Here is a 57,671-nt window from a genome sequence, read left to right on the forward strand (position 1 = left end):
TACACAACTATGCTTGGCCATCCCACCGGCCGTTTATTACTTAGCCGCAACGGTTACAGTATTGATTATAGAAAGGTAATAGATGCTTGTGCTGCTAATAATGTAGTGATAGAGATTAATGCTAACCCGCTACGTTTAGACCTTGACTGGCGCTGGCATCAATATGCCCTGGAAAAAGGCTGCTGGCTATCTATCAATCCAGACGCTCACCGAACGGAGGGGTTTAGCGATATGCATTACGGTGTCATTGTTGCCCGCAAAGGCGGATTATATAAAGAAAGATGTTTAAATGCCTTATCATTGCAAGAGATAACAGCGCATTTTAATTCAAAAAAGAAATAGGCACATGATAATTGAAGAACTTCGGGATCATCAAAACACCATACAAAAGGTAATTGACTCGCTAGTGCCGGATATTGAAAAGGCTTGCGAAATGATGACTACAACGTTACAGGCCGGTAACAAAGTCTTAGTAGCAGGCAACGGTGGCAGCGCTGCGGATGCCCAGCACATAGCCGCCGAACTTAGCGGCAGGTACGTTAAAAACCGCAAGGCCTTACCGGGTATTGCCTTAACAACAGATACTTCTGCCCTCACCGCGATAGCTAATGACTATGGCTATGATTACGTATTTGCCCGCCAGCTAGAAGCGCTGGGCAGGCCCGGCGACCTTTTCATTGGCATATCAACCAGCGGTAACAGCGAGGTTGTTTTACGTGCGTTAAAAACCGCGAGAGAGCTGGGTTGCAAAACCCTGGGCCTGTCTGGCCGTGATGGTGGTAAGATGAATGGTCTTTGCGATTTGAACATTGTGGTACCGGCCGAAACTACCGCGCGCATACAAGAAATGCACATACTGATAGGGCATATTATTTGCCAGGCAGTTGATGATCTTTATTAACCTTCCCAATGATAGCAAACCTTGAACAAGTACTGTTAGAAAAAATTTCTGATCTGGAAACCTTAAAGTGTAAGGTTGAATATTGGAAGCTGGAAGGAGAAAAGGTGGTTTTTACTAACGGCGTGTTTGATTTGCTGCATATAGGGCATATTACTTACATGGCAAAAGCTGCCAGTTTGGGTACCAGGTTTATTATAGGTTTAAATGCCGATGCATCTGTAAAACGACTAAAAGGGGAGAGCCGGCCGGTCAACGATCAGGCTAACAGGGCCGCTTTACTGGCCGCGTTGTTTTTTGTTGACGGCATAGTTATTTTTGAAGAGGATACTCCGCTCAATTTGATCAGCACACTATTACCTGACATATTGGTAAAAGGGGCCGATTACACTATAGATAATATTGTTGGGGCCAAAGAGGTTTTGGCTAACGGAGGTGAGGTGAAGACAATTGACCTGGTTGAAGGATACTCGTCTACTTCTATCATCGAGAGGATCCGCAACCAAGCTAGCTAAAAGCGAATCGTTATGAAGATACTGGTTATCCGTTTTAGTTCTATGGGCGACATCATTTATACTACCCCGATTGTGCGCTGCCTTAAAAAACAGATCCCCGGTGCCGAGGTGCACTTTATTACCAAGCCTGCCTTTAAATACATTTACGACAACAACCCATACGTTGATAAGTTGTTGCTGCTTAAGCCTAACTTGTCAGATACCATTGCTGATATTAAAGCCGAAGGTTACGATCACATCGTCGATTTGCATAACAACCTGCGCACCGCTACCATAAAGTTGCGTACCGGTATAAAATCATCAACTTATAAAAAGCAAACTATACGTAAGTGGCTTAGCCTGACATTTAATTTAAAACTGGTGCCGCCCGTGCATTTGGTTGATCGATACATGCTCGCTGCATCTGTTTTAGGGGTGGTAAACGATAATCAGCCGATAGATTATTATACAAGGGGTGATCATCAGCTTGATAAATTATTGCCGGCGTCGCACCAAAATGGCTATGTCGCTTTTGTAATCGGTGCAACGCACTTTACCAAACGTATGCCCAATGAAAAAATTATTAATCTATGCCGGCAAATAAACCTGCCGATTGTTTTGTTAGGCGGTAACGATGTTAAAGGCAACGGCGAGATGATTAAACAGGCCCTTGGCAATAATATTTATAATGCCTGTGGTGTAACATCTTTAGACGAATCTGTATTTTTGGTATCAAGGGCGACTAAACTAATAGGTTTTGACACAGGATTAACGCACATCGCTGAAGCCTTTAAGGTACCGATTGTGTCCGTTTGGGGCGGTACCGTGCCCGAGTTGCTTGGTGTGCAGCCTTACAAGGTAAATGAGGTTTTAGTTGCCGGTGTGGAGCTGCCATGCAGGCCCTGCTCAAAATTTGGTTTACCAGCCTGCCCGCTGGGCCATTTTAAATGTATGTATGATATTGCTAATAATGAGATAGCTGATTTTATAAATGCATAATGATGATAAATAAAATAACGGTACTAACACTGTCACTGAGTATAAGCGCCTTTTGCGCTAAGGCTCAAAAGCTAGAGTACGGGCTTAAAATATCGGGCGGCTTTGCCTATCAGCAAATCAGTAATAAAGATATCTTGTCCACCGGCTCTGTTAAAACGTTTAATATCCGCGGTATTGCCCAAATGCCTATCGGCAAACAGTATTGGATTGAAGGGGGGGTAGGGTATGTAGGTAAAGGATCTGTTGTATCTATAGACGCTTTGACAACCACCACGCTTTTAAATTATGGCGAGTTAACCGTGAGCGCCTTGCGCAAATTGACTTTTACCAATATCGGCGTGTTTTATTTAGGTGTGGGCCCGTATTTAGCCATGGGTTTAAATGGCACGCTTGATTATGAAACACCCGGCAGCGATACAAAAGACAAACTGCTATTCGGCAAAGATAATGACGTGATGAAATTTGACGCAGGCTTATACTTTACCACAGGTTTTGAGTTTCGTAATAGGGTAACATTTAATATTGGCTACGCACTGGGGTTAAACAATATTGCATCAGATCCTCAACGCGGTTCCGGAACAACCGTCGTCAAAAACCGAGAATTTTTAATTGGCTTAGGCTACCGTTTTAGATAAATACATATCCTATGAAAAAGCTTTTACTGATAAGACACGCTCAAGCTACACACGAAACCGGTTTGGTTGATTTTGAACGCCCATTAAAACCATCAGGCCTGCAGGACGCTGCCGTGATGGCCGGCCGTATAAAAGAAAAAGGCCTGGTGCCGCAAACATTGATATCCAGCCCTGCCTTACGTACTATTAGTACGGCAAACGTCTTCTCGCAGCATCTAGATATTGCACCGGCCCAAGAAAAAGCAAGTATTTATGATGCTAGCCAGGATCAGCTGCTGGATATTATCAGCATGCTTAATGACGACCAGGATTTTATTGGCTTGGTTGGCCATAACCCCGGGATAGGGCAGGTACTATACTCACTCACCGGCGAGACGCGCGACGTGCCCCCCGGCGCTGTTGCGCTCATAGAATTTGCCGCAGATACCTGGGCAGCTATAGGGAGCAAAAGCGGTAAACTGGCCTTTTACGATGCGCCTTAATGTTATAAAGTTGTTAGTCTGAGCATAGCGAAGAATCAGCAACCTGGATAATCGTCGCTCGCTACATCCTTCGCTGTGATCAGAATGAAAAAATTCATTGTTCTTTTAAAAGTAGCTCCGCTATGGCGATATCCTCTGGAAAGGTGATCTTGATATTCCGGTAATCACCTTCTATCAAGTTTATCTTTACGCCCGTCGCTTCTACCACGCTGGCATCGTCAGTAAACCTGTTTTCGTAAGCCTGGTGATATGCGCTTTTAATCTGCGCGAATTGAAATGTCTGTGGCGTCTGCACCAGGTAAATCTCATCGCGGTTTAAGGCAGTTGATGTATCAGCTTTCTGTTGCCGTATAGAATCACGGCTTTTTACTGCAACAACGGCATTGCCGTGCTCAGCGGCGTGTGTATATGATTTGTCGATGACGCGGGTACTTGTGAACGGTCTTACCGCATCCTGTACTGCTATCACAGAATTTTCATCATCAATCAAGTCCAAACCGTTTTTCACGGAATGAAAACGAGTTTCGCCGCCACTTACCAGTTGATGTGGCACCACAAACTTGTGCGTTTCACAAAGTTGGTACCAGTAATCGTGGTAACTGGAGGGTAGCACCAATATAATATTGGGCCTGCTTTCGCTGGTGTGAAAGGCGAGCACGGTATGCATCAACACAGGCAATCCGTTAATCGTCAAAAATTGTTTGGGAACAACCGTCCCCATCCGGGTGCCTGAGCCACCAGCAACAATAATGACGTAGTTTGAGACCTGAGATTTAAGAGTTGAGATTTGAGACATTGGATTGTTGAGGCTAAATATCTTAATAAAACTATAAAATAAAAAATGTGAGACCACTACTGATCTCACATCTTAAATCGAATGTCTCAAACCTAGCAATTAGATAATCAGCATGGCGTCGCCATAGCTGTAGAAACGGTATTTTTCTTTGATAGCAACTTCGTAAGCATTCATCACCTTCTCATAACCACCAAACGCGGTGATCATCATCAACAAAGTCGACTCTGGAGTATGGAAATTGGTAATCATTGAATTAGCTATGCTGAATTCGTACGGTGGAAAAATGAATTTGCTGGTCCAGTCGTTAACAGACTTTAATGACTTGTTAGCAGACACTGCTGATTCGATAGCACGCATACTGGTGGTGCCCACCGCGCAGATACGCTGCTTATTTTCAAGAGCCTTGTTTACAATAGCAGCTTGCCTTGGCTCTATGATAATCTGCTCTGAGTCCATTTTGTGTTTGGTCAGATCTTCAACCTCAACCTGGCGGAAAGTGCCTAAACCAACGTGCAAAGTAACCTCGGCAAACTCAACACCTTTTAACTCAAGGCGTTTCATTAGCTCGCGACTAAAGTGTAAACCTGCAGTAGGTGCAGCAACCGCGCCTTCGTGCTTCGCAAAAATAGTTTGGTAGCGCTCCTTATCTTCGGCGGTTGCTTTACGTTTAATGTATTTAGGTAGCGGTGTTTCGCCTAAAATTTCAACATTACGACGGAACTCTTCATCGGTACCATCAAACAAAAAACGAATGGTACGACCGCGTGACGTGGTATTGTCGACAACTTCAGCAATTAACAAATCATCATCACCAAAATATAATTTATTACCAACGCGTATTTTACGTGCCGGGTCAACCAATACGTCCCATAAACGAAGCTCTTTGTTTAATTCTCTTAACAGAAAAACCTCTATAGTGGCACCGGTTTTTTCTTTATTACCATACAAACGGGCGGGGAACACTTTGGTGTTGTTAAGGATCATAACATCCTTATCGTCAAAGTAATCTAAAACGTCTTTAAAAACTTTATGCTCAATTTTGCCCGAATCTTTATGTAAGACCATTAAACGTGATTCGTCGCGGATATCGGAAGGGTTGTGCGCGATAAGCGACTCTGGCAAATTGAATTTAAATTGAGATAATTTCATGCTTATATATATGAATTTTCAGGGCGCAAATGTACAAATAATTAAATGGAATACACTGATTATGTTGTTGGTTGCGCTGATTGTGAATTTGATTTACTTCATTTTGGTTAAAGTTTTAATATTTTAAGCTTTTAACTAATTGGTGTAACTTAACGGCGCCGCGAACATCTAAAAGGTAACAGCAATCTTTGAAATGAGTTTGCCATATATGAAATCATTTAACAATCGGTAATCAATCAAATAATAGGGGTAATTATCAACAATGATATTTTTAAAACTTTTTAAGGAAAGCTTTTTGTTTGCGCTTGACGCCCTGAGGCAAAACAGACTGCGTACATTATTATCTCTACTGGGGGTAACCATAGGTATTTTTACCATTATAGCGGTGTACTCTGGCGTCGACACATTGCGGGATAACTTGCAGAAAAGTGTAAATAAGCTGGGCAGCAACAGTGTATATGTCGAAAAATGGCCGTGGGTATCAGACGGCGAGTACCCCTGGTGGAAATTTATGCAGCGCCCTGTGCCGAAGCTACGCGACTTTAACGAGCTGCGTCAGCGCAGCCAAACAACCGGTGGCATATCATACGAGATTGGTATTGACGCGCGAACCATTAAATATGGCAGTAATACGGTTGATGGGGCAGAGGTTAATGCTGTAACCCATGAGCACGATAAAACCTGGAATGTGGACCTTCAGGATGGCCGCTACTTTACGGAGTTAGAATCGCAGAATGGGGCACCTGTAGGTATCATCGGTAATGACATAGCAGAGAACCTGTTCCCCGGCGGCACAGGCTTGGGTAAAAAGATAAAAGTAATGGGCAGATATATATCCATTATTGGTGTATTTGCAAAAGAGGGCACGGATATGCTGGGGATATCTGCTGATAAACAGGTTTTAATACCACTTAATTTTGCCCGAAACATTATTGATGTGCAAGCCGAAAGATATCGCCCTTCTATTATAGTACGCGGCAAAGATGGCATACCGGTTGAAGAGGTTAAAGGCGAAATGCGTGGCTTGATGCGCTCTATCCACAGTTTACGCCCTAATCAGGATGACAACTTCGCGCTTAACGAAAGTACGATGCTTACGGCGCAGCTAGATCAGGTGTTTGTTATCATCAACTTAGCCGGCGGCATAATAGGTATCTTCTCTGTACTGGTAGGTGGTTTTGGCATAGCTAATATTATGTTTGTATCGGTTAAAGAGCGTACCAATATCATTGGCATACAAAAATCACTGGGCGCTAAAAATTACTTTATACTGCTCCAATTTTTGATAGAATCAATACTGCTTTGCCTTATGGGCGGGCTTATTGGGTTGGCCGTAGTATACGGCGGCACACTTTTATTAAACGCGCTGGCGGACGTCGAAGTGGTACTTTACATGAAAAACGTTGTAAAAGGAATCAGCATTTCTGTAGGTATTGGTATTGTATCGGGCATTATTCCGGCGTGGTCTGCCTCAAAGCTTGATCCGGTAGAGGCTATCAGGTCTAATTAATATTGAAGATTGGTTTGTAAAGGTTAAAGATTAGTTGCAAGCAAACGATCTTAGCAACAGATTTTAACCACTAACCACTAACCACTAACCACTAACCACTAACCACAAACCACTGACTATTGATTAATGACATAATACTGCGCTACCTTTTCAAAAAATATAGCTGGTACAAAGGGTTTCGTCATGTAGTCGCTCATGCCCGCTGCGCGGGCTTTGTTGTAGGTTTCGGGCATAGCATCGGCAGTAAGCGCTATAATAGGGATGTTGGGATGCAATGCTCTTATAGCAGCGCTAGCTTCAAATCCGTCCATAACCGGCATTTGCAGGTCCATAATAATCAAGTCATAATTACCGGTACGCGCCATTTCCACTGCTATCTCGCCGTTTAACGCCTCGTCCACCTCTGCATGCCACTTCCTTAAAAACCGGGATGCTATTAAAAGATTCATCTTGTTGTCGTCAACAATTAAAACTTTCATGCCTTTTATACTAAAGGCGATAGGCGGGGTAATAACTGGTGGGATAGGGTTAATTTCTGTTAAGGGCAAATCAAAACCAATAGCAAAGCTAAAGGTAGTGCCTACGCCCGGTTGGCTGTCAACCTTAATATTGCTGCGGTGAAGGTTTATGAGTTGTTTGGTTATAGCAAGGCCCAAGCCGGTACCGTTGTTATTATTGCTATTAACAAAAGGCTCCTGCATAAACGGATCGAAAATCATGTCCAGATTATTAGCAGCAATACCTCTCCCTGTATCAGTAATTTTAAATCGTATTACTACCTGGGTGTCACTTACAAACTCAGCTTTAAATTCTATATCGACTTTACCAATTAGCGTAAATTTTACCGCGTTGCTTATCAGGTTATTTAGTATCTGGCTAAGGCGAATTTGATCACCCCTTATAAATTGTGGTATAGCCTGATCTATAATAAGGTTTAGCGCAATATCTTTCTCAGCAGCTTTAGCGGCAAAGCTTCGTTGTATTTGATAAGCAAGTGTATGGATATTAAATTTAAGCTGGTTGAGTTCTAATTTGCCCGCTTCAATTTTATTATAATCTAAAATATCGTTAATAATGGCCAACAGGTTTTCGCCAGAGAACTTTAAAATATTCAAATAATCAAGCTGATCCGGCCGTGGATCTTCACTTAGCAGCAAGTTAGTGGTGCCAATCACCGCGTTCATCGGGGTTCTTATTTCGTGACTCATAATCGACAAAAACTCCGACTTAAAGCGTGATGCCTTTTCGGCCATATCTTTTGCCGATATCAGCTCAAGTGTTGCTTTTTGCTGATCGGTAATATCTTCGCCAATGCTGGTAGTTTCATCTAATAGGCCATTTTCATCATAAGTAAAGGTATTTTGCCAGCTAATGATGCGCTGCTCGCCATTACGGCAAATAACAGGATTAGTGTACTGTTGTGGCAGGGGGATACAATCAAGCATAGTTCTTACGGAATCTTTTAACTCATCAGGGATAAAACTAGTCATCCAATGCAACCCTAAAATTTCGTGTTGGGTGTAACCCAGCAAATTGGCCAGGTATTGATTGCAGAAGATGATATAACCATTAGCATCTATAGACAGCGCTGCGAGCTTTATTGTTTCCAGCACCAGTTTGTATTTATTTTCAGTACGCTTGTAGTCGTTTTCAACCAGCTTTCGGTCAGTAACATCCTGTAACGTTCCTATAATTTTACGTACCTGCCCATTGTCGGTTTTTAATAGCTTTCCGACAATTACACTTATGTACTTAATGGTTTCGTTAGGCGTTATGACTCTGAAAACACAGGTGTAATTTTCAACTTTAGTTGCGCTTTTAAATAGCTGTCGCAGTATAGGCTTATCGTTAGGATGAACATGTTCAAAGAGCAGGCCATGCATATCAATGTCTTCATCCGCCAGCGCGTCCAGTTCAAAAATGTGATAAATCTCTTCCGAGCAAACTAATTTTCGCGTTAAAGTGTTCCAGTTCCAGTTGCCTATTTTAGCTATAGTTTGTGCCTCTATCAGCTCGGCGCGGCCTTTTTTAAGCGCTTTGTCCGATAGCCGAATATCAGTGACGTCCTGTATAATACCAGAGATCCTTTTCAAGGTGTCGTCCTCATTAAAAACCTTGTCGCCAATAACTATTTTAATAAATTTTATCCGGCCGGCAAAAGTTTTAATTCGGTGTTCGTGTTCTTTAATATCAGTTTGGGTTGATGTACGCAGAAATTGGTAGCATGCTTCGCGGTCGTCGGGGTGGCAAAGGTTCATGTAGTATTCAAAAGCATCCGCGCCATCTGGCAGGCACTCTGTATCCATTATAGCCAAAAAGTTTGCCGATAGGGTAAACTTTCGATCTTCGCTTACAAATACCCAGTTTCCAATTTTAGCTACCGTTTGCGCCTCTAGTAGGAGGCGTTCTTGGTCTTGCAGGGCTTCAGCATACTCGTGCTGTTTGGTAATGTCTGATACTGAAACGGTTACGCGGCGAGCATAATTTCCATTAATGTCTAGTACCGGGGTAAGCTTAGCCAAAAACCATTTGCCGGTGCCATGTTCAGATACGTATTCTATTTGAGTAGATTGATGGTTGGCGATGACAAGATCAAGCGCATCGTTAAATTTTTGAGCGCGGGATGTGCCTAAAATATCTGCCAGCGTTTTGCCCACAAGTTGCTTTGGCTCAACAACGTTATAAGTTAGGCTATTGTACCACGCGTTTAGACAAAGTTTATTATCATCAAATTCAAAAATGATATCGTTTAACGAGTTAATGATGGCGTTTAGATGCTCTGGTGTGTAGGTCGACTTTGCAAGTTGTCTGTCGACAGCCCGCCTTATAAATCGCCCGTAAAAAAGGCCCATGGTAAGTGCTACCACCACGGTTATACTTAGTGAAAAGTACAAGCTATAATTATCAATTAATAAAAATAGCCCGCTTGCTAACGCCATTAATAGTTTTTTTAATCAGATTTTAGCACGAATATATTAAAAGGATGGATTGTATCGAAATAACTTTTATAAGACAGCTTTTTTACAATTACATAACCCTTAAAACAGTTTAATTATACGCAGATTTATATATATTTGTTGCTTACACAAAAATCTTTCTATGTCAGGTTCAGCACAATTAACAATAGGTGATAAAACATACGAACTTCCGATTATTGAGGGTTCGGAAGATGAAAAAGCGATTGATATTTCTAAGCTAAGAGATCAGAGCGGTTACGTTACGCTTGATGTTGGATATAAAAATACCGGTGCCACGCAAAGCAGCATTACTTTTTTAGACGGCGAGCTGGGGATACTTAAATACCGCGGTTACCCTATTGAGCAACTAGCCGAAAAATCAACTTTTATTGAAGTTGCTTATTTGTTGATATATGGCGAACTGCCAACCGCTGATCAACTCGCAAAATTCGAATACGAAATAAGCCGCCATACTTTGGTGCACGAGGATATGAAGAAGTTTTTTGATGGTTTCCCGTCAAAATCACATCCTATGGGACAGTTATCATCCTTAGTGTGCTCGTTGTCGGCCTTTTATCCTGAATCATTAAAATCAAACCAAACTAAAGAAGAGCTTAACCAAAGCATGATAAAAATGCTGGCTAAGATGGCTACTATAGTTTCATGGATCTACAAAAAATCATTGGGCCACCCGGTAATGTATCCGTTAAACAAGTTTGACTACGTTACCAATTTCATGAACATGACCTTTGGACAGTTGACCGAAGATGTAGAAATAGACCCGGTTGTAGTTAGTGCCATGAATACCTTATTAATATTACATGCCGATCATGAGCAAAATTGCTCAACTTCTACGGTGCGTATTGTAGGTTCGTCAGAGTCTAATATTTACGCTTCTGTTTCTGCGGGTATCTCTGCACTATGGGGCCCGTTGCATGGCGGCGCTAACCAGGCGGTTATAGAGATGCTGGAGAAGATTAAAGAGGACGGCGGCGATACAGATAAATGGATAGCTAAAGCTAAAGATAAGAACGACCCTTTCCGTTTGATGGGTTTTGGTCACCGCGTTTACAAAAACTTTGATCCACGTGCTAAGATCATTAAAAAAGCTTGCGATGATATATTAGAGAAACTAGGGATTGATGACGAAGTTTTAGAGATTGCTAAACGCCTGGAAGAAGTAGCGTTGAAAGACCCTTATTTTGTCGAGCGTAAGCTTTACCCAAATGTTGATTTTTACTCGGGCATTATTTACCGTGCATTAGGTTTCCCTACGGATATGTTTACTGTACTGTTTGCCCTTGGCCGTTTACCTGGATGGATTGCACAGTGGAAAGAAATGAAACAAAACAAAGAGCCGATAGGCCGCCCTCGCCAAATTTACAACGGGGCTGTTGATCGTGAATATGTAGATATCGCGAACAGGTAATAAACTTTAAATATTGAAAGCCCCTGATTTATCGGGGGTTTTTTGTGTTATAACGGCTTTTATTTCAACGTTGTAAATATCACCACACCTTTACTGGGCAATGAAATTTTGATGCCTTTACCAAGCAGGGTATTTTTAATGGTCCTTTTTTCTAAGGGATAACCACCCGCATCTTTAACCATATCATTTTCAAAATAGTTGAACTGGTGTAAGGTAAGTTTTGTGTCTCCGGGTAACTGTAGGTTAACTTGGTTGGCGGTTTCGGTGGCGTTTACTATAACAAAGGTGTAACCTGTTTTGCCGTTATCGTTAAAGGTTGCGGCGGCACAGCGAAGCCCGCTAACACCGGTGCTATCTGTTTTTAATATTTTGCTGCCGGCGGGTATATATTTTGATAAAAGCGACCACGTATAATACCATGGCCGCAATTTCTCCAATTCCGGTTTGCCCTTTTCTTCGCCAAAGCTGTCCCATAGGCCCCATTCTTTCCATTCATAATCGTTTAGATCGCCATTATTTGACTTTCGCGAAGCCACGTGCATAGCATCGTCTAATGACCAGGCTATCATTCCCGATTGTCCTGCCTGCATACTCTGTACCGCATAATCCACCATCCAAACCCCGTATTGAAATGTGCCTATCATTTTTTGCTGATCTATGGTTTTGCTTTTGCCTTCCAACATACCCGCCTCACCTAAAAAAAAGATTTTATCTTTTCCCTTTGGGTCGTTATCGCTTATATAGTTGCGGTAGTAAGCCATTTCTTTTTCAAAGCCAGCACCGTTTATCTCTTGCGCAGTAGCGTAGTAATGCACCTCGTAAGCATCAATAACGCCCGCCAGTTTTTTATCAGCTATAATTTGCTTTATCCATTCATTGTTCCAGGCAACATCAGGGCCAACTATTTTAATTTGGTCGCGCAGGTTACGGGCTTTTAGTTCTGTATCAAGGTTTAATATGGATGTTTTCCAGGTTGCAAAGCTTTCGGTATACATCCAATCGCCGTTAGGCTCATTGCCAAGGTTATAATATTTAATGCAGGTGTATTTTTTTTGGTTGACAAGGTGCGTCAAAAAATCGCCAATAATAAAAGTCCATCTTGCGTCATACTCTTGTATGCCATCAAATCGTAGTTGCTTTCGGGTTCTATCTACCGCACCCCCTTTGCCCGACGGATCACCCCACTCGCCTAAAACCACAGTGACATTGCGCGACTGACAATAGTCTAATATTTTATAGAGTACCCTGGCAGTCGGCGAGTTGAAATCGTAAACGGGCCTTTCACCAATAGGCGCGGTTTTACAGTATAAGCTGGCGTTGATAACAACGCGTGCAAAACCCAGCTTCATAAAATCAAGCCGCTTGTATGTTTTTTGCCAGTCGGCGTCAGATAAGTCTTTTGTTTCGTAAGGGTCCCATTGTACACCGTTACCTAAATAGGATGTTGCCAGGCTTTCTGCAGGCCTAACTTTAATAACCACCTGCCCGTGTGCATTGCCTGATAAAAGCCACGCGGCTAGGTACAAGATTGATAGAAGGTATTTACTCATGAATGGTTTAAATAGTGCTGTTTAAGCGAGTGGATAGATGCAAGATAATAACAATCCCAGTTTTTCCACTGTAAATGCTTTTATTTAAAAGGTGCAGTTTTTGTGCATTGTGAACTAGAGCGTTTAACATAATCTATCGGACTATGTCTTATGTCAGTACCGTTATTATACTACATATGCGTTATTTATCCTTAAGATAATATTAACCATGTTTGGGTCGAACTAAACAATCCACACAACATGACAACCTTTATCAAAAAATTAAAACTAATACCAGTACTAATGGCTGCGTTTTTAGTCGGGGTAACATCGTGCAAAAAAAACGAGAGCAACCCAAATCCCACAGCCGAAACGCCCGTAGCTAAAATGACAGGTAAGCTTGATGGCAAAGACCTTAATGTATCGGCAGCCAACCTTACCACAACCTATTACACCTCAAGCGGCGATGCGGTAAGCTCTTTGGAAACCTCTGCTGCGCTTGATGCTAGTGGCAGTAAGCTAAATTTTTTTATTGACGATTTGAAAAGTGGCACTATTGCTATTTCGCCCAAGTTAGGTTCATCGGCCAATCCTGGCAATCCCAACCTGAAGGTGCAGGCTACAGTTGGTACGCCGGTGCAAACCTATGTGCAGTATTACAACGGTGGCAACACGTACTACGCGCTGTCGGGCTTTGTTAAAATAGAGATCGATCAAACCAAAGGCTTAACAGTTACCTGGGAGATAAGCTTCAAAGATGCCACCGGCCGTACCTTCACTTCGACAGGTTCATTCTCCATCCCGATATATACCGTTAACCCTAAACCCAAAGCTGAGGTAAAAGACCCAACCCCCGTTGCCGCTAAGCCAACTATTGATAATATAGCACCAAGCAATGGCATAGCCGGCGATACCGTATCAATAGCCGGTACCAATTTCAGTACCGCCTTAGCAGATAATTTGGTGAAATTTAACACTGTCCAAGCTACTGTTATCAGTGCTACCGCTACAAAGTTAATGGTGATTGCGCCACAAGGTGGTACATCTGGCGATTTGACGCTGAAAGTTAAAAATAGCGAGCAAATCACCGGCCCTGCGTTTAATTATATCATCCCGGCTACGTTTACCGCTTTAACACCGGCATCAGGTGCTGTAGGCGATGTTATAACATTAACGGGTACTAATTTCAGTACAACGCTGGCCGACAATCTGGTCACCTTCAGCGGCGTTGCAGGACAAGTTAAAACAGCTACAGCGACAACAATTACTGTTGCTGTACCAGTAGGGGCAATTACAGGCGCGGTAACTGTTACTGTTAAAGGAAAACGGGCTGCTTTAGCTCAGGGCTTTACACCAACGTTTACCGTAACTACTACGCAGCCACCTGCCAACCCTACCGTAATAGTTGGCGATCCGGGTCAGGCTTATATCTTAAATGGTAGCTACTCGGCATTTGCCAAAGCCAGCGATAACGAGGGTAACTTATATGTTGTTGACGAGAATCAACAGCTTTATAAAATGTCGCCGAGCGGACAGATTTTAAAGTCGTTCACCAAAAACGATATCATCTTTAAAGCTATGAACAGCTACAAATGCATAGCTATCACAAGCAACAAAAAAGGCGCTATCCGTGCATTATTCTACTGCCCAACATTTCCGAATGGCCAGGTTGAAATGTATATGGTTGCCATCGGCATCAGTGGCACCATAAGCAAAGAGTTTATAACAACGTTTTCTGACACCAACGTAACCGGTATGGTTTGGGATAATAGCAACTATTATGTACTATCATCAAACTTTAATACTGACGATGTGGTAAAAATTGGCGGAACAGATGGTGCGGCTACTCAATATTTAAAAGGTGGTGCAAATGGTGATTTTAATGGTAACGGGGCCTATAGTATGGATTTAGATGGCAGCAATAATATGTTTGTATTAACCTATACCAAAGGGCCCAATAGCAGCAGTATACCTACAAAACATGCCATATTTAAATTTGACCCTAATAAAACTAAGTCAACTATTTTAGCGTCATATAATGACGGTTATACAAACGGGGGATTGGATACGGCGCGGTTCAGAGATATCCGCAGCCTTGTAGTGTCAAACCAGGATTTATTTGTGGGCGACAACGGAAATTTCCGCATCCGCAGAATAGCGCTGAGTACCAAATTGGTAACCACCCTAGCTGGTAACGGTAAACAATTTGAAGTTAGCAACGGCAACCAGCCTTTGTATGTTGGTGGTTTGCTTAATATAAACATGCGTGGTTCAAACGGATTGATGTTAAACACCTTTTCAAACGCGTTGTACAATTTCTCATCGGGGCAGGTCTCCTTTCAAAAGTTTGTATTGAACTAAGTGTCCTACATAACAAAGAAGGCCGCCCAGTTAACGGGCGACCTTCCTTGTTTATGATATTAGCTGCTAGCTCAAATCAGTGTGATTACTTAATCGCAATGCTCTACTGAGTACAGGTAGGTTTCCATGTTACCAACCGGAAGGGTTACGCTTTCGCCACGGTTTTGCTGCCACCAGAAACGGGCACGTGGTTTTTCGTTGTTACCAATTTCGTTCATGCTTTCAGAGTCAAACAAGCGTCCGTTAACCATTACATACTTAATGTCGTTAGTAGTACGAAAATTCATGCTCTCTAAAGGGTTTCTATTAAGTACAACCAAATCTGCCAGTTTGCCTTTTTCTAATGATCCTATCTCTTTATCCATACCAAGGTAAGTAGCGCCGTTAATTGTAGCTGCACGGATAGCCTGTAGGGGGCTCATTCCGCCTTGCTCCAGCATCCATAGCTCCCAATGTGCGCCCAGGCCCTGTAACTGTCCGTGCGCGCCTAGTTGTATTTTGGTGCCGCCGTCGGCAATAGCCTTGGCCGCTTTTGATACATCTACGTGGCCATACTCGCCATACTCGGATTTAGGTACTCTGCGCGCGCGCGCATCAACGATAGAACGTGGGGTAAAGTTTAATAAATGCTCATCTTTCCAAACGTCAGTACGCTCATACCAGTAATTTTCGCCAAACTGTGTGCCGTAGCTCACAATAAGGGTAGGGGTGTAGGCCGTTTTGCTATTGTTCCAAAGGCTAATTACATCTTTATACACCGGTGTAACCGGGATGCTGTGCTCAATACCCGTATGGCCATCTAATATCATGTTCATGTTGGTAAAGAAGGTAGAGCCGCCTTCGGGCACCACTTCCATACCCAACTGGCGGGCGGCCTCAATAATCTGTTGGCGTTGCTCACGGCGTGGCTGATTATAGCTTTTTACCGAGAATGCACCCACCGCTTTTAAGCGGCGTAAGTGTGATAGTGCGTCGTCCAGACTATTAATTACCACTTTAAAATCACCATCGGCTCCATATAAAATATTACCGGTCGAGTAAACCCTCGGTCCAACCATACGGCCGGCTTTTAGCATTTCAGACTGGCTAAACACCATCTCTGTATTGCTCGACGGATCATGAGCGGTAGTTACGCCATACGACAGGTTTGCAAAATAGCTCCAATCTTGTTGCGGCGATACACCGTCCGGGCTGGGGCGAAGGTGGGCATGCACGTCAATTATACCAGGCATTATGGTTTTGCCGTTAACGTCATAAACCTTGGCTTCGGCCGGTATCTGCACGTCAGCAACTTTGCCTATGGCAACTATCATGTTTTTTTCTACCAGGATAGTGCCTTTTTCTATCACGTCATCGCCATGCATAGTAATAATATTGGCATTGGTAAAGGCTATCATACCTTCGGGCACATCAGTCTTTAATTTTAAGCCGATCTCAATACCGGCAGTATCTGCGGTACTTGGTTTGTCAGCACCGCCTTCTATAAAGGGGATACCGTTCTTTATTTCGCGGCTGTAGTATTTGGGGCCAAGGCTCCAGTTTAACCTTTGGCTGTCTTTACTCCAGTGCAGGAAAGTGCCGGCATCTTTAGTAAGTTTAGTTAATGGAATGGATTTGTTGCCAGCCGATAGATCAAGCGCGCTACCTGTTGAAACTAGGGGAGTGATGTAGCAGTTGAAAAACTCTGTAAAAGCCATCCATTTACCATCAGGGCTTGGTTCAAATTGCGTAGCATATGTTGAGGTATACAAGGTGCGCTGATTGGCACCGCTCAAATCCATTACTTTAAAGGCTTTTTTGCCCCCGTCGCGGCTTTGATAATAAACTTTGCTGTCATCGGGCGAAAAGCGGGGATAAATACCATTGTCCAATATCAACTGCGGCGTGCCACCGGTTATCGGTATAGTGTAAATACCCGGGTTTACACCAAAAGCAAAACCCAATGCCTCATTACCTTCGCCCCGGCGATAAATGATTTTGTCGCCGCGGTTAGAGAATTTTGGGGTGTAATAATAGCCTTTATCAGCAGTTAAACGGGTTACGGCTTTGGTAGTCAGGTCAACCATGTTAATTCCGCCTTTTACGGCATCGCTCCAGGCTACGTAAACCAGGTAACGGCCATCAGGGCTAAATTGAGGGTCGTACTCAAAATCCGTTAGGGTGTCCACGCGCATAGGCACGCCAGAGGGCAGGTCTTTAATATAAACAAATCCGGCAGCGTTAAAGGCTATGCGCTTACCATTAGGTGATGTAGCAACTTGCCTTATCATTTTGGCAGTGAACTCTTCCTGGTAAACTTTTTGAGGGAAATGCACGGCTTCTGTAATACTTTGCTGAGTGCTCACTTCAAATGGGATCTGTACCGCGTTAAGGGTAGCTATGTCCAGGTTCCAGATCTTTCCTTTTGCGTAAAATACAACAGACTTGCTGTCCGGTGTCCAGTCAAAGTTTGGATAAACACCAAAAATGGCCCAGGTTTCCTGCTGATCGTGTGAAAGGTTGTCATAAGCCGGGTACTCTTCGCCGGTATCCATTTTGCGGATAAACAAAACCGATTTTAAACGTATCCTGCGCACAAAAGCCATCATCTTGCCATCTGGCGATAACTGCGGGCGACATGCGCCGCCTGTGCCACCGGTCACGGTTTCAATGTTGCCGGTTTCGCGGTTAAGGCGTTTAATGGCGTATATGCCAGCGTTGGGGTCTTTGCTATACTCAAAAGTTGGGCCTGGCGTAACATCTTCGCTCCAGTACACATATTTGCCATCCGGCGATACAGTTGGTTCGCCTGCATCTTGCTGGTCGTTTTTACGTTTGGTTAGTTGTATACCATCGCCACCGTTTTTATGGTACATCCACATCTCGCCGGCACCTAAGGAGCGCGACGCAGTAAAGTGCTTGCGGGCCACAAGGTAATTGCCATCGGGTGTCCAGGCAGCATTGTTTAACAACCTGAAGTTTTCTTTAGTAACGGAGTGGCGATTGCTGCCATCGGCGTTCATCACCCAAATGTTATCGCCACCTTCACGGTCGCTTGTAAATGATATCATTTTACCATCGGGGCTGAAGCGGGGCTGTACCTCGTACGAATGGCCTGCAGACAACACCGCGGCTTTGCCGCCGGCGATAGGCATGCCGTATATATCACCTAAAAAATCAAACACAATTGTCTTACCGTCCGGGCTAACATCAAGGTTCATCCAGGTGCCTTCGGTAGTAGCTATGGTAACGTTTTTCTTTGGTCCGGGAGGGGCCTCAACGTTCCATTTTTGTGCCTGTGCCTGGCAGGCTAATGCTACCAACGCTATACTAATCTTAAAAAACTTCATCAGTTAATCTTTTTTACAATGGCTAAGATAAAACTATTGCGGCATTTTAGTATAATTTAGCTTAAAAACGTGTTTATTTTGATAGTTTTGACATCGCCATAAAATAAATGACAATACAGGAAATTTTAAAAACCTATTGGAACCACGATGCCTTTCGCCCTATGCAGGAGGATATCATCCAATCTGTATTGTTAGGGCATGATACTTTGGCGTTGTTGCCTACGGGTGGGGGCAAGTCGGTATGTTTCCAGGTGCCGGCTTTGGCAAAAGATGGTATTTGTATTGTTATTTCCCCACTGATAGCCCTGATGAAAGATCAGGTAGAGAACCTCAAACAAAAGGGTATTGAAGCTATCGCGATAACGGCAGGAATGAGCAAGCGCGAAGTTGACATGGCGCTGGACGCCTGCATTTATAACGGGGTGAAGTTTTTGTATTTGTCGCCCGAGCGCCTATTGTCTGACCTGGTGCGCGAGCGGATCAAATACATGAAAGTTAACTTATTGGCGGTTGATGAGGCGCATTGTATATCGCAATGGGGATATGATTTCAGGCCGGCGTATCTGCACATTGCTGATCTGCGAGAACTTCATCCAAATGTGCCTGTGCTGGCGCTTACTGCAACGGCCACGGCCGAGGTTAGACAGGATATACAAGATAAGCTGCTGTTTAAAAATGCGATAGTATATCAAAAAAGCTTTGAACGTAAAAATATTAGCTATGTAACACAGCACGAAGAAAACAAGTTTCGCAAGATGTTGGACATTGCCCGTGGGGTAAAAGGCAGCGGTATAGTGTACGTACGCAGCCGGCGCGAGTGCGCCGAGGTAGCCAAATTGTTTAACGATAACGGTTTCAGTGCCGATTTTTATCATGCCGGATTATCACCCGATGAAAGGTCGAAAAAACAGGAGGCCTGGAAAAATAACAGCACCCGTATTATTGTAGCCACCAACGCCTTCGGGATGGGGATAGATAAGCCTGACGTTAGGTTTGTACTGCATAAAGATCCGCCTGATAGCCTTGAAGCGTATTACCAGGAGGCTGGACGTTGTGGGCGCGATGAGCAAAAAGCCTATGCTATTTTACTTTACAACGAAGCCGACAGGGCAAGGCAGCAAAAAATTTATGAATTGAGTTTCCCATCTGTCGATGAGATCAAATTGGTATACCACCAGTTATCAAACTATTTTTCTATCGCGTATGAGGCAGGCGAGGGGATAAGTTTTGATCTGGATTTGGGTAGCTTTTGCGCTCAATATAAGCTTGATGTTATTAAAACCCTTAACGCTCTTAAATTTTTAGAGCACGACGAATACCTGTCTTTTACAGAAAGCGTGTTTTTACCTTCGCGGTTTAGGTTTGAGGTTTTTAATGAGGAACTATATAATTTCCAGATCCAAAATGCAGGCTGGGACGCGTTTATCAAGGCTATACTCCGGTCATACGGCGGCTCTTTTGAAAACTATGTAAGTATAAAAGAGTTCGACGTAGCAAAACGTGCCAACCTGAGTGTACAACAAGTAATTGAGGGCTTAAAGCAATTAGATCAATACAATATCCTGAGCTACTTACCGCAAAACGATAAGCCCCAGGTTACGTATATAAGGCCACGTCAACATCCCGGTGATTTGCGAATTAACAAGCCGTACATCGCGCAGCGTAAAGAAAACTATTTAAGAAAGATGGAGGCCGTATTTGCTTACTGCGCCGCCAAAAAATGCCGTAGCCAGTTGTTGCTGGCCTATTTTGACGAGCCCAATGCCGACAAGTGCGGCGTGTGCGACGTTTGCCTTGACGAAAAGCGCCGGCAAAATGCCCGCGATATTAATGAGGATATTACCGGCGATATTGCCCAGCTACTCAGCATTGCGCCGCTGGAATTGGACGATCTGGTGCACGCCGTAAAGACGGGGAATGAAAAAGAACGACTGGAGGTTATCCGCCTGTTGCTCGACGCGGGAAAGATCAAATTTAACGGCGATAAATATTATTTGTAAGTTGCGGCGCTTGCAGATATAAATTCGACGTTTGCCGACCGAGCATTTTAAGGCAATGAATGTAACCTGCAATCGGTAATTTTGTCTAATAGATGATTAGAAAACTTAAGTAAGTATTTTTGATCGAATCAAACAGTAAACGCAATAAGGCGTTGGTTAACAAAACACATATTGTCATGAAAATTACACATTATAACCTGTTAGCGATTGTAGCTTCTGCCGCCACGTTAATGTTTACATCGTGCAAAATAAGCTGCGAAAAAGGCTCAGGAAATATCACGACAGATACCAGGACGGTAACTGATTTTAATAAGCTCGATGTTTCGGGCGCGTACAAGATTATCCTAAAGCAGGATAGCTCATTGACTGTGAGCGTTACCGCTGATGATAACCTGCAAAAGTTTATCAAAACCGAAGTTAGTGGCGATAAACTCCGTATAACAACCAATAAGAAAAGTATTTGTACTAGTGGCGACATAACCGTAACTATAGGTGTTAGGCACCTGGAAAAGGTGGACGCTTCGGGCGCGGTTAATGTCACTACAGACGGTAAACTGGTGGCTAAAAATTTTGATTTTGACTTATCAGGCGCTACCAATATCAATATGGATTTAGATGCTGCGGACGTGCACACCGATGGCAGTGGCGTTACCGATATAACGCTGAGGGGGCAGGCCAGCAGGCATGTTATTGCGCTAAGTGGTGGTGGTAAAATTCACGCTTTTGATTTTATAGTGGGTAGTTATGATATATCAACTTCAGGAGCGAGTGATTGTGATATTAATGTGCTGCGTGAACTTACTGTAAACAGTAGTGGCGCATCGTCTATCAATTATAAAGGCAATCCTACAACCGTTAACAACAAAAAAACAGGCGTATCATCAATTAAAAAAGTTGAATAACGGGAGTGGGGGTGTGCGACATTGCATTTTGTGGAATAAAGAGCAATGTCATTTATAATGTGCGGATTTACTTTATAGCAAGAAAAATAGACACACCGGCGCGAAAGGGTGGCCTCTAATAAGCATTACTTAACATCATGGTTTATTTTCTTGCGGCTGGTGTGTCAGTCTTGCAAACAAGCGGAGCTAATTAGAAATAAATTTGTACTTTTGCCCCCTCTAAAATAAGCCATATTTAAACGGCTTGTATTTAATAGCTTAACAAGTACATAAATATTTAATAAAGATGAATATTACCCAGGAAAAGACAGACAACCTGAATGCAACTATAAAAATTAACCTTGCCCCGGCTGATTACCAGGCACGTGTTGAAAAGGCAATTAAAGACCAGGCTAAAAAAGCAAATTTGCCGGGCTTCCGTAAAGGAATGGTACCTGCCGGACATATAAAAAAAATGTACGGTAAAAGCATTTTGGTTGACGAGGTTAACAACCTTTTGTCAGACACGCTAAACAACTACATCAACGAACAAAACTTAAGTGTTTTGGGCCAGCCATTACCGAAGGTTGATGAAAAAGTTGAGTATAACTGGGATTATAATGACGATTTTGTTTTTAACTATGAGCTTGGTTTAGCGCCCGAGTTTGCGATTGATTTTACATCAAAAGATACCATTACCCAATACATTATAAAAATTGACGAGGCAACTTTAGCCGAGCGTGTTAAAAACATCCGCAGAAGCTATGGCAAAATGACAAACCCTGACGTATCGGCAGAGGATGATGTATTATATGCGCAATTAACGCAGCTTTCGCCGGATGGTTCTGTTTTTGATGGTGGCATAAGCAATACTACATCTGTACGTTTAGAGCAAATAGCTGACGAATCAGTAAAAAAATCGTTAGTTGGTGTTAAAAAAGACGACGAGATTGTGGTTGATGTACAGAAAGCTTACAATAACGACGCGGCTAAAATTGCGGCAATATTAGGTATAGAAGAAAGCGAAGCAGCTGATTTAAAATCAAACTTCAAATTGGCTGTTAAAAACGTAAACCGTTTAGCCGAGAGCGATCTGAACCAGGAGTTCTTTGATAAATTATTTGGTGAAGGTGCTGTGACTGACGAAGCGGGTTTTAAAGCTAAAATTACCGAAGAGTTAGAGGGTATGATGCAACAAGACGCTGAGCGTAAATTGCAGAACGATATTTATAACTATGCTATCGACAAAGTTAGCTTTGAATTGCCTGACGATTTCTTGAAACGTTGGTTAAAAGCAACAAACGAAAAGCTAAGCGACGAAGAGTTAGAAGGTGGTTATGCTGATTTTGCAAAAAACCTTAAATGGACGCTGATTGAAAACAAGATCATTACCGAAAACAAGATCGAGATTAAATACGATGAGGTTTTTGCAGCGGCAAAACAAAGCTTAGATCAGCAATTTAGAATGTATAGCCCGCAGCCAATTGCCGAAGAGCAATTAGCACAATATGCGGTACAATATCTTCAAAATAAAGAGAATGCTAATAAAGTATTTGAGGAAGTAAAAGCCCTTAAAACGTTTGATTACATTAAGAGCGTAGCAACACTAGATAAAAAGGATATATTCTTTAACGATTTTAAGGAGTTGGCAAAATAGTACGCCGCTTAATATCGTTTACAGAAAGCATCCTCAAAAGGGATGCTTTTTTTGTAAGATTTAAGTGGCGCGCTAAGTACGTTAAACGTCATTAAACTTTGCAAGGAGGGTAGGCATTTATTTTACTTTAAGCAAACTTTATCATTTAAATAATATTCAACTAAAAACTATATTTATCGCGGGCTTACCCCCGCAAATCAATAATCGAAATATACTACACATTATGAACAGTAATCCAGATAGAAACGAATTCAGAAAATACGCTGTAAAGCATCACCGCATTAGCAGCACGTATGTAGATAAATTTATTGGCGGTGTAAACCGCAGCAACCTGCCAACCGGTATTGCTACCGTTCCGGGTGTTACCGGTATGACGCCTTATATCATTGAAGAGCGCCAGCTTAACATTTCGCAGTTAGACGTGTTTTCGCGCTTAATGATGGACCGTATCATTTTCCTGGGCGATGCCATTTACGATCAAAATGCCAATATTATACAGGCGCAATTGTTATTCCTGCAATCGGCGGATGCTAAACGCGATATTCAGATCTACATTAATTCTCCGGGCGGTTCTGTATATGCAGGTCTGGGTATATATGATACGATGCAGCTGATATCAAACGATGTGGCTACCATTTGTACAGGTATGGCAGCCTCGATGGGTGCAGTGTTACTATGTGCAGGTGCAGAGGGGAAACGTGCTGCTTTACCACACTCGCGTGTTATGATCCACCAGCCATCGGGTGGTGCACAAGGGCAGCAATCTGATATTGAGATTTCTTACCACGAGATCACTAAACTGAAAAAAGAGTTATACCAGATCATTGCAGATCACAGTGGTACATCTTACGAAAAAGTACACTCAGCATCAGATCGTGATTACTGGATGATTGCCGAAGAAGCAAAAGAGTTTGGTATGATTGACGAAATATTAAGAGGTAATAAAACAAAATCAAAGTAATTTGATTAGGATAGTTAGTGGTTAATTAAGTTGGTTAGCGGTTATGTACAATTGGTGACCGGTGACAGAATCAACTTAATTACCATTAGTTGAAGGAGTTGGTTTTGGACAGACCCACTGATGACTTAATCAACTATCAACACCAATTGGTTTCTAAAAACCAATTGTTTAATTTTGCGTAACAAGTTATATCACAATGAATAAAAATAGTAAAGAGATAAGGTGTTCATTTTGCGGCGCAGGCAAGCAAGATTCACTGATGCTTATAGCGGGATTGGATGCACATATTTGTGATAAATGCGTTAATCAGGCAAACGAAATATTAGCCGAGGAATTAAAGGTGCGTAAGGTGAAATCATCACCTTCGTCGCCATCTATCTTAAAACCTTACGAGATAAAGACACACTTAGATCAGTACGTTATTGGTCAGGATGATGCTAAAAAAATATTAGCGGTAGCTACATATAATCACTACAAAAGATTAAACCAGCATATTGATAAGGATGAGGTTGAGATTGAAAAATCAAACATCATTATGGTTGGCGAAACCGGTACAGGTAAGACCTTACTGGCTAAAACCCTGGCAAAAGTTTTAAACGTTCCTTTTTGTATTTGCGATGCTACTGTACTAACAGAGGCCGGATATGTAGGCGAGGATGTTGAAAGTATTTTGACCCGTTTGCTGCAATCTGCCGATTATGATGTAGCCCAGGCCGAAAAAGGCATTGTTTACATTGATGAGGTGGATAAGATAGCCCGTAAAAGCGATAATGCTTCTATCACCCGTGATGTGTCCGGCGAAGGTGTACAACAGGCTTTGTTAAAAATATTAGAAGGTACTATGGTTAACGTTCCACCACAAGGTGGCCGTAAACATCCCGATCAAAAAATGATCACTGTTAATACCAGTAACATATTATTCATCTGCGGCGGTGCTTTTGATGGTATTGAAAAGAAAATTGCTAACCGTTTACGTACTCAAACTGTTGGATATAAATTAAAAGGTAATGATGGCGAGGTTGATATGAAAAACCTCTACAAGTATATTACCCCACAGGATTTAAAATCTTTCGGTTTAATACCTGAGTTGATTGGCCGTTTGCCGGTACTTACCTACCTAAATCCACTGGATAGGGAAGCATTGCACAATATTTTGGTCGAGCCTAAAAACTCGTTATTAAAGCAATACAAAAAGTTATTTGAATACGAAGGCGTTAAGCTTGAGTTTGATAACGATGTGCTTTCATTTATTGTTGACAAAGCAATGGAGTTTAAGTTAGGTGCCCGTGGTTTACGCTCAATTTGCGAGGCGATAATGATTGATGCAATGTTTGAGTTTCCATCGAAAAAGGATGTGAAAAAACTGATCGTCAATTTAGAGTATGCCCTTGAAAAATTTGAAAAGTCTGATCTTAAAAAATTAAAAGTGGCTTAACAACAAAGTAAAGCCTTACGGCTAAATTTGTTATATTAAACTGCAGCCCTGGCCCCGCGCCGGGGTTTACTGTATAAAGGCCCCTCCCAACCCTCCCCGGTTGGGAGGGCTTAAAGTCTCCCCAACCGGGGGAGATTTAGAGGGGGCTAAATGAATAATTATGAACGAAGAATTGAACGTTAAAAAGGAAGCAGAAGGGCTTCTGAAAGTGAAAGAGGTAAATACCCCAATCAGAAAAGGTCTGAAAACAAAAGATGCTATTGTTGCAAACTGGCTGCCACGCTATACCGGCCGGCCGCTCGATCAGTTCGGCGACTACATTATACTAACCAATTTCTCCAGATACATACAGCTATTTTCTGAGTGGAACGATAACGCCCCGATAATGGGCCTTGATAAACCCATGCAAAGCGTTACTGCTAACGGTATCACGATTGTTAATTTTGGTATGGGTAGCTCGGTTGCTGCCACGGTAATGGACTTGCTTACAGCTATACACCCAAAAGCTGTTATATTTTTAGGTAAATGCGGCGGCCTTAAACGCAAAAACAATGTAGGCGATCTGATACTGCCAATTGCCGCCATAAGAGGCGAGGGTACGTCAAACGACTATTTACCACCGGAAGTACCTGCCTTGCCATCATTTGCTTTACAAAAAGCGATATCGACTACCATACGGGATTTTGCGTTGGATTACTGGACCGGTACCTGCTACACCACAAACCGCCGTGTTTGGGAGCACGACAAAAAGTTTAAAAGTTACTTGAAAGCATTACGTGCTATGGCTGTTGATATGGAGACCGCCACTATTTTTACCTGCGGCTTTGCAAACAAGATACCTACAGGTGCGTTGCTTTTAGTGTCAGACCAACCAATGATACCCGAAGGTGTAAAAACATCAGAGAGCGACTCGAAAGTAACGGGCCAATACGTTGAAACCCATCTTAAGGTGGGCATTGAATCATTAAAACAATTGATAAACGGTGGTTTGACTGTGAAGCACTTGCGTTTTTAATATTGAAGGCTGTTGTGCGTCGCGCACTGTGAATACTTATAATTAACCCTTTACTAATTACTACCACCATGTGGCATAACAACATACTCGAAACTATAGGCAACACGCCGCTGGTAAAATTAAATAAAGTGGTTAAAGACATACCAGCAACGGTATTGGCCAAAATTGAGACCACCAACCCCGGTAACTCTATTAAGGACCGTATGGCCCTTAAAATGATTGAAGATGCCGAGAAAAGCGGAAAACTTAAACCAGGTGGCACAATCATAGAAGGTACATCTGGCAATACGGGTATGGGCCTGGCGATTGCGGCGGTAATTAAGGGCTATAAATGTATTTTTACCAGTACGGATAAGCAATCCAAAGAAAAATTTGATGCTTTGCGTGCTTTTGGTGCCGAGGTTATTGTTTGCCCAACAAATGTTGATCCTGAGGATCCCCGCTCATACTATTCAGTATCGTCGCGACTCGAGCGTGAGGTGCCAAATTCATGGAAGCCTAACCAGTATGATAACTTGTCGAACATGCAGGCCCACTATGAGTCTACCGGCCCGGAGATATGGGAACAGACCGAAGGCGAGGTGACGCATGTAGTGGCCGGCGTTGGTACGGGTGGTACTATATCGGGCATAGCCAAATATTTAAAGGAGAAAAACCCTGCCATACAGATTTTGGGGATTGACACTTACGGCTCGGTATTTAAAAAGTACAAAGAGACCGGCGAGTTTGATAAAAATGAGATTTACCCATACATCACCGAAGGTATAGGCGAGGACTTTTTACCCGCCAATGTAGACTTTAACCTGATAGACTATTTCGAAAAAGTAAGCGACAAAGATGCCGCCCTGATGACCCGTGAAATTGCCCGTAAAGAAGGCATCTTCGTTGGTAATTCAACAGGTTCGGCCATTGCAGGTTTATTGCAGATGAAAGACAGGTTTAAAAAGGATGATGTGGTTGTAGTGATCTTCCCGGATCATGGTACGCGCTACCTGGGCAAGATGTATAATGACGATTGGCTGCGCGATCGTGGTTTCCTGAAAGACGGTAAACTAACTGCTAAGGACATTATCAGCAAAAAAGAAAGCCAGGAGATGGTGACCATCGATCATGAAAAAACTATATTAGAAGCTATCAATACCATTAAATCGCTAAATATATCGCAAATACCGGTTACACAAGCCGGCATGATCATAGGTAAAATTACGGAGAGCGATATTTTGAATGCGCTGTTGGAAACCCCATCGCTAAAATCTCAGCCGGTTAAAACCATCAGCACCGCACCGTTCCCATTTGTAGATATCAGCGCATCAATAGACAAAATCTCAGCCATGATCAACAATGACAACATAGCCGTATTGGTTGAGCACGATGGCGAGATAGCCATTATTACACAGTATGATATTATAAATGCAATATCGGCGTAAGGCCCGCCTTGGCATTCAGAATGCCAATCTATAACATTTACTGTACCCTCTTGCGGGCAAGCTCTGTTTTGTAGATATCCTTTAACCCAGGCTTAGGATTGGTCAATAGTAATATGGCCGTTCCTTTCTCTACCGCTAATGGATTTGTAATTTCGTCCATTTTAACACAACTATCGGCAAGGGCTTCAAAGCGTTTTATTTTATCGCCTTTATCATCGTCTATATAAATAATATAACGCGCATTAAGGCTAGGTGGAGCCCATAAAGCGAAGCTGCTATTTAACGATGCCGCCAGGGGTAAGTTATTCGGTTTCCCTAAATGATTTAGCGCACCAGCCTCTCCGTAGTTATCGGCATAAATTTGTGTGTTGCGCTGTTGTTCCGGGGTAAGGTTATTATATATACGTGTAACCTTTTCTGTCAGCTCGTCCCAACCTAACATATCGGCATAATCTTGCGTAAGGGGGTGTTGCTTTTGATCTTGCCAACGGGTAAGGAAGCTAAGGAAATGCACATTACTGTTTGCATACTTAAATACTGCCAGTGTTGGTTTTAACGGCAGTACCGGTAATACCAGTGGCAAAATAATAAGGTTAGGTATGGTAACCAATGCCAGCATAACAACACGCAAAGCGATGTTTGATTTTATCCATCGCTCAAAACCGTAGCCGCCAGCTGCAAACAGCATGGGGTAGGCGCCGAAAAGGTAATAGTTTTTGCCGTTCATCAATAACAAAAAGACAAACATCAGCACATAACCTACAGCCAGCGACTGGTACTTACGCATTTTAAAAGAAAACAACAGGAACAAAAAGCCTACCAGCCACACAATAACTGCCACACCGTGCACCATAAATTGCTGTGCTATAAACTCTACCGATGATACGTATTCAAGTTGCTGAGTACGTAATTCGGCCATGTGGGTTAGTACCGGCCAATGGTGAATAATTTGCCAGATAAAATTGGGTAACACTATTAAAAAGGCCATGCCGACAACACCCCATACGTGCCTGTTAAGTAGCAGTCGTCGTTGTTTGCTGATGGCTAATCCTAGTAGAAGCGCACCGGCAAAAAACAGCATAGTGTATTTAGTAAGTATGCCAACCCCAAGTACCAGGCCGATAAAATAAAGATATTTAATGGCTTGCGTGTTTACGTAGCGCAGTAACAACCAAACGGTTAACACCCACCAAAGTTGGTCGAACACAACGGGTTGAAAAAGATAGCCGGTGGCCATAAACGCCGGCGAAAATATCACGCCCAGGCAGGCCAGGGCTATCGCAAATTTTCGGCCGCCTAATTCGACCGTTATTTTACCCGTTAACCATATGATAAGGCCACTGCAAATGGTGGGGAATAGCCGCGCTGCAAAAACAGAACCGCCCAAAAAAGCTTTAATTAACCATGCTACTATAGCTATAAAAGGTGGTACCTCTTTGTAGCCCCAATCTAAATGGTCGGCTAAGGCCAGGTGTAAAAGCTCGTCGCGGTGAAAACCGTAGTTAGATATGGCCAACAGGTTTAATGCCACTTTAATACATACGAAGATCAGGATGAAGTTGGTATAACTTGATCTTTGGTTTTTATATGGCATGTAGTTTTTACAATCGGTTGTGATAAAGATAGTATTTTTGGGGATAAAGGTAAAAGTGGAAGGTTTTTATATGCTACCTTTTATATTTAACCTTTTACCTTTGATAGTAAATGAAGCTTTACATAAAAAATATGGTTTGCCGGCGTTGTGTTACGGCAGTGCAGCAGGTATTTGCGGATGCTGGTATAGTGCCGACGGAAATTACCCTTGGCGAAGTAGAATTGGCTACAGAATTAGCTGCCGATGAAGTTGAAGGGCTTAATACATCACTACATAAACTTGGCTTTGAGATTATTGACGACCGAAAGAGTCGAATAATTGAACACATCAAGAAGCTTATTATTAAGGTAGTACATCATAGCAAAGAACCGCTTGATATAAATCTGTCTGATTACCTGTCCAGCCAAATGAATTACGAGTATAATTACCTGAGCAACCTATTCTCTGAAGTTGAAGGGAATACGATTGAAAAATTTTTCATCAGCCAAAAAATAGAGAAGGTAAAGGAGTTGCTGATATATGACGAATTAACCCTTGGCCAAATTGCTTTTCAGTTGGGTTACAGCAGCGTAGCCTACCTATCAACCCAATTTAAAAAAGTAACCGGGCTAACACCAGGGTATTTCAAATCTATAAAACTTAATAAGCGCGCTTATATAGACGACCTGTAAATGTTATAACGAATGCTAATAATGGTGTAAAACAATAGGGCCATTGCCGGGCTACTTTTGTATGTAAATAATAAAACTATGAAACATACTTATAAAGTAACCGGGATGACGTGTACCGGTTGCCAGGCAAAAGTGCAGCAATTACTTTCGGCTGTGCCTGATGTTACCCGTGTTGATATTGACCTTGAAAACGGAGAGGCGCTTATAGAAATGAGCCGGCACATAAATACGGTCATCTTGCAGGACGCACTTAGGCAATATCCAAAATATCAACTCACCGAAAAAGTATATGAGCCAGCAATGGCACCCGCCGGTGAACCTGAGCAACGCAGCTGGCTGCAAGTATACAAGCCAATTTTATTGATATTTGGCTACGTGCTAGCTATATCAATCATTGCAGGTTTCCATGGCAGGGGCTTTCATACCATGTATGGCATGCGCGTTTTTATGGCCGGATTCTTTTTGGTATTCTCCTTTTTTAAAATGCTCGACCTGGCGGGTTTTGCCGAGAGCTACGCCATGTACCATGTTATTGCCCGCAATTTTAAGGCCTGGGGATACATATATGCAGGCATTGAACTACTGTTGGGGCTTGCTTTTGCGATAGACTTTTTGCCGTTGCTAACCAATATTGTTACCGTTATTGTAATGGCGGTAAGCATTATTGGCGTGCTGCAAAGTGTACTGAATAAGCGGGCTATCCGCTGCGCTTGTCTTGGGGCGGTATTTAACCTACCCATGAGCACCGTTACTATTATTGAAGATGGCTTGATGATAGCAATGAGTGCTGTATCAATTTTTATGTTGACGTAATTATCATTGTAAAAGCAAAAAAGGTTAAAGGCGCATTCACCTTTAACCTTTTTGCTTTTACTTTATTAATGCGCCTTATATCCGCTTAATATCAGCGCCTAAAGCCAGCAAGCGTTTGTCTATATGCTGATAGCCGCGCTCAATTTGCTCAATGTTATAGATGGTTGATTTGCCCTGAGCCGATAGCGCAGCGATCAATAATGACACACCAGCACGGATATCCGGCGAGGTCATTGAGATACCGCGTAGTTGTACTTGCTTATCCAAACCGATAACGGTAGCACGGTGCGGATCGCAAAGAATGATCTGTGCACCCATATCTAACAATTTATCTACAAAGAACAAGCGGCTTTCAAACATTTTTTGGTGAATCAGTACCGACCCTTTAGCTTGTATAGCCACTACCAATACAATGCTCAGCAAGTCGGGAGTGAAGCCCGGCCATGGCGCGTCAGCTATGGTCATGATAGAGCCGTCAATAAAAGTTTCAATCTCGTAATGATCTTGTGCCGGTATAAAGATATCGTCGCCTCTAAGCTCTAATTTGATGCCAAGGCGTTTAAATACGTCAGGTATCATACCCAACTCTTTATACATAACGTTTTTAATCGTAATCTCTGATCCCGTCATTGCCGCAAGGCCAATAAACGATCCTATCTCGATCATGTCCGGCAGCATCCGGTGCTCTGTGCCACCTAAGCGCTCAACACCCTCAATGGTTAGTAAATTTGAACCAATACCGCTAATTTTTGCGCCCATGCGGTTAAGCATTTTGCATAATTGCTGTAAGTAAGGTTCGCAAGCGGCGTTGTAAACAGTGGTAGTGCCTTTAGCCAATACAGCAGCCATCACAATGTTAGCTGTACCGGTTACCGATGCTTCATCCAGCAAAATATAAGTACCGTGCAGGTTTGAGGCATCAACATTAAAGAAACCGTCGGCCGGATTGTAGTTAAACTGCGCGCCTAATTTCTCGAATCCTAAAAAGTGGGTATCCAATCGCCTGCGGCCAATTTTGTCACCACCCGGTTTTGGGATAGATGCTTTACCAAAGCGCGCCAGTAAAGGGCCCACAATCATGATAGAACCACGCAAGCCGCCACCTTTTGCTTTAAAACCTTCCGACTGGAAAAAGTCCTGATTAATATTTTTAGCTTCAAAGGTATAGGTGTCATCGTTAATACGGTTAACAATCACCCCCATGTCGCCCAAAAGCTCAATTAGTTTATTTACGTCTTTAATATCAGGGATATTGCTGACGGTTACTTTCTCCTCGGTCAGTAATACTGCCGACAGGATCTGTAACGCTTCGTTTTTAGCGCCCTGTGGGGTTATTTCGCCTTTTAAGGGCTTACCGCCCTGTATTTCAAATGCGTTTACCATATTTTATAGTAGGTAGTTAATGGTTCAAAGTTCATGGATATAACCTATCGGAACTATACAAAGATTAATAATTAACTTAATATTTTTTGCCGCCGCCACCGTTATTACGGCTACGGTTGTTTTGATTGTTATTGTTGTTATTGTTGTTATTGTTGGTACGGGGGTTGTTGTTATTGGTACGACCGCCTCCACCAGCTGTACCGCCACGGTTGTTTTGATTATTAGTACGGCCGCCACGATTGTTGTTATTTGTTTGTACAGGTGGACGATACTCTACTTTATTAAGGCTGATAGGCTCATCAATACGCAATTCGCCTTTCGATAGCGTTACCAGGTCGGCCAAAATAGTCTCATCAGATACCGAATCTTTGTTCCACTGCACATAAGCCATTTTCATAAAGTTGGCAATTGAAGCCACCATATGTTTGCGGCGCTCAGGCTCTTCAATGCTTTTTGCCTTCTCAATCATCAGCTCAATGGTTTTGCCATAGTGCTTGTAGCGTATGCGTTGATTAGGGTAACGCAACGGATCGGGTTTAAAACGGATGGCATCCTCGGCCGGTTTTGGATACGGCGAATCTACATCTATCTTAAACTCAGATATAATGTGCAGGTGATCCCACAGTTTGTGCTTAAAGTCGGCCACGTCGCGCAGATGAGGGTTTAAAAAGCCCATCAGGTCTATCACAACCTGTGCGTATTTATTGCGTTCTTCTTTAGTAGGCAGCGCAACAATGTACTTCACCATGTTTTGTACGTTGCGGCCATATTCGGTAAGCAATAACTTACTCCGTGTAGAATTATAATCGAAATTGTTAGGCGTGTTATTTAATGCCATATTATTTAATGCTTTTAAGAAAGTTTTAAATTAGCCAGGCGACTTTTCCCCGAATAGGATGGGGCACAGGCGGCTAAAATTGAAGGCTACTGATTAGTAGTACAGCAAATATAGTGTAATAGTTTTAAGGAGCAAACTTTTGTGGTTGATGATTGGTCATTTGGTAATAATCATTGATGATTAGCGACTGTTCAATGTACACTGTTGGTATGCTGAAAAACAGTAACCGCTAACTTTAAGCCATAAACATAGTTTTACAATCGAATGGTAAACCTATTATGGACCGCGGTTGTTATCGTTTTTTAGAAAAACGAATATGAAGAGAACGACAAATTTTTTGCTGATACTGTTAACATCAATTATGGCATCTTGCGGGGCGCACCCTGAGAGCGCGCAAGAAAATGGCCAGGTAGATAAACCATTGGCAAAAAAAGAATTTTATGGCAAGATGACCATTAAAGACACAATAAAGATTGGCCAACCGGTGCAATTGGAATTTAAGCTTTACAACGGTACAGACACCACGGCAAAATTTCTTAAATGGCAAACCCCATTTGAACCATTGCTAAGCAAATACCTGGATATTAAAGATGAGCAAGGTAACGAGGTGCCCTACATAGGTGCTATGGCCAAACGGATAATGCCACCGCCGGCGGACGCATATTTGAAAGTTAGTCCTAAAGATAGCCTGTCTGCAAAAGTTGATATTCTTAAGGGTTACGCTTTGGAAAAAACCGGAAAATACACTGTCACGTTTTCAAGCTCAGAAATGAGTGGTATAACGGTCGGATCGCCGGTTACGTTTAATTACGTTTCACGTTAATTATTTTCATAACTAAAGAAGCCACTCAAAGAGCGGCTTTTTTAGTTTAGGGCTACCCAGATAGTCAATACATTTGTTATCATGGCTTGCGCGGTCAGTCGGCGTAAGTTGTCAACGGTCCATTGGCGGTACTTTCGCTTCAAGAGCACTCATCCGCATATTGCTTCGCTCGGATACCTCTCTTGCTGCGCAAAAGAGGCACCTCCCCATAGCATCGACAGGGTGAGTTGCTGGCAGGCTGCGCTAGTTTCAAAGGTGCTATTCCAATAACCCAGCAGGCACCTTCCCGTCAACTTTTCCAAAGGGAATACCAAGTAGTTTTACCATTATCGGGGTCATATCGCGCACATTCATTTCCTCAATTACAGCACCTTTGCGTATGCCCGGGCCGTGGGCAATAAGGCCAGTGCGGATGTTTTTGGTATCTGGAAAATGACCATGGCCACCGCCTTTGCCTTCCTTAATCACATTACCGGTAAGCGCGGCGCTAAAGTAGCCATCCTGCTCGCCGCTAAGCGCTAATGCAACATTTGGGTTAAAGCCGCCTTTGGTTATTTGTTCTTTTGTGATTACGCGGTAATATTGCTTTACACTGTCGGGCTTTGCTTCAAGTATCGTTTTTACTTTGGCTAAAGTTGCATTATCCGTGGGGTCTTTCAAATACAAATAGGCCGATCCGCCAACAGTGTTAAACTGTGCTTTCCAATCGCCTGTTTTAAAGTCAGTAATCAGGCCGGCTTCTTTAAGCCATACGTTAGGCGACACCGTTTTTTTGACATCGTAAAAACCATGATCGCCGCCAACAAGTAGGGTTGTGCTTTCCCATATACCGGCATCTTTTAATGCATCTACAATAATACCTACAGCCGCATCGGCGTCGGCAACCGCATCCTGAACGCGGGCACCGTTACGTCCAACAGCATGTGATGCACCATCAACCGCGAAAACGTGGATGGTCATCAAGTCGGGCTTGCTTTTTTTGATGATATATGCTGCTATCTTGGCAATGTTTACATTTTTGCCGTGATCTATCTTTTCAACACCGCCAAAAACTTCTTTCTTAACTTCGGCATAAAAACCTTTAGGTAAAGTGTAGTCTTCGCGCACACCGTCGCCCAGGTTACCAATATCCGGAATGTTATAATCAACCGGTGCATTGGCAGATACCGGCCAATAGAGCGAAGCAACGGTCATGCCTTTAGCTTTAGCCGCCTTCCAGATGGTTGGTACGTGGATAGAACTGTCATTCCAGTAAGGCTTTTGTGGTGCACCGTCGGGTGTGAATACATTATTATAAAATACGCCATGTTTAACAGGCTGCACGCCGGTAACAATAGTGGTGTGCGATGGATAGGTCATACTTGGGAACACACTATTTACACCTTTGGCATAAGCGCCATCTTTCATCAATGCGCGCAGGTTTGGTGTTTGCCATTCGCTGTCGAGGTAAAAATCCGGACGGAAACCATCGATAGTAATAAATATAACATGTTTGGCTTTTTGCGCCATTAATTGGCCCGTTGATATAAATAGGGCCAGGAGTACTATTGATAGATGTTTTTTCATTTTTGGGGATTCATGATTACGTAAAAAGACAGCGCAAAGGTGTAGGTAAATGTGTTAATTTTTTGTGATGTTATGGTTATGATATTTGTATACACTAACGCTCGTTCAATTCGGGAAATTACGCAATCCAAATTTTAAGGTAAGCCGCTGCTTTTTTTGCAATAAAATACCATTGAATCTATCGGAAATCACTGGTTGTTTTGTGCTAAAACAGACTAATACTTGTCGCTTAATACCTGGCTTTTACCAGCTATATCCAAAGTATTCCAGTTATAAAAATGCAACTCACAAGTGATCCAGACTGATTCAAATTTCGAAAAAGTGATACAAACGAAAGGGTTAGTTTTTATTGCAGTCTGATAATTAGTTGATTATCAAAAAGGGGTGATCCAGATGATCCAACTGATACACACACGCGGTGGATCAGTTGGATCATCTGACATGAGGTCGCAGGCTTAGCGGTTTAGTGTAAGGACAGCAGGGGTTGCGGGCCGGTTTTATTTAAGTAAATTCGCTTATGGTATCACCTGTTATCACGCACATAGATATTTACCGTTTCAGCATCCCGATGGAGCCTTTCACCATAGCTACCGGCACGATGGATTATGCGCAAAATGTGTTTGTCAGGGTGCATACCGATGCTGGTTTTTATGGGGTGGGCGAGTGCTCGGCCTTCCCAATGATCGTGGGTGAATCACAAGATACCTGCCTGGCTATGGCTAAAGATTTTGCTAAGCTGTGGAAAGGAAAGGATGCGCTGGATATCCCGGCACGGATGCAAGATTTGCATAGCGCCGCGGCTAGCAATACAACTATTAAAAGTGCCTTTGATATGGCCCTGTATGACATAGCTGCTAAGCATGCCGGGGTACCGCTTTATAAATTTCTAGGTGGACAGCGTAGGGCGGTTGAGTCTGACATCACTATTGGTATCAACACACCCGAAGTGATGGCACAAAGAGCCATTCAATTTCAGCAATCAGGGGCAGGCATATTAAAAGTTAAGCTAGGTAAAAACGCGGCAGAAGACGTAGAGCGTATCAGGCAGATCCGGATAGCTGTAGGCGGCGATATGAAGATACGCGTAGATGCTAACCAGGGTTGGAGCTTTGATGATGCCGTATTCGCGCTGCAAGCGTTGGGCCAATACGACATTGAGTTTTGCGAACAGCCCATGCGCACCTGGTACGACGACCGCCTACCCGAGCTGATGAAACTATCTCCGGTTAAGATCATGGCAGACGAAAGTGTATATAACCATCACGACGCGCGGCACCAGATAGAAAACGGGTCATGCCATTATATCAACATAAAAATTGCCAAATCCGGCGGGCTACTAGAAGCCAAAAAGATCCATGACACCGCTGCCGAACGCAGCGTTCCCTGCATGATGGGCGGAATGCTGGAGAGCCGTATAGCGTTGAGCGCTAAACTGCATTTTGTATACAGCAGCCCCAACATCCTATTCTATGACATGGACACCTGTATGCTGGGCCATCTTGCCGACCCATGCGTAGGCGGAGTAACTTACGACGGATACCACCTTAACATTGACGACACCCCCGGCAAAGGCGCCGATGCCGACGATACCTTTTTAAAAAACTGCGAACGCTTCACTATTTAATATGCTTAAAAGATTTACCTGCCTGCTCGCAGCCGTAATGCTTAATACTAATCTGTTTGCCCAAGCCCCAAGCTTGTTATGGCCTTCGGGCCTAATGATAGATTTGGTTGCTCATAGTAATTATCAATCGGTTAACGGCTACGCCGTACAGCCATTGGCAGTTAACTTATCCAATCCCAATGTGCAATCGGTGTTAATCGGCAGTAAAAATCCTGCATTCAGTTGGGCGGTGAATAGCACGGCAAACAATGCCAGGCAAGTAGCCTATCAACTAGTGGTGGCTGATTCTGAAAAGGCGATATATGAAAGTAAGCCTAATGTGTGGGATTCTGGTAAGATTATCAGCCCGCAATCAACCGCGGTTATATATAACGGTCCGGAATTAAAACCCAATACCGCCTATTATTGGACAGTTAAAGTATGGTCATCAAACCGTGCCGAGCCAAGTAGCTATGCAGCGATAATGCCTTTTTATACAGATACTGTGTTGGGCGATCATAAATTGCCGGCGTATCCCATACAACTAACAGATCAGCAACCGGTATCATTCCACCAAAAAGGCAATGTGTATTATGCTGATTTTGGCAAAGATGCTTTTGGACAAATGAAATTGAATCTTTATGCAGATAAGGACATATCGTCTGTAACGGTCAGGATAGGTGAGGTGGTGAATGCCGATGGCGCTATCAATCGCAAACCATCAGGCAACATACGCTACGCGCAATATCAACTAAACTTACGCCGTGGTCTGCACACCTATAAGTTACAGCTTAAACCAAACGCCATTAACACTCGCCCGGCGGCTGTTAAGATGCCCGCTTACATTGGCGAGGTTACGCCGTTTAGATATGTTGAAATAGAAGGATATGAGGAAACCCTAAAACTCGAAGACGTCACCCGCCTTTTCGCCCATTATCAATTTGACGATTCGGCGGCTAACTTCCACAGCTCGGATACCACCTTAAATGCCATTTGGGAACTGTGCAAATACTCGATGAAAGCTACGTCATACCTGGGCACTTATGTAGATGGTGACCGTGAGCGTATTGCTTACGAGGCTGACTCATACATTAATCAATTGAGCCATTATGCGGTAGATAAGGAGTATACCATCGCCCGCAAAACCAGCGAATACCTGATCTACCATCCAACCTGGCCCACCGAATGGATACTGCAATCGGTTTTAATAGGCTGGAACGATTATCTCTACACCGGCGATATCCGGTCTTTAAAAAACAACTACGAGAACCTGAAAGCTAAAAGCCTTACGGCGTTAGAGGATGATACTCATTTGATAAGCATATTAAATGGCAAGGCAACTAAAGCGGTATTAGCCTCAATTCATTTCGGTGGAGAGCCGGCATTACGTGACATTGTCGACTGGCCACATGGGGCAGAAACCGACGGCTTTGTGTTTTGCAAATACAATCCCGTGGTTAACGCGTATTATTATAAAGCGCTTACCGTAATGCAAAAACTGGCAGCCGATCTGGGGAATACCGCGGACGCGGACTATTATGGCAAAAAGGCCATCGCAGTTAAAAAGGCATTCCACCAAATGTTTTATGATGCTGAGCAGCAAATATACGTAGATGGCGACACCACTAAACATGCATCATTACATACCAATATGTTTGCCCTGGCTTTTGAGCTGGTTGATGCAAAGCATCGCCCTAGGGTGTTAGCTTTTGTGCGCTCGCGAGGGATGGCTTGCAGTGTTTATGGTTCACAGTTTTTGTTAGATGCTATATACAACGCCAATGGCGGCAGTTATGGACTAAGCCTGCTTACCTCAAAAACCGACCGTAGCTGGTACAACATGATCCGCGTTGGTAGCACAATTACTTTAGAAGCCTGGGACAACAAATACAAACCCAACCAGGATTGGAATCATGCTTGGGGCGCGGCGGCCGGAAACATTATATCGCGTAAGCTAATGGGTATAGAGCCGCTTACACCAGGCTGGTCAACCTTTAGCGTTAAACCACAAATAGGCGGCTTGGCAAATGCGGGCATTGACGTGCCCACCATAAAGGGAACTATTAAGGCGGCGTATGTACAAACAGATAAAATGTTCGAGATGAACATAGTTGTGCCCGGCAACACCACTGCGCAGATCTACCTGCCAATAAAAGGCCAAAAATACCAGGTTTGGGTAAACGACAAAAAAGTTAAATCCCACACCGTGGAGCAATTTGCAATGCTCAACAATGTGGGATCGGGGGAGTATTGTATTCGATTGGAGAAGATTGGTGATTAAAATTGGCTGCCTGGCACCAAGCCCAATCTTCGGTAACTAATTTTACTTGCTTAACTCAGCAAAATACTTGTGAAACAATGGTATCGTTTCAATGCCTTTATAGTAGTTAAAGACATCATATTTTTCGTTGGGCGAGTGTAGTGCATCACTATCCAGACCAAAGCCCATCAGGACAGTTTTAATACCAAGCTCGGCCTCAAATAACGATACAATAGGTATGCTGCCACCACCACGGGTTGGTATAGGCGCCTTCCCAAATGATTCGGTTATGGCCATTTGTGCTGCACGATAAGCAACGCTGTCAGTCGGTGTTACTGCAGGTTCGCCACCATGGTGTGGGGTAACTTTTACTTTGACGGAGGCCGGCGCTATCTTTTTAAAATGATCTGTAAACAACCGGGTTATTTTTTCGAAGCCCTGGTTAGGTACCAGTCGCATAGATATCTTAGCGTAGGCTTTTGATGGTAACACCGTTTTAGCCCCTTCGCCAATGTAGCCACCCCAAATGCCATTAACCTCAAGGGTAGGGCGGGTCCCGGTGCGCTCAAAGGTAGTGTAACCTTTTTCGCCCCAAAGCTCAGCTATGTCAAGGTCTTTTTTATATTCCTCCTCGTCGTAAGGCGCGGCATTAAGTTCCTTGCGTTCTTGTTCTGTAAGGTTAACCACTTCGTCATAAAAACCCGGGATAGCTATATGATTGTTCTCATCGTGCATGCTGGCAATCATTTTAGCCAAAATAGTCGCTGGGTTGGCAACCGCACCACCATAAACGCCCGAGTGCAAGTCGCGGTTAGGGCCGGTTACTTCAACCTCCACGTATGATAAACCACGCAATCCGGTTTCTAATGATGGATGCTCCATGCTGATCATTGAGGTGTCAGATATTAATACCACATCAGCCTTTAACTTTTCAGCATTGCCTTTTACAAAAACACCGAGGTTGCTCGATCCAACTTCCTCTTCGCCCTCAATCATAAATTTAATATTGCAGGGTAGCGTATTGCTCTGCATCATTAGCTCAAAAGCTTTAACGTGCATGTAAAACTGGCCTTTGTCGTCGCAGGCACCGCGGGCGTATATTTTGCCATCGCGAATGGTTGGTTCAAAAGGCGGGGTTTTCCACAACTCTAGCGGGTCTGCGGGCTGCACGTCGTAATGGCCGTAAGTAAGCACGGTTGGTAGCAATGGATCGATAATTTTTTCGCCATAAACAATAGGGTAACCTGCTGTTTGACAGACCTCTACGTTATCCGCGCCTGCGTCGCGTAGTTTTTGTGCCACATAATCGGCAGTTTTTAACACATCGGGAGCATACTTAGGGTCGGCGCTTACAGATGGAAATCTAAGTAATTCAAATAATTCATCAAGCAAACGTTGTTTATGCAGGTCTATGTATTGTTTTATCGCTTCCATGGTATAAATATTGTTCGGCAAATATAAAGTATGTTTAACGCAATAAGCCCGGTTTGGGGTTTTATTGCTGTTAATAATTACTTAACATTGGGGGCTGGTTATCATCAGCCCATTTAGGTATATTTGTAAGTATTGATTAAATTTATTGTACTATCGTAAATGCATTATCGCAAGATAATTTTCTTTGCTTTTATCTTCCCCCTCAGCATTTTGTCGGGCTATGCACAGCAAGCACCAAGCTGTAGTGCTGCCGCTAAATTTTATGGTAAGGATAGCATCAATGTAACAACCTTCGGCGCCAGTACGGTTGAGGGGGTTGGCGGTCAATCTTTTCAGCCAGATTTATTAAACAATATTGAAGCTTGTTATACGGGTGTTATAGTTTCTGTTACCCGTAATGGTGTTGGGGGCGAAACTACTACACAGGGGTTAAAGAGATACCCGGCTGCCATAGCGGGCCGCACCGGTTTTATTATAATATTAATGGGCGCTAATGACGCAGCACAACTGGCTGCAGGGAAGCAAAAATTGGCAGATACCGAAAAGAATATGAGGTATTATATTGAAACTGCCATTAAAAATAAGTTGATACCTATTATAGGCACTGTACAATTTTTTAATGATCGTAACGATCCAAATCTGCGGACAAACAATTTATATGTCAACCAGATAAACGCGCTGTACCGCAGGCTGGTGTTTGAATATAAAGTTTATCTGGCCGATGTCAACCGTTCGCTTGGCCGCGACTTTAGCCTATACCAGGATGCTGTGCATCCAAATGCTTTAGGCTATAAGTTAATAAGCTATGTTTTTTCAGACGCCATAAATCGCGCCATTGAGGATCGTTTATTGTTAGTGGGTTTAAACCAAAATTATCCCAATCCGTCTGTTGATCGCACCAATATTGGCTTCAGTTTATCGCAGGCGGGTAGGGTGGTTATTAAATTGTATGGTATAAATGGAAGATTTGTGAAAACGCTGTTTGACGCTTATCAGAACGCAGGCTATAGGGTGATTAACGTACCGTTAAATGAGCTTGATCCGGGAATATATTTATATAGTATGCAGGTGGGTGGTCAGATAATCACCAAAAAGATGATGGTAATGCGCCATTAATCGGCGGTAGCTAAAGTCATAGCCGCATCAGTAGTAGTTTTGGTTGATGCGTTTTCTATTTTACCTTCAGTGTTATTATTGGTTTTAGACAAAGAGAATGCTGTTAGCGCTGTCGCTAAAACTATTGCAGTTACTATAGCTAATTTTTTCATTTGTCTTATTTAAATTCGTAAAGCATTTGATCGTTAGAATCTGTCGGCAGTACCCAAATTGTTTTTCTCGCCAGCTCTATCAGCAGTACCCAAATTGTTTTTCTCACCAGCTTTGTCAGCAGTACCTAAATTGTTTTTTTCAATTCTGTCGGCAGTACCTAAGTTGTTTTTTTCGGCAGCGAAAGTTGAAGTGATACCTGCTGTTAATATAATGGCTGTAGCGATGATAAACTTTTTCATGATGTTATGTTATATTGAGGGTATTATATGGAGTTGTTAGCGGTATATATCTATTAGAATCTGTCAGCAGTGCCTAGGTTGTTTTTCTCACCCGCTCTGTCAGCAGTGCCTAAGTTGTTTTTCTCGCCAGTTCTGTCGGCCGTACCTAAGTTGTTTTTCTCACCAGCTCTGTCAGCGGTACCTAAGTTGTTTTTCTCGCCAGTTCTGTCGGCAGTACCCAAGTTGTTTTTCTCTTTTCTGTCAGCAGTACCCAGATTGTTTTTTTCGGCAGCGAATGTTGCGGTAGTGATGCCTGATGTTAAGATAATGGCGAGTGCTATGATGAATTTTTTCATGATCGTATGATATTGATGGGGATAAATAGTTGTTGGAGTGTATTAAGATTAGAATCTGTCAGCAGTACCTAAGTTGTTTTTCTCGCCAGTCCGGTCAGCAGTACCCAAGTTGTTTTTTTCACCAGCTCTGTCAGCCGTACCCAAGTTATTTTTCTCGCCAGCTCTGTCAGCGGTACCTAAGTTGTTTTTCTCGCCTGCTCTATCTGCAGTACCCAAGTTGTTTTTCTCTTTTCTGTCAGCAGTACCCAGATTGTTTTTTTCGGCAGCGAAAGTTGAAGTAGTGATACCCGATGTTAAAATGATTGCTAATGCTATGATGAATTTTTTCATGATCGTTATATGTTGTGGTAGTGTTATTATTTGTGTGAGTTGTATTGTGATGACGTTTTGATTAAAATCTGTCGGCAGTACCTAAGTTATTTTTTTCTCTGTCGGCAGTACCAAGGTTGTTTTTCTCCCTATCAGCAGTACCTAAGTTGTTTTTCTCCCGGTCGGCGGTACCAAGATTATTTTTCTCTCTGTCGGCCGTACCTAAGTTGTTTTTCTCTCTGTCGGCTGTGCCCAGATTATTTTTTTCTCTTCTGTCAGCGGTACCTAAATTGTTTTTTTCGCCGCCTGCATTGATAGCAAAAGTTGAATTTAAAGCAGTGGTTAAAATGATTGCAAAAGCTATGATGAATTTTTTCATGATGTTGTTTTTTAATATCGGTTTGATAATATTATATATATAATTTCTTGTGTTTATCTGATACGGGGGTGCAATTAGTCGGCAGTGGCTAATACGGCTATTCTGCTGCCAACTGCAACTTTCTCAAGTTGTACCGGTGCGGTTTTTTCAGGAGTTGTGGTTTTAATAAGTGATAAAATTCCAACTGATAATACGATTGCTGCGGTTAGGACTACTTTTAACATAATATTTTGATTTAAATGTTTTTTAGACTAATAGTTAATTTGATATTTCTTAGTGTATCAATAATTAATCGGCCGTTGCCAAAAAGTTTTTAGGGGCAAATTGACTCAATGAAAACAGCATGCTATGCGTGGTAATTTCTTCCTTTTTTGAGCATGAAACCAAGGTGCCAAGCGTTAAGACAAAAATCAGTACAAAGATGGTATTTTTCATAATCGTTAATTAAATAGCTTTTAATGTTATTAAATAAAACAAGAGTTATACGCGTTAATTATTAGTTAATCAATATCGGAAAGTGGTATGTTTCGCTTTCGCGACCAAGCCGTTTTTTGAGGCTCTAAATCTACCGTCTTTACCTACGTTTCCCTTTTTGTTTTTCTATGTTTTTTATTTTTAATGTTTATTTTTAATACTGATAGTATTTTGATATTCAATTACTTAACAAGTCAAATATAAATATGTTTTGTTAATTACAAAGCAATCGCAAGCAAATAATTTTCCACAATAAAACTAGTTTTATTATCGAGTAGAAAATATATAACTATTATTTATAACTTTCACCGTAATTAGACGTAAAACGAGTTAATGAAGAAATTATACGCAATTTTTATAGTTTTATTGGTTGCTACTACTGTATACGCTACTAACAGCCAAGATGTTACTGCTAAAGATACCAATGAAGTAAATGCGTTAAATAAAAGAGGGTACAACAATCGCCTCATAGATCCCAAGGAGACAGTTAGTTATGCGGAGAAGGCTCTAAAGCTAGCCGCTGAACTTAAATATGACCGGGGCTTGGCCGAAGCGTACCGTGTTAAAGGTATTGGTGAGTATTATCTAAATAATCCTGACAGCGCGTTAAACCGATACTTTGACGCCCTTGCTATTTTTGAAAAAATAAAGGATGAACGCGGTCAGGCAAGAGTTTACAATAACCTGGGCAACCTTTACCAATTGATCGAATATGAAAAAGCGCTTGAGTATTTTGACAAGGCCGAAAAGATCGCAGAAATGCATAATGATACAACGCTTATTGCTTCTTTATCCCTAAATATCGGTAATATTTATAACCGTAAAAATATGTTTGAAAATGCGCTGACTAATTATAATAAAGCGCTTAAATTATTCACCCTTTTAAAAAACGATGTAATACTTGTTCAATGCCTGGAAGACCTGGGATTTTTGTACTATCAACTGCGCGATTTCCCCAAGGCAAAGAAGTTATTACTTGAGGCGCATGAAAAGGCTAAGGCTAAAGACATGAAATCATCAGTGGCGGCAATAAACCTTACGCTTACGGATCTTTACGTGTCTGAAGGTAATTTTTCAGAAGCAGAAAAGTATTTAAAAGAGGGCCGTACCTACTCTTATCTGATTGATAATAAAAAAGATATTTACGATTATAAACATACTGCTTACGAGATGGAGGTGAAGCGAGACAATTTCAAGCTAGCTTTAAGGTATCTCCAGGAAATTTATCGCGAGGACAGCGTAAACTACCGTTCAAACGTATCAACCAGGCTCAACTTTATCAAGCTTGAGCAAGAGAAGGCAGTTAAGGCAATATCTGACAAGAAAGATGCCGAAGCATCGCTCATAAAATTTTGGGCGGTAACGGTAGTAGCCGGCCTGCTGGCGATAGTAATTGTATTGCTAATAGGCAGTGTAAAACGGAAGGCCACCACCAATGTACAGCTACAAGAACTTAATAGCGAAATTTCGAGACAAAAGGATAACCTTGACAGGATAAATCATCACCTGGAAGAGATCATAGATGAACGAACGAAAGACCTGCAAGTCAAGAACAAGAAATTATCAGAATACTCCTCATACCTATCGCACCAAATTCGCGGACCAATAGCCACCCTCAAAGGCCTGATGAACTTAGAAAAAGAAGGGCTGGTTGATAAACAGGAGTGCATTAAAATGATGGATAAATGTGTGTCAGAGATTGACAAGAAGATCATCCAAATGAGCGACATGCTGCACGATCCGGGCCGTACAAGTGTTTAGCTTTCAAAAGTAAAAAGTAGGTTTATCTTCGTCGGGTGAGCGCCAGTTCATCGTTCCGGCCTCATCCTGATCTGTGTCAGCAATTGTTATCAAGTTGGCCGACATATTGAGCAGGATGTTTGATACATAACTTACAACTATTCATCGGAATTAAATCCACTACAGCTCGGTAATTTATAGTACAAATAGCTGCGCCCAAGTGCTTTTAGGGGTTAAGTACTCAGGCGCGGGCTAAATAGAGCGATACCTTAAAGTATCGTATTTTAAAAAAATGTTTTATAAATGAATAGCGGTTTTAGAGCTGCGCAATTCTTCGTAAAGTAGTATAACCTTACGTTGCAGGTTAACAATTTCAGCTTCACGGTCAGACAACCGCTTTTGTACTATGCTAAGGTTTGAGGGTTGTTGTTCAACTTCTTCGGCGTCCAACGCTAATATCTGTACCACATCTACCTCATAGATATTAGCTATTTGCTCTAACCGCGAAAGGTTTATGTCGGTAACACCGGTTTCAATCTTAGAAAACGCAGGGATCGAAATGCCTAATCTGTTAGCAATATCCTCCTGGCTCCACCCGCGTCGGTGACGAAACGTACGAATGTTTTTACCGATGGTTTTGTTGGTCTTCTTTTTTTGAATATCGTTCATTTCAGTATAGTTTAATTGTAGGGAAAAGGGTCACTAACAACTATCCAAAATATATGCCACGTGCAAAAAACAGGTCAGTTAAGCTAAAAAAGCCCGATTCTAAAAATCGGGCATTTTATTATGGGGAATTGGTTCCCCATAAAGTGGGTAAAATATTAATTATTGGTTACAATACTCAGTTTGGCAAACTTTAATAACAACTGCTTTTGGCCAATCTCTTTGAAGAAAATAGTTGCCTTGACATCCGGTTTATTACCTTCAAGGCTTATTACTTTACCAAAGCCAAAACGCTCATGCTCTACCTGCATACCTACTTGCAGGTTAGAGGTGTCCGACACTTTAAAGCTTGCAGAAACCACATGGGCTTTAGCCAGTATTGAAGTTGTTTTAACTGGTGGCGCAGTTGTTGCCTTGGGTTTAGGGCGAGTGAACTTATCGTCTGTGCGACTCCAGGCGCTGCGCTCATCATAGTGCAGGCTACCTACGTTGTTTGCAGGTTGCTTAGCAGTTAAGTCTAAATCAAGATATTGTGCGTCTATCTCATCCAAGAACCGGCTCGGTTCGCAATTGATCAGGGTGCCAAACTTAAAGCGGGACGTAGCGTAACTTATAGTAAGCTTACTCTGCGCTCGTGTGACAGCAACGTAAAACAAACGACGCTCTTCCTCCAAATCCGTACGCGAGTTTAATGACATTTGCGATGGGAACAGATTCTCTTCTAACCCCACCACATAAACCTGTGGAAACTCTAAACCTTTTGATGAGTGTATGGTCATTAATGATACCGTGTCGGCGTCTTTATTTTTATCGTTATCATCATTAGTCAAGAGAGCGATATCCTGCATAAATACATCAAGGCCTTTTTCCTCAATGTCCTCACGCTCGCTAAACTCTTTAATACCGTTTAATAACTCCTGTATATTCTCGTAGCGGTTCAAACCCTCTACCGATTTATCTTCATAAAGGTCTTTTAAAAGACCCGAGTGCTGCGCAATGTGCAAAGCAGCCTCATAAGCGCTTTTGTTGCGCGCAATTACCTGAAAGCCTTGTATCATCATTGAAAACGCTGATACCGATGACGAGATCCTTTCGCCCGGCAAATAGCGAGTAGGATCAGCCACAACCTCCCATGGGGTAACCTGGTTTTGGTCGGCAGCAACTATGATCTTATCAATGGTGGTGTCTCCAATACCACGGCGGGGGTAATTGATAACCCGTTTAAGGGCCTCTTCATCGGCCGGGTTAAAGGTTATCCTGAAGTAAGCAATCAGATCCTTAATCTCTTTGCGCTGATAGAAAGACAGGCCCCCATAAATTTTGTACGGTGTACCCAGCTTACGCAAAGCTTCCTCCATAGATCGGGATTGCGCGTTGGTGCGGTATAAAATGGCAAAGGCATTCCACTTTAAGCCTTTGGTGGTACGCTCGTGCACAATGGCTTCGGCAACCAGTTTGCCTTCCTCATTATCACTGTAGGCACGCATTACCTTTATCTTATCACCGTTTTCTTTTTCTGAGAAAACATTCTTTTTAAGCTGCTCTTTGTTATTAGCTATAATGCTGTTGGCAACATTAACAATGTTTTGCGTAGAGCGGTAATTTTGCTCCAGCTTGAATATTTTAAGGTCAGGATAATCCTTCTCAAAGTTTAAAATGTTTTGGATGTTGGCGCCACGGAAAGCGTAGATACTTTGGGCGTCATCGCCTACCACACAAATGTTTTCATTAACGGCGGCCAGTTTCTTCACAATAAGGTATTGCGAGAAATTTGTATCCTGATACTCATCAACCATCAGGTATTTAAACTTGTGCTGGTATTTGTTCAGTACGTCTGGATATAGCTTTAACAGCTCATTTGTTTTAAACAACAGATCATCAAAATCCATAGCGCCGGCGCGGTAGCAGCGTTGCACATAGTTTTGGTAGATGGTACCTAGCATAGGGCGGTTTGATGATATATCGTCGGCTTGTATCTGATCGTTCTTTTGATACTCTATCCATGATACCAGGTTGTTTTTTGCTGCCGAGATTCTGTTAAGTACGACGTTTACACTATACAGCTTATCGTCAAGATTCATCTCTTTCAAAATGGCCCGTAAAACGCTTTTGCTGTCGTCGGTATCGTAAATAGTGAAGTTATTAGGGTAACCGATTTTATCTGCCTCAACCCTTAAAATTTTTGAGAAAACAGAGTGAAAAGTACCCATCCAAATATTCTTAGCTTCGGGGCCAACCAGTTTGGTAATACGCTCACGCATCTCGCGCGATGCTTTGTTAGTAAAAGTAAGCACCAGGATATTGAACGAGTCGACGCCGCTACGTACAAGGTGGGCTACCCTGAAGGTAATAACCCGTGTTTTGCCAGAACCCGCGCCGGCAATGATCATTACCGGTCCACTGATTTGTTTAACTGCTGCCTTTTGTTCAGGATTTAATCCTTCTAGATAGTCCAATGTTTTTCCTCTTTCTGTAAGCAGCGAAATTAAGGTTTTACCACGAAAGCAGAAAGAATTACTATTTTTTTTAGCACTATAGTATCGATAGCTTCATGTCCCGATCCATCGTGGTAAAGCTTTAGACACATCGCTTCGGAAGAAGGCCTGCTCGGTTGAATACCAACTCAAAATTAATTATATTTGGTATAAACCAAAGCTACATGCAAACGCTATATAAGGCCCTAGTTACAGTAATTCTCGCGGCGACTGCGCTAAGTCTTTCAGCACAAAGCAGCTATGAGCTAAACACCGGTTGGAAAACCGTAGGTATCAAATCTATCACAGACCAGGGCGAACTCATTTCAGATCCGGCGTACCCACTTATCGGTTGGCAGCCCGCAATTGTACCGGGCACCGTGCTTACCACCCAGATAGCCAATAAAACAGTTCCTGATCCGTTCTTCGGGATGAATAATAAACTGATCCCGGATATCTATAACACCGGCAAAGATTATTACACTTACTGGTTCGCCAAAGATTTTAAGGAGGCCATCCCTGCAAATGGCAACCAGGTTTATTTAAACTTAAGAGGGGTTAACTACAGCTGTAACGTGTTTTTAAATGGGCATCAGTTGAATGTTAAACTGCACCAGGGCATGTTTCTACGCCAAAGTTATAATGTTACCAAATGGCTGGCTAAAAGCGGTAACAACAGGCTGGCTATCATTGTATACCCGCCCAATCCGGTTGGCAACCCCAATGGCGGTCAGGGCGGCGATGGCACTATCGCTCGTAATGTAAGCATACAATACACACCAGGCTGGGACTGGATACAACCCATTCGCGACCGTAACACGGGTATTTGGGATAAGGTGACCATTGAGAAGACAGCCGGTATACGCATTATAGATCCGCATGTTATAACCTTGGTGCCCGGCGTAAGGCAGCCTGGCGGCCCGCAAAAGCCGGCCACTATACAGGTATCGGCTCAACTAAAAAACGATGGCGCCAAGACTATTTCAGGTTTTTTGAGGTATACCCTTGATGGTAAGCTGGTTTCAATGAAAGTCACCTTGAAAGCAGGGGAGGTGGCTGATGTCAGCTTGCCGGATTACTCGCTTAAGAAGCCACGGCTTTGGTGGCCGAATGGCTATGGGCCGCAAAACCTGTATCAGTTAAAACTGCAATTTGTAAGCGCTGCGAATAAAGTATCCGACCAAAAGAATATAGAAGTAGGCGTGCGCCAGTTAACTACCGAATGGAACGCCAAGGCCAGTGGCCACCAGGTAAATGTTAACGGTCAGCGCGTATTTATTAAGGGAGGCAACTGGATCATATCAGACGAGTTGCTGCGTTTTTCTAAAAAACGTTACGATGCCGAGGTGAGGTTTCACCGCGATATGAACCTGAACCTGATAAGGGTTTGGGGCGGCGCGTTAACCGAGCGCCCCGAGTTTTACGAGGCTTGTGATAAGTACGGTTTGCTCGTGTTTCAGGACATGTGGGGCAGCGGCGATGCCAATGGCCGCTGGGAAGACAAAACCAAGCTTGACGACCAAAAAGGCCGCCGTAAGTACCCGGACGACCATGATCTATACCTACGATCTGTAGAAGATCAGGTGAAGATGCTGCGTAACTATGCCTCGTTGGCGATATGGTGTGGCGGTAACGAGATAACCCAGCCCGACGATATTTTAGCTGCCGTGCGCGATACCATTTTACCTAAACTGGATAATACCCGCTGGTTTGTTGATTTTTCAAACTCGTTGGATATGGGCAAGAATGATAAGGGCATAAATGGCGATGGGCCTTACGGAATACAACCGCTGTCATATTTTTGGGCGACGAAAACCTATCCATTTAACTCGGAGGTTGGTTCAGTAGGGGTGGGCGATATAGAGTCGTTAAAACGGATTATTCCTGAAGCTAATTTGATAGCTCCTGAATACAATCCAGTCACCCGCCGCGAAAAGGTTGATTCGGTTTGGAAGTATCACACTTACATCGGTTACGAGAACTATGTGAATAAATACGGCAAGGTAAAAGATGTGCGCGACTGGGCCGAAAAGGCCCAGCTGGTAAACTACGATCAGTATCGCGCGCTGATGGAAGGCTTTAGCTCACACATGTGGGACTGGTACACAGGCACCATCATTTGGAAGACGCAAAACCCTTGGTCTGCCATGCGGGGGCAGATGTATGACTATTATCTTGATCCCAATGCCTGCCTGTACGGCCTGCACAGCGGCAGCGAGCCGGTGCATATTATGTACAACCCGGTTGATAGCGCGGTGAGCATTGTCAACAACACCTTCAGTAAGCTAAAGAATGTAACCGCGACGGTTAAGATCTACACCATTAGCGGCGATGCAAAGCTAGTTACTAGGTTGGCTAAAGAACTGCCAGCATCTGGCGTAACCAATCTGCTATCCATCAGAAGGGAAATAGCCGCTGCGGCGACAGAAAAAGGGGCTTTCCTGGCCCTGCGGTTAACGGACGCTGATAAGAGAACCATCAGCGATAATGTGTATTGGCTGGCCGATAAAAAGGGCGAGTACTCCGGCTTAAACGAGATGCCGGCATCAAAGCTAACCATTACTGCAAAGCGCCTGTCCAAAGGTAAAATAGCGGTAATATTGGTAAACCCTAACGCCGCGCCCGTGGCATTTTTTAACCGGGTGTCATTGATTGATCCTAAAGCAGGCGAGCGGGTGCTGCCCACTTTCTACTCGGATAACTACGTGTCAGTTTTGCCGGGCGAGCAAAAGACTGTTGTGGTAGATTACGATGTTCCGGTTACATCGCCAAAGATTGCGGTTAGAGGATGGAATATGAAGGAGCGGATGGTGTCTGTCAGATAGCGATCCACTGATCCACTGCGTGTGTGTATCAGTTGGATCAGTACTGAAAGTTAATTTCTTGATTATGAGGTTTTTATAAAAACTACAGGTTCCGTTTGGATCACTTTGGCTTGATTTGGATCAGTTTGGATTACCGAAAGGGCAAACTTGGATCAGGTATTAACAGGCCGGTAAGGGGGCAAATGATGTTAAAAAGTGCAGAATATCCCCAGTGAAAATTGGTAAAAATCCTGAAAAATCTTGGTAAAATCGGTGAGAACGTTAAGCTAATTATGACTAACTGCATGGTGAAAAGCGGAAGAAAAACATTTATTGATTTACAAAAGCAGTAACCACCATGCAATTTGATAAAGTATACGAGGTTGAATTAGAAAACGCCACTATATCCAAACTTTCTAATCATCAATCCGGTTGTTCTATTAGTGCTATTAATAACGCACATTTGCTGCCATGAATCGCTTAGCTACATCTACCTCGCCATATCTTTTACAACACGCCAACAACCCGGTAAACTGGCACCCCTGGGGTGCGGAAGCTTTACAAAAAGCCAGGGACGAAAACAAGCTTATCATTGTCAGCATTGGCTACTCGGCTTGCCATTGGTGCCATGTAATGGAGCATGAGAGTTTTGAGGACGAACAGGTGGCCGCGGTAATGAATGAGTATTTTGTGTGTATAAAGGTTGACCGTGAGGAACGCCCCGACGTTGACCAGATTTACATGAGCGCTGTGCAGCTCATTAGCGGACGTGGCGGCTGGCCCCTAAACTGTATTTGTTTGCCAGATCAACGGCCTATCTATGCCGGTACCTACTTCCGCAAAAACGACTGGACAAGCCTGCTCTTTAACCTTGCCGATTACTATAAGCAAAAGCCAGACGATGCCAACGATTATGCTACCCGCCTTACCGAGGGTATTCAAAAATACGAGTCGATAGGCTTTATAGAAACGCAGCCGGATTACAAGCCTGCCGACCTGGAGACTATCGTTAACAACTGGAAAAAGTATTTCGATAAACACGAAGGTGGGTTAGGTACCGCGCCTAAGTTTATGATGCCTAATAACTGGCAGTTTTTAGTTAGATACACCCATCTACTTCAGGATGAAGAAGTGGCCGCGCTGGCTAAGTTAACGCTTAAAAAGATGGCCTACGGCGGCATTTATGATCACCTGGGTGGAGGCTTTGCCCGCTACAGTGTTGATGAGGTTTGGCATGTGCCGCATTTTGAAAAAATGCTGTATGACAATGCCCAGCTCATTAATCTTTATGCCGAAGCCTATGTTTGGCAGCCCGAGGAACTGTACCGGCAGATAGTAGCCGAAACGATCGGGTTTGCCGTGCGCGAACTGTTGTCGCCTGAGGGTGGCTTTTATTCGGCCCTCGACGCGGACAGCGAAGGGGTAGAAGGTAAGTTTTATACGTTTGACAAGGCTGAGGTTGACGCGATTTTAGGTACTGAGTCGCAGCTTTTTTGCATCTACTATAATATTACCGACGAAGGTAACTGGGAAGAAGAGCATACCAATATTCTGATCAGGCGAGAGAATGATGCCGAACTGGCCCAGGCTATTGGCATCCCGGTTGATGAGTTGCTGGAAAGTGTCGCTGCATCACGCCAAAAACTGTTTGATGTACGTGCCGGGCGTGTGCGCCCCGGGTTAGATAATAAGATCCTGGCATCATGGAACGGATTGATGTTAAAGGGTTTGTGCGAAGCTTACCGCGCATTTAATAAGCCTGAATATTTAGAATTAGCGTTGAAGAATGCCAGTTTTATGGTGAGTAAACTAATCGATAATGACCGTATTAACCGCATCTATCAGTCAGAAACCAAAGTGGCTTTTTTGGACGATTATGCCAATGTGGTTGAAGGTTTTATTGCTTTGTATGAAGTTACTTTTGATGAGCAATGGCTGGAGCATGCCATAGGGCTAACCGATACCGCCATTAGGCATTACTACGATAAGGCCAGCGGCGTATTCTTTTTTACTGCCGATGACGACGAACAGCTTATTGCCCGCAAATCAGAGATCATGGATGGGGTTATCCCGTCGTCAAACTCCGTAATGGCGCGCAATTTAAAAAAGCTGGGCTTGCTGTTTGATAACGAGCAATATATTGAAATTGCGGCGCAGCAGTTACGCAATATTATGCCGCACATGGCTAAGTATGGTTCGGCTTATTCAAACTGGGCCATGTTGTTGTTAGACGAGGTTTTTGGCACCAATGAAGTTGCCATAGTAGGGGCAGATGCCGAGGTTTTTAGATTGGATATAGAAAAAAATTACATCCCTAATAAAATAATATTGGGCGGTACAAAAGGAAGTTTACCTTTGCTGCGCGATAAGTTTAGTAGCCGTACGCAAGTGTTTATTTGTAAAGACAAAACCTGCGGATTGCCTGCCGACAATATTGCTGATGCTTTAAAACAAATTAAAGCTTAAAACATTAATATTTAACATAAAGCAAAGCACTCATGGGTGCCATTATTAACAACAAAAATAAAAATTGATGAAAATTGCATCACAACACGTAGTGTCATTAACCTATGACTTGTACATTAAAAAGGAAGACGGAACCGAAGACTTTGTAGAAAGCGCCACCCAGGAGCAGCCATTAACTTTTTTATTTGGCGCTGGTCAAATGTTGCCAAAGTTTGAAGAAAACTTAAGCACCCTTTCAACTAACGATACTTATGATTTTGAACTACAACCCGAAGATGCATACGGTACTGTTGACGAAGAGGCAGTAACAAATTTGCCTCTCGAGATGTTCCAGGGTAATGAGTTGCCAGAAATTGGCGCTGTGTTGCCTTTGCAGGATAACCAGGGCAATCATTTTCAGGGTCAGGTGCTATCAATTGCCGAAGATTCGGTAATTATTGATTTAAACCACCCAATGGCCGGTCAGCATTTACATTTTAAAGGCACTATCTTAAATGTAAGACCAGCTACCGAAGAAGAATTATCTCATGGCCACGCACACGGTGCAGACGGTCATCAAGGACACTAAATAGTTGCAGTGCCGGTAGCAGTTTTAAAGAATTGCTACTGTGCTGTTTCCTCTGCAAATACGCTAAAACATATCTATCAATCCATACACATCAGCACTGCAAACCAGCTTAATTTGCGACGCTATAGGCTTGGCATTAAAAGTTGCCGGTATAAAAGTTCTATCGTGTTCTTTTAACAAATCCGGGTCAATAGTATAAGTCATTTCCTCTCTCAAGGCAGTACCATACTTAACGTGTATAATAATATCTGCAAGCCTGCCCATAGGGCTAATCAATAGTTCAAACGTTACTAAATATCGCACGGTTGGCTCCTGTCGCAATTCTTTTGGTAGTACAAAAAGCTTTAGAAGCGGCAGATACCCAAAGTAGCGGCCGCCAAGTTTAACGGGCTGGGTAACCTTATCGGTAGCTTTTATCGTATCGTCCACATTATAACTAAATGGTGATCCAGCATCTTCCGGCGCTTCAAACAGTAGTTCATTTTTGTCGTAATCGTAATTCTGCATCAGGATACCATCGCGGTCAAAATAATGCCAAATGCCGGCCTTTTTATCATTTACATACTTACCGCTAGCCAATACCTTTCTCTTATAAAGAGCGCGATAACTTCCGTCTTTGACCTGCTTGTCGGCCTCAATAATAGTTTGCACCCGCTCGGTTACATCGCCAACAATTTTGTTTCTGCGTTCAACAATTTGCTGTGCCATAGCATCGCGCAAGCAAAAAATGATAAGGGTACACAGCAGCAGTTTTTTCACATATTAAATTTGATGCAATTTAATATTTATCGGGCATTTTATATATTGCGGCCAAACTATTAACAATGTCAGCAGCAACCGATACATCTGGTTACAAAACCGTCCGATTTTCTGAAACCACCATTACCGAATTGATGATACCGTCTTACTCAAACTTCGGGGGTAAAATACATGGCGGCGTTTTATTGTCATTAATGGATAAGGTAGCTTATGTATGCGCGGCCAAGCACGCCGGCAACTACTGCGTAACAGCTTCTATTGATACGGTTGATTTTTTGCAGCCGGTTGAGGTAGGGGATTTGGTATCGTTAATGGCATCTGTAAATTATGTAGGCAATACGTCATTAGTAGTTGGTATAAAGGTGATATCAGAAAACATTAAAACCAATACTGTTAAGCATACCAACACCAGTTACTTTAGTATGGTAGCTAAAGACGATGACAATACTGCAGTGCAGGTGCCGGGCTTGATACTTGAAAATGGCCTGCAAGTAAGGCGCTTTGTGGAGGCAAAACGCCGTAAAGAGATCAAGCAGGCCTATAAGCAACAAGTGAACAAAATAGAGGTACCGGCAAGTTTTGAGGAGTGTGAAAATATATTAACAGGCGAAAAGGTACTATTAATTAATAATTAACGTTTGTCCATATTAAGAAGGTGTTATTATAATAAATAAATATTTATAGAATTTTTTTTATTTATATATTACACTCCAATTACAAAGCTTATTAATTGATTAAATCTAAAACATATAAATGGCATTTTTAAACAACGTGCTTGAGCCACCTGCTTACGGTTGGACGGATGAGAAAGGCGAACTGGTTAAGCCTACCCCTAAACAAATTATCAAAGAATTTTTTTCGCGTTTAAACGTATTTAGGGACAGAAAGAACTGGCTCTCTTTTATGAGCTGGATGATGGTTGTGGTGCTTACACCTATGTTGTTCCTGTTTATTTTCAAATACTTTTCTATCCCATTACTGATTGCCGCCTTTGTATATAGTATGATCGTAATGGGTACCCATGGCACTATCTGGCATCACCGTTATTGCACGCATGGTGCTTATCAATTTAAGAATAACTTTTGGCGGTTTATAACACAAAACCTGACGCTGAAAATCATTCCGGAAGAAATTTATGCGGTGTCGCACCACGTGCACCACGCTTTATCAGATACGCCCGGCGACCCTTACAATGCGCAAGGCGGGTTCCTTTATTGCTTTTTAGCCGATGTTAATCATCAGCCAATAGCACGTAACATGAGCGAGAAAGAGTATGAGTGCTGTGTAAAACTGATGAAACATACCGGCGTTACATGCAACACTTACGCTCAATACCAAAAATGGGGCACGTTGGCAAATCCTATACGATCAATCATAGGTGTGGCCCTAAACTGGGGTTTCTGGTTTACCGCTTTTTATCTTATTGGCGGCTTAGGCTTATCATTTACCCTGTTTGGCGCTGCCGGTTTTTGGGCCGTTGGTGTACGTACCTTTAACTACGAGGGCCACGGCAAGGGCGAAGATAAACGCCGCCATGGCGTTGATTTTAACCGCGAAGACATGTCAATTAACCAGGTGTGGCCTGGCTTAGTAGCTGGCGAGTGGCATAACAACCACCACTTATACCCAAACAGCGCCCGCTCTGGCTTTAAGCCATGGCAGGTTGATAGCGCCTGGTACTTTATTAAGTTTATGCATACCATAGGTGCAGTGAGCTCATACCGTGATAACAAGGCCCAGTTTTATGCCGAATATTATGATCCGCACATTAGCGGGCTTGAGGCTGCCAAACCAGAAGTGGTTAAAGCTTATGATCAGGAGCAGGGCGTATTAATCCCCGAAAGAGCATAACTAAAAGATATTACGTATAGTTTTACCAAACAGGCCCGGCATTTACCGGGCCTGTTTGGTTTAAATGGTTTTTGGGTATATCAGCTTGAAATTATTGGTAATATATTTATGGCATTAGGATTTTTAATGATAAAGTTATTATGTTTGGTAAACCTCTGTTAAGTGAGGATTATAACGGGTTTTCATAGCTGTTATAATAGGCAAACCAACCAAATAGTGTACATATAAACTAATCAAAATGGCGACGATCAAGCCAAATGTTACCGCGGTTTAATATGCGGAACAAATAAAACTTATGAAATTAAAATTGGGAATGATTGGTGGCGGCCAGGGCGCATTTATTGGTGCCGTACATCGTATTGCAGCCCGTATAGATGGTGATTACGAATTGGTTTGCGGCGCTTTTAGC

General features: G+C 42.8%; 49 protein-coding genes (2 of these 49 running past the window's edge). 29 read left to right on the forward strand and 20 right to left on the reverse strand.

The annotated features are described in order from the left end of the window. The 6 genes in view from ACFSYC_RS07225 to ACFSYC_RS07250 are tightly spaced (at most 12 nt apart) and all read left to right on the forward strand, a layout consistent with a single transcriptional unit that may run on beyond the window. Positions 1-342: the 3' portion of a helix-hairpin-helix domain-containing protein gene (locus ACFSYC_RS07225; RefSeq protein ID WP_377125041.1), read on the forward strand. The gene continues 1,332 nt to the left of window position 1, outside the view; the window shows 342 of its 1,674 coding nt (coding positions 1,333-1,674); its start codon lies off the left edge, out of view; its stop codon occupies positions 340-342. Positions 343-346: 4 nt separating this feature from the next. Further along, positions 347-901: a D-sedoheptulose 7-phosphate isomerase gene (gene gmhA, locus ACFSYC_RS07230; protein ID WP_377125043.1), complete on the forward strand. Its 555-nt coding sequence runs from the start codon at positions 347-349 to the stop codon at positions 899-901. Between the two features lie 8 nt (positions 902-909). Next, positions 910-1,413 carry a D-glycero-beta-D-manno-heptose 1-phosphate adenylyltransferase gene (rfaE2, locus tag ACFSYC_RS07235; protein WP_377125045.1) on the forward strand — a complete coding sequence of 168 codons (504 nt, stop codon included), beginning with the start codon at positions 910-912 and terminating at the stop codon, positions 1,411-1,413. A gap of 12 nt (positions 1,414-1,425) precedes the next feature. Further along, on the forward strand, positions 1,426-2,391 hold the full coding sequence (locus ACFSYC_RS07240; RefSeq protein WP_377125047.1) for a glycosyltransferase family 9 protein: 966 nt from the start codon (positions 1,426-1,428) through the stop codon (positions 2,389-2,391). Further along, positions 2,391-3,026: a porin family protein gene (locus ACFSYC_RS07245; RefSeq protein WP_377125049.1), complete on the forward strand. Its 636-nt coding sequence runs from the start codon at positions 2,391-2,393 to the stop codon at positions 3,024-3,026. The genes ACFSYC_RS07240 and ACFSYC_RS07245 overlap by 1 nt, the downstream gene beginning before the upstream one ends. A gap of 11 nt (positions 3,027-3,037) precedes the next feature. Beyond that, positions 3,038-3,508, forward strand: a complete 471-nt coding sequence (locus tag ACFSYC_RS07250; protein WP_377125051.1) for a SixA phosphatase family protein — start codon at positions 3,038-3,040, stop codon at positions 3,506-3,508. A gap of 94 nt (positions 3,509-3,602) precedes the next feature. On the opposite strand, the gene ACFSYC_RS07255 is transcribed toward ACFSYC_RS07250, so the two are convergent. Together ACFSYC_RS07255 and queA are read right to left on the reverse strand one after the other, a co-directional pair. After that, a complete protein-coding gene (locus tag ACFSYC_RS07255) occupies positions 3,603-4,304 on the reverse strand; it encodes a 2-C-methyl-D-erythritol 4-phosphate cytidylyltransferase (protein WP_377125053.1) in 702 nt (233 codons plus the stop codon). A gap of 99 nt (positions 4,305-4,403) precedes the next feature. Then, a complete protein-coding gene (gene queA, locus ACFSYC_RS07260) occupies positions 4,404-5,453 on the reverse strand; it encodes a tRNA preQ1(34) S-adenosylmethionine ribosyltransferase-isomerase QueA (protein ID WP_377125055.1) in 1,050 nt (349 codons plus the stop codon). Positions 5,454-5,715: 262 nt separating this feature from the next. On the opposite strand from queA, the gene ACFSYC_RS07265 reads away from it, so the two are divergent. Then, positions 5,716-6,963: an ABC transporter permease gene (locus ACFSYC_RS07265; RefSeq protein ID WP_377125057.1), complete on the forward strand. Its 1,248-nt coding sequence runs from the start codon at positions 5,716-5,718 to the stop codon at positions 6,961-6,963. A 116-nt stretch (positions 6,964-7,079) separates the two neighbouring features. Here the strand turns inward: ACFSYC_RS07265 and ACFSYC_RS07270 are convergent, their stop codons facing one another. Next, a complete protein-coding gene (locus ACFSYC_RS07270) occupies positions 7,080-9,902 on the reverse strand; it encodes a PAS domain-containing hybrid sensor histidine kinase/response regulator (protein ID WP_377125059.1) in 2,823 nt (940 codons plus the stop codon). Positions 9,903-10,062: 160 nt separating this feature from the next. Between ACFSYC_RS07270 and ACFSYC_RS07275 the strand changes: the two genes are divergently transcribed. Beyond that, positions 10,063-11,349, forward strand: a complete 1,287-nt coding sequence (locus ACFSYC_RS07275; protein WP_377125061.1) for a citrate synthase — start codon at positions 10,063-10,065, stop codon at positions 11,347-11,349. Between the two features lie 59 nt (positions 11,350-11,408). Here the strand turns inward: ACFSYC_RS07275 and ACFSYC_RS07280 are convergent, their stop codons facing one another. Next, positions 11,409-12,899 (reverse strand): hypothetical protein, encoded by a 1,491-nt coding sequence (locus ACFSYC_RS07280; protein ID WP_377125063.1) that lies wholly within the window; start codon positions 12,897-12,899, stop codon positions 11,409-11,411. Positions 12,900-13,139: 240 nt separating this feature from the next. Between ACFSYC_RS07280 and ACFSYC_RS07285 the strand changes: the two genes are divergently transcribed. Continuing rightward, a complete protein-coding gene (locus tag ACFSYC_RS07285) occupies positions 13,140-15,239 on the forward strand; it encodes an IPT/TIG domain-containing protein (protein WP_377125065.1) in 2,100 nt (699 codons plus the stop codon). Positions 15,240-15,328: 89 nt separating this feature from the next. On the opposite strand, the gene ACFSYC_RS07290 is transcribed toward ACFSYC_RS07285, so the two are convergent. Further along, entirely contained in the window at positions 15,329-18,568 is a 3,240-nt protein-coding gene (locus ACFSYC_RS07290) for an amidohydrolase family protein (RefSeq protein WP_377125067.1), read from the reverse strand. A gap of 107 nt (positions 18,569-18,675) precedes the next feature. On the opposite strand from ACFSYC_RS07290, the gene ACFSYC_RS07295 reads away from it, so the two are divergent. The 7 genes from ACFSYC_RS07295 to ACFSYC_RS07325 all read left to right on the forward strand — a co-directional run bounded on the left by ACFSYC_RS07295 (position 18,676) and on the right by ACFSYC_RS07325 (position 27,944). Then, on the forward strand, positions 18,676-20,568 hold the full coding sequence (locus ACFSYC_RS07295; protein WP_377125069.1) for a RecQ family ATP-dependent DNA helicase: 1,893 nt from the start codon (positions 18,676-18,678) through the stop codon (positions 20,566-20,568). A 176-nt stretch (positions 20,569-20,744) separates the two neighbouring features. Next, a complete protein-coding gene (locus tag ACFSYC_RS07300) occupies positions 20,745-21,470 on the forward strand; it encodes a head GIN domain-containing protein (RefSeq protein WP_377125071.1) in 726 nt (241 codons plus the stop codon). 286 nt (positions 21,471-21,756) lie between these two features. Next, positions 21,757-23,106, forward strand: coding sequence for a trigger factor (gene tig / locus ACFSYC_RS07305; protein ID WP_377125073.1), 1,350 nt, complete (start codon positions 21,757-21,759; stop codon positions 23,104-23,106). A gap of 223 nt (positions 23,107-23,329) precedes the next feature. Further along, positions 23,330-24,067, forward strand: coding sequence for an ATP-dependent Clp protease proteolytic subunit (locus ACFSYC_RS07310; RefSeq protein ID WP_377125075.1), 738 nt, complete (start codon positions 23,330-23,332; stop codon positions 24,065-24,067). 196 nt (positions 24,068-24,263) lie between these two features. Continuing rightward, positions 24,264-25,502, forward strand: coding sequence for an ATP-dependent Clp protease ATP-binding subunit ClpX (gene clpX / locus ACFSYC_RS07315; RefSeq protein ID WP_377125077.1), 1,239 nt, complete (start codon positions 24,264-24,266; stop codon positions 25,500-25,502). Between the two features lie 160 nt (positions 25,503-25,662). Further along, on the forward strand, positions 25,663-26,517 hold the full coding sequence (locus ACFSYC_RS07320) for an AMP nucleosidase (RefSeq protein WP_377125079.1): 855 nt from the start codon (positions 25,663-25,665) through the stop codon (positions 26,515-26,517). Between the two features lie 68 nt (positions 26,518-26,585). Continuing rightward, the gene (locus ACFSYC_RS07325; RefSeq protein WP_377125081.1) at positions 26,586-27,944 is read left to right on the forward strand and encodes a cystathionine beta-synthase; all 1,359 of its coding nucleotides are present in this window, start codon (positions 26,586-26,588) and stop codon (positions 27,942-27,944) included. Between the two features lie 37 nt (positions 27,945-27,981). Here the strand turns inward: ACFSYC_RS07325 and ACFSYC_RS07330 are convergent, their stop codons facing one another. Then, the gene (locus ACFSYC_RS07330) at positions 27,982-29,538 is read right to left on the reverse strand and encodes an ArnT family glycosyltransferase (protein WP_377125083.1); all 1,557 of its coding nucleotides are present in this window, start codon (positions 29,536-29,538) and stop codon (positions 27,982-27,984) included. 110 nt (positions 29,539-29,648) lie between these two features. Here ACFSYC_RS07330 and ACFSYC_RS07335 point away from each other — a divergent pair, with 110 nt between their 5' ends. Then, positions 29,649-30,209, forward strand: a complete 561-nt coding sequence (locus ACFSYC_RS07335) for a helix-turn-helix domain-containing protein (protein ID WP_377125085.1) — start codon at positions 29,649-29,651, stop codon at positions 30,207-30,209. Positions 30,210-30,287: 78 nt separating this feature from the next. Next, complete coding sequence (locus ACFSYC_RS07340; protein ID WP_377125087.1) at positions 30,288-31,022, forward strand: MauE/DoxX family redox-associated membrane protein; 735 nt, start codon at positions 30,288-30,290, stop codon at positions 31,020-31,022. Between the two features lie 75 nt (positions 31,023-31,097). On the opposite strand, the gene murA is transcribed toward ACFSYC_RS07340, so the two are convergent. Continuing rightward, positions 31,098-32,405, reverse strand: coding sequence for a UDP-N-acetylglucosamine 1-carboxyvinyltransferase (murA, locus tag ACFSYC_RS07345; RefSeq protein WP_377125089.1), 1,308 nt, complete (start codon positions 32,403-32,405; stop codon positions 31,098-31,100). A 76-nt stretch (positions 32,406-32,481) separates the two neighbouring features. After that, a complete protein-coding gene (locus ACFSYC_RS07350) occupies positions 32,482-33,243 on the reverse strand; it encodes a DUF4290 domain-containing protein (RefSeq protein ID WP_377125091.1) in 762 nt (253 codons plus the stop codon). Positions 33,244-33,559: 316 nt separating this feature from the next. On the opposite strand from ACFSYC_RS07350, the gene ACFSYC_RS07355 reads away from it, so the two are divergent. Continuing rightward, positions 33,560-34,066 (forward strand): protease, encoded by a 507-nt coding sequence (locus tag ACFSYC_RS07355; RefSeq protein ID WP_377125093.1) that lies wholly within the window; start codon positions 33,560-33,562, stop codon positions 34,064-34,066. 258 nt (positions 34,067-34,324) lie between these two features. Here ACFSYC_RS07355 and ACFSYC_RS07360 read toward each other — a convergent pair whose 3' ends face one another. Beyond that, entirely contained in the window at positions 34,325-35,632 is a 1,308-nt protein-coding gene (locus ACFSYC_RS07360) for an alkaline phosphatase family protein (RefSeq protein WP_377125095.1), read from the reverse strand. Positions 35,633-36,149: 517 nt separating this feature from the next. Here ACFSYC_RS07360 and ACFSYC_RS07365 point away from each other — a divergent pair. Both ACFSYC_RS07365 and ACFSYC_RS07370 read left to right on the forward strand, forming a co-directional pair. Next, complete coding sequence (locus ACFSYC_RS07365) at positions 36,150-37,256, forward strand: mandelate racemase/muconate lactonizing enzyme family protein (protein WP_377125097.1); 1,107 nt, start codon at positions 36,150-36,152, stop codon at positions 37,254-37,256. Between the two features lies 1 nt (position 37,257). Then, positions 37,258-39,516, forward strand: a complete 2,259-nt coding sequence (locus ACFSYC_RS07370; protein ID WP_377125099.1) for a family 78 glycoside hydrolase catalytic domain — start codon at positions 37,258-37,260, stop codon at positions 39,514-39,516. Between the two features lie 42 nt (positions 39,517-39,558). Here the strand turns inward: ACFSYC_RS07370 and ACFSYC_RS07375 are convergent, their stop codons facing one another. Next, entirely contained in the window at positions 39,559-40,929 is a 1,371-nt protein-coding gene (locus tag ACFSYC_RS07375; protein ID WP_377125101.1) for a dipeptidase, read from the reverse strand. A gap of 159 nt (positions 40,930-41,088) precedes the next feature. Between ACFSYC_RS07375 and ACFSYC_RS07380 the strand changes: the two genes are divergently transcribed. Continuing rightward, positions 41,089-42,045, forward strand: a complete 957-nt coding sequence (locus ACFSYC_RS07380) for a GDSL-type esterase/lipase family protein (RefSeq protein WP_377125103.1) — start codon at positions 41,089-41,091, stop codon at positions 42,043-42,045. On the opposite strand, the gene ACFSYC_RS07385 is transcribed toward ACFSYC_RS07380, so the two are convergent. The 7 genes from ACFSYC_RS07385 to ACFSYC_RS07415 form a co-directional block, all read right to left on the reverse strand. Further along, complete coding sequence (locus ACFSYC_RS07385) at positions 42,042-42,197, reverse strand: hypothetical protein (protein WP_377125105.1); 156 nt, start codon at positions 42,195-42,197, stop codon at positions 42,042-42,044. The genes ACFSYC_RS07380 and ACFSYC_RS07385 overlap by 4 nt on opposite strands. A gap of 33 nt (positions 42,198-42,230) precedes the next feature. Next, on the reverse strand, positions 42,231-42,437 hold the full coding sequence (locus ACFSYC_RS07390) for a hypothetical protein (protein WP_377125107.1): 207 nt from the start codon (positions 42,435-42,437) through the stop codon (positions 42,231-42,233). A 53-nt stretch (positions 42,438-42,490) separates the two neighbouring features. After that, positions 42,491-42,772, reverse strand: a complete 282-nt coding sequence (locus ACFSYC_RS07395) for a hypothetical protein (protein WP_377125109.1) — start codon at positions 42,770-42,772, stop codon at positions 42,491-42,493. 48 nt (positions 42,773-42,820) lie between these two features. After that, positions 42,821-43,102 carry a hypothetical protein gene (locus tag ACFSYC_RS07400; protein WP_377125111.1) on the reverse strand — a complete coding sequence of 94 codons (282 nt, stop codon included), beginning with the start codon at positions 43,100-43,102 and terminating at the stop codon, positions 42,821-42,823. A 61-nt stretch (positions 43,103-43,163) separates the two neighbouring features. Further along, positions 43,164-43,460 (reverse strand): hypothetical protein, encoded by a 297-nt coding sequence (locus tag ACFSYC_RS07405; RefSeq protein ID WP_377125113.1) that lies wholly within the window; start codon positions 43,458-43,460, stop codon positions 43,164-43,166. A 74-nt stretch (positions 43,461-43,534) separates the two neighbouring features. Next, positions 43,535-43,684: a hypothetical protein gene (locus ACFSYC_RS07410; RefSeq protein ID WP_377125115.1), complete on the reverse strand. Its 150-nt coding sequence runs from the start codon at positions 43,682-43,684 to the stop codon at positions 43,535-43,537. Positions 43,685-43,748: 64 nt separating this feature from the next. Next, positions 43,749-43,895, reverse strand: coding sequence for a hypothetical protein (locus ACFSYC_RS07415; protein ID WP_377125117.1), 147 nt, complete (start codon positions 43,893-43,895; stop codon positions 43,749-43,751). A gap of 372 nt (positions 43,896-44,267) precedes the next feature. Here ACFSYC_RS07415 and ACFSYC_RS07420 point away from each other — a divergent pair, with 372 nt between their 5' ends. Then, positions 44,268-45,695 carry a tetratricopeptide repeat protein gene (locus tag ACFSYC_RS07420; RefSeq protein ID WP_377125119.1) on the forward strand — a complete coding sequence of 476 codons (1,428 nt, stop codon included), beginning with the start codon at positions 44,268-44,270 and terminating at the stop codon, positions 45,693-45,695. A 276-nt stretch (positions 45,696-45,971) separates the two neighbouring features. Here the strand turns inward: ACFSYC_RS07420 and ACFSYC_RS07425 are convergent, their stop codons facing one another. Next, a complete protein-coding gene (locus tag ACFSYC_RS07425; RefSeq protein WP_377125121.1) occupies positions 45,972-46,343 on the reverse strand; it encodes a helix-turn-helix domain-containing protein in 372 nt (123 codons plus the stop codon). A 155-nt stretch (positions 46,344-46,498) separates the two neighbouring features. Further along, positions 46,499-48,796 carry an ATP-dependent helicase gene (locus ACFSYC_RS07430; RefSeq protein ID WP_377125123.1) on the reverse strand — a complete coding sequence of 766 codons (2,298 nt, stop codon included), beginning with the start codon at positions 48,794-48,796 and terminating at the stop codon, positions 46,499-46,501. Positions 48,797-48,999: 203 nt separating this feature from the next. On the opposite strand from ACFSYC_RS07430, the gene ACFSYC_RS07435 reads away from it, so the two are divergent. From ACFSYC_RS07435 to ACFSYC_RS07445, 3 genes are all read left to right on the forward strand, one after another. Next, positions 49,000-51,639: a glycoside hydrolase family 2 protein gene (locus ACFSYC_RS07435; RefSeq protein WP_377125125.1), complete on the forward strand. Its 2,640-nt coding sequence runs from the start codon at positions 49,000-49,002 to the stop codon at positions 51,637-51,639. A 450-nt stretch (positions 51,640-52,089) separates the two neighbouring features. Beyond that, positions 52,090-54,084, forward strand: coding sequence for a thioredoxin domain-containing protein (locus tag ACFSYC_RS07440; RefSeq protein ID WP_377125127.1), 1,995 nt, complete (start codon positions 52,090-52,092; stop codon positions 54,082-54,084). A gap of 67 nt (positions 54,085-54,151) precedes the next feature. Then, a complete protein-coding gene (locus ACFSYC_RS07445) occupies positions 54,152-54,652 on the forward strand; it encodes an FKBP-type peptidyl-prolyl cis-trans isomerase (protein ID WP_377125129.1) in 501 nt (166 codons plus the stop codon). 63 nt (positions 54,653-54,715) lie between these two features. Here ACFSYC_RS07445 and ACFSYC_RS07450 read toward each other — a convergent pair whose 3' ends face one another. After that, positions 54,716-55,411 (reverse strand): hypothetical protein, encoded by a 696-nt coding sequence (locus tag ACFSYC_RS07450; protein WP_377125131.1) that lies wholly within the window; start codon positions 55,409-55,411, stop codon positions 54,716-54,718. 65 nt (positions 55,412-55,476) lie between these two features. Here ACFSYC_RS07450 and ACFSYC_RS07455 point away from each other — a divergent pair, with 65 nt between their 5' ends. The 3 genes from ACFSYC_RS07455 to ACFSYC_RS07465 all read left to right on the forward strand — a co-directional run. Beyond that, a complete protein-coding gene (locus ACFSYC_RS07455; protein WP_377125133.1) occupies positions 55,477-56,046 on the forward strand; it encodes an acyl-CoA thioesterase in 570 nt (189 codons plus the stop codon). 118 nt (positions 56,047-56,164) lie between these two features. Next, positions 56,165-57,262: a fatty acid desaturase gene (locus ACFSYC_RS07460; protein ID WP_377125135.1), complete on the forward strand. Its 1,098-nt coding sequence runs from the start codon at positions 56,165-56,167 to the stop codon at positions 57,260-57,262. Positions 57,263-57,557: 295 nt separating this feature from the next. After that, positions 57,558-57,671: the start of a Gfo/Idh/MocA family protein gene (locus ACFSYC_RS07465; RefSeq protein WP_377125137.1), read on the forward strand. The gene runs 1,038 nt beyond the window's last position; only the first 114 of its 1,152 coding nucleotides appear in the window; it begins with the start codon at positions 57,558-57,560; its stop codon lies beyond the right edge, outside the window.

It is taken from the genome of Mucilaginibacter antarcticus, assembly GCF_042686155.1.
Lineage (GTDB): Bacteria > Bacteroidota > Bacteroidia > Sphingobacteriales > Sphingobacteriaceae > Mucilaginibacter > Mucilaginibacter antarcticus.

Coding starts and splice junctions, on each gene's coding strand:
- gmhA (WP_377125043.1), top strand. CDS start 347: ATGATAATTGAAGAACTTCGGGATCATCAAAACACCATACAAAAGGTA.
- rfaE2 (WP_377125045.1), top strand. CDS start 910: ATGATAGCAAACCTTGAACAAGTACTGTTAGAAAAAATTTCTGATCTG.
- ACFSYC_RS07240 (WP_377125047.1), top strand. CDS start 1,426: ATGAAGATACTGGTTATCCGTTTTAGTTCTATGGGCGACATCATTTAT.
- ACFSYC_RS07245 (WP_377125049.1), top strand. CDS start 2,391: ATGATGATAAATAAAATAACGGTACTAACACTGTCACTGAGTATAAGC.
- ACFSYC_RS07250 (WP_377125051.1), top strand. CDS start 3,038: ATGAAAAAGCTTTTACTGATAAGACACGCTCAAGCTACACACGAAACC.
- ACFSYC_RS07255 (WP_377125053.1), bottom strand. CDS start 4,304: ATGTCTCAAATCTCAACTCTTAAATCTCAGGTCTCAAACTACGTCATT.
- queA (WP_377125055.1), bottom strand. CDS start 5,453: ATGAAATTATCTCAATTTAAATTCAATTTGCCAGAGTCGCTTATCGCG.
- ACFSYC_RS07265 (WP_377125057.1), top strand. CDS start 5,716: ATGATATTTTTAAAACTTTTTAAGGAAAGCTTTTTGTTTGCGCTTGAC.
- ACFSYC_RS07270 (WP_377125059.1), bottom strand. CDS start 9,902: ATGGCGTTAGCAAGCGGGCTATTTTTATTAATTGATAATTATAGCTTG.
- ACFSYC_RS07275 (WP_377125061.1), top strand. CDS start 10,063: ATGTCAGGTTCAGCACAATTAACAATAGGTGATAAAACATACGAACTT.
- ACFSYC_RS07280 (WP_377125063.1), bottom strand. CDS start 12,899: ATGAGTAAATACCTTCTATCAATCTTGTACCTAGCCGCGTGGCTTTTA.
- ACFSYC_RS07285 (WP_377125065.1), top strand. CDS start 13,140: ATGACAACCTTTATCAAAAAATTAAAACTAATACCAGTACTAATGGCT.
- ACFSYC_RS07290 (WP_377125067.1), bottom strand. CDS start 18,568: ATGAAGTTTTTTAAGATTAGTATAGCGTTGGTAGCATTAGCCTGCCAG.
- ACFSYC_RS07295 (WP_377125069.1), top strand. CDS start 18,676: ATGACAATACAGGAAATTTTAAAAACCTATTGGAACCACGATGCCTTT.
- ACFSYC_RS07300 (WP_377125071.1), top strand. CDS start 20,745: ATGAAAATTACACATTATAACCTGTTAGCGATTGTAGCTTCTGCCGCC.
- tig (WP_377125073.1), top strand. CDS start 21,757: ATGAATATTACCCAGGAAAAGACAGACAACCTGAATGCAACTATAAAA.
- ACFSYC_RS07310 (WP_377125075.1), top strand. CDS start 23,330: ATGAACAGTAATCCAGATAGAAACGAATTCAGAAAATACGCTGTAAAG.
- clpX (WP_377125077.1), top strand. CDS start 24,264: ATGAATAAAAATAGTAAAGAGATAAGGTGTTCATTTTGCGGCGCAGGC.
- ACFSYC_RS07320 (WP_377125079.1), top strand. CDS start 25,663: ATGAACGAAGAATTGAACGTTAAAAAGGAAGCAGAAGGGCTTCTGAAA.
- ACFSYC_RS07325 (WP_377125081.1), top strand. CDS start 26,586: ATGTGGCATAACAACATACTCGAAACTATAGGCAACACGCCGCTGGTA.
- ACFSYC_RS07330 (WP_377125083.1), bottom strand. CDS start 29,538: ATGCCATATAAAAACCAAAGATCAAGTTATACCAACTTCATCCTGATC.
- ACFSYC_RS07335 (WP_377125085.1), top strand. CDS start 29,649: ATGAAGCTTTACATAAAAAATATGGTTTGCCGGCGTTGTGTTACGGCA.
- ACFSYC_RS07340 (WP_377125087.1), top strand. CDS start 30,288: ATGAAACATACTTATAAAGTAACCGGGATGACGTGTACCGGTTGCCAG.
- murA (WP_377125089.1), bottom strand. CDS start 32,405: ATGGTAAACGCATTTGAAATACAGGGCGGTAAGCCCTTAAAAGGCGAA.
- ACFSYC_RS07350 (WP_377125091.1), bottom strand. CDS start 33,243: ATGGCATTAAATAACACGCCTAACAATTTCGATTATAATTCTACACGG.
- ACFSYC_RS07355 (WP_377125093.1), top strand. CDS start 33,560: ATGAAGAGAACGACAAATTTTTTGCTGATACTGTTAACATCAATTATG.
- ACFSYC_RS07360 (WP_377125095.1), bottom strand. CDS start 35,632: ATGAAAAAACATCTATCAATAGTACTCCTGGCCCTATTTATATCAACG.
- ACFSYC_RS07365 (WP_377125097.1), top strand. CDS start 36,150: ATGGTATCACCTGTTATCACGCACATAGATATTTACCGTTTCAGCATC.
- ACFSYC_RS07370 (WP_377125099.1), top strand. CDS start 37,258: ATGCTTAAAAGATTTACCTGCCTGCTCGCAGCCGTAATGCTTAATACT.
- ACFSYC_RS07375 (WP_377125101.1), bottom strand. CDS start 40,929: ATGGAAGCGATAAAACAATACATAGACCTGCATAAACAACGTTTGCTT.
- ACFSYC_RS07380 (WP_377125103.1), top strand. CDS start 41,089: ATGCATTATCGCAAGATAATTTTCTTTGCTTTTATCTTCCCCCTCAGC.
- ACFSYC_RS07385 (WP_377125105.1), bottom strand. CDS start 42,197: ATGAAAAAATTAGCTATAGTAACTGCAATAGTTTTAGCGACAGCGCTA.
- ACFSYC_RS07390 (WP_377125107.1), bottom strand. CDS start 42,437: ATGAAAAAGTTTATCATCGCTACAGCCATTATATTAACAGCAGGTATC.
- ACFSYC_RS07395 (WP_377125109.1), bottom strand. CDS start 42,772: ATGAAAAAATTCATCATAGCACTCGCCATTATCTTAACATCAGGCATC.
- ACFSYC_RS07400 (WP_377125111.1), bottom strand. CDS start 43,102: ATGAAAAAATTCATCATAGCATTAGCAATCATTTTAACATCGGGTATC.
- ACFSYC_RS07405 (WP_377125113.1), bottom strand. CDS start 43,460: ATGAAAAAATTCATCATAGCTTTTGCAATCATTTTAACCACTGCTTTA.
- ACFSYC_RS07410 (WP_377125115.1), bottom strand. CDS start 43,684: ATGTTAAAAGTAGTCCTAACCGCAGCAATCGTATTATCAGTTGGAATT.
- ACFSYC_RS07415 (WP_377125117.1), bottom strand. CDS start 43,895: ATGAAAAATACCATCTTTGTACTGATTTTTGTCTTAACGCTTGGCACC.
- ACFSYC_RS07420 (WP_377125119.1), top strand. CDS start 44,268: ATGAAGAAATTATACGCAATTTTTATAGTTTTATTGGTTGCTACTACT.
- ACFSYC_RS07425 (WP_377125121.1), bottom strand. CDS start 46,343: ATGAACGATATTCAAAAAAAGAAGACCAACAAAACCATCGGTAAAAAC.
- ACFSYC_RS07435 (WP_377125125.1), top strand. CDS start 49,000: ATGCAAACGCTATATAAGGCCCTAGTTACAGTAATTCTCGCGGCGACT.
- ACFSYC_RS07440 (WP_377125127.1), top strand. CDS start 52,090: ATGAATCGCTTAGCTACATCTACCTCGCCATATCTTTTACAACACGCC.
- ACFSYC_RS07445 (WP_377125129.1), top strand. CDS start 54,152: ATGAAAATTGCATCACAACACGTAGTGTCATTAACCTATGACTTGTAC.
- ACFSYC_RS07455 (WP_377125133.1), top strand. CDS start 55,477: ATGTCAGCAGCAACCGATACATCTGGTTACAAAACCGTCCGATTTTCT.
- ACFSYC_RS07460 (WP_377125135.1), top strand. CDS start 56,165: ATGGCATTTTTAAACAACGTGCTTGAGCCACCTGCTTACGGTTGGACG.